This window comes from Pseudomonas helvetica (assembly GCF_039908645.1).
Lineage (GTDB): Bacteria > Pseudomonadota > Gammaproteobacteria > Pseudomonadales > Pseudomonadaceae > Aquipseudomonas > Aquipseudomonas helvetica.
In genome coordinates, this window is record NZ_CP150917.1 from 2,453,035 (window position 1) to 2,510,705 (window position 57,671).

Here is a 57,671-nt window from a genome sequence, read left to right on the forward strand (position 1 = left end):
TCGAGATCGCGTGCCACTACCTGCAACAGGAAATCAGCGTCACCACCGATGCTGTAGCACGCCACCACATCCTCCAGCTGCATCACTTCCTGCTCGAACTTCCGGGCCTCGGCTGCGCTGTGATGGTCGATACTGACCCGGATGAACACCATCACTCCCAGCCCGATCCTGCGTCGGTCGAGCACCGCCCTGTAGCCTTGAATATAGCGGTGTTCTTCCAGCTGCCGGACCCTGCGCCAGCAGGGCGAGGCAGACATGCCAATATGGTCGGCCAAGGTCTGGTTGGTGATCCTGCCATCCTGTTGCAAGGCTGTAAGGATTTTGACATCTGTCAGATTTAGCGTCTGATCGGTCATAAATTCCGCGTCCCTGTGATAAAGAGGTAGATCCTACCAGAACTCATCTTTCCAGCAATTAAAATAGAAAATTTTTCTCCTGCTAAAGCGGATAACATTTTTTCAACTTCTGATGTTGGAGTTGCCACGCTTTAGCCTCTACGTACAAACCGATGCCGGACGCGTCGTTGAATAAATAAACCACAGTTGATCGCTTCCTTTTCCGAAGGACGCGATTGCAGGGTGATAAATGATTCTTCATCTTGGCAGGCAGTGGATATTGACATTGGTAGTGACACGACGAAGTTTGTCGGGTTGCTTGATGGTTGGGCTGACTTCGGGGTGACAAAACTTGAAGAACTGAAGGATTATTGACCGTCGTGGAGGATTGAATGAATTTTGATGCTGCCGTTCACAAATGCGTGATTGTCGTCGACAAAGCACTGGGGCTGGGGCATGCGGCCAATGCCGTCAGCGTTATCGGCGTCAGCCTGGGGCGCTCGGTAGAAGGTCTGGTCGGACCTGACATGCAAAGCCGTGACAATGTTAATTACCCCGGCGTCATCTACGCACCGTTGCCGATTCTGCTGTCCACCAATGAGTATTTGCAGGAACTTCAAGAGAAAGCGCTGGCGGATGATGAAATTCACATCATGCCATTCAGCGCCCTGGCGCAATCCTGCAAGACGTATCAGGAGTATGAGGCGCGTATCTCCGAGGCCGACAGTTCAGCCATAGAGTTGGTTGCCATCGGCTTGATCGGGCCGAAGAAAAAAATCAGCAAGTTGACCGGTAATCTTTCGCTGTTCAAATGACAAGACGGTTGTAGTGTACGTTTTGTTCAGCCTGAGATTCTGGAGTTGGCACGTACAGTTCATCAATAACATGCAGTGTTTGAGAAGGGTGGTAACTGCAGCGGGGAGTTGAATGATATTCGGCTTGCGGCGTATTAAAAACATACTCCGTTATGTCAAGGCGTATTCGAATTTTTTACTTGGGTAGATAGTCTGTTTTATCCGGCAGTGCCATAGATAACCTTGCTTGCCGGAAGCGGAAAGCGTCGAGCAAGACAATAATAAATGACCTGAGGAGCACGACATGCTCGATTTGACGCAAGTACTTACCTATTCGGCAGCGCTGGGTATCGCTGCCGCCATTCCCGGCCCTGGCATGGCGGCGCTGGTGGCGCGGAGCGTCAGCGGTGGCGCGTTGTCGGGTTTTTGTCTGCTGTTTGGGCTGATCCTCGGCGATCTGACCTACCTGTCATTTGCCGTCTTTGGCCTGGCGATGATCGCCGAGCACTTCAATGCATTGTTCCAGCTGGTACGCTGGGCGGCGGCACTGTACCTGTGCTATCTGGCCTGGCAGTTCTGGTTCGCCAACCATCAGGCGATTGAAGTCGGCAAGCCGGTGAAGAAGAAGGAGCTGCTGTCAGCGGCGATATCCGGCCTGACCATTACCCTGGGCAACCCGAAAACCATTGCCTTCTACCTGGCGTTGTTGCCGCTGGTGATCAACCTTGAGACGGTCTCGTTACAGACCTGGGGGCTGATGCTGGTGCCACTGACCATTCTGGTTCTGCTGGGCGTTGGTGCGCTGTTCATTGTTGGCGCGGTGCGCATCCGGCACCTGCTGTCGAGCCTGCGAGCACAACAGCGGCTGTTCCGCGGTGCGGCGGCGATCATGGTGGCGGCTGCCGCAGCGATGCTGATTCGTTGAGGCGCTGAGTGACCGTGGCTGCACCCTGCATGGACGTGTTTCGCTTGCAGCGCGGTCACGGCGCCACACATTGTCGGCGCTTCAGCTCAGAGCTTGTAGCCGATCTGTCGCAACAGGTTTTTGCGCCACAGGATGTCTTCGTCTCCTTCAACGTCCTTGGCGCAAAAACCATCCACTACACCGAGGATCGCTCGGCCTTGTTCGGTTTCAGCGAGAATGACTTCCGTTGGGTTGGCCGTCGCACAAAAGATATGGCACACCTCTGGAACCATTTTGACGGTGTTCAACACGTTGAGCGGATAGAAGCCGTCGCCGAGGAACACGATGAAGCTATGGCCTGCGGCGATGGCTTTCGCGTTCTTTTGCGCCAGTTCGATCATGGCGCTGTCGGTGCCGGACCAGCGCACCAGGCATTTGCCGGAGGCTTCACAAAAGGCCAGGCCAAACGTGATGCCTGGCACGCTACTGACTAATGCTTCATGAATGTCCTCGACGGACTTGATGAAGTGCGTCTGCCCAAAAATGAAGTTCGTCGCTTCCGGCTTATCGATTTTCAACGTGATGAGTTGCATCTCAAACGCCTCCTTCCGCGATGTATTATCAGGGCCCGACAACATAACCAAGCATAGTTATTGATTTGCAGTGGCGCCGTCTGCTGTCGATCGCAGCGTCTCATTCAGGTCGGCGAACCACTCTTACCTTGCCGCTGTTTCCTCCTCCACAGAAGAACTGGTCGGCGCCATCCGACTCGAGTCCCGACACGCCGATACCAGAAGGCATTTTGAGGCTCTCCAGAACCTCTCCCGTTCGCGGGTCAACTTGCCTCAATTCACTCTCGTCACCTTCCCAGGTGCCGTGCCAGAGTTCACCGTCGACCCAGGTGACGCCAGTGACGAAGCGGTTGGACTCGATGGTGCGCAGAATCGCCCCGGTCTGGGGATCGATCTGATGAATTTTCCGGTCCCGATACTCGCCCACCCAGAGCGTACCTTCGGCCCATGTGAGCCCAGAGTCGCTGCCACCAGGCGCGGGAATCGTGGCGAGCACGCGACCGGTTTTCGGGTCGATCTTCTGTATGCGATCCTCGGCGATCTGAAACAGATGCTGACCGTCGAAGGCCGTGCCGGCATGCGCGGCGACATCGATCGAGCGCAGGGTATTCCCGCTCGCCGGATCGAGGGCGTTCAGTTTGTCTCCGCAAGCGAACCAGACCTGCTGACCGTCATAGGTGACCCCATGCACATGGTCGACGCCCGGAAAGGGTCCATATTCGCGGATAATTTCGGCTGCTGAGTGTTTCATGTCTTCCACCCTTGTGGTTTGGTCGTGGAGTGATCCTAGTCACTTGGAAGTGGAGCAGGGAGTAACAATGACGTCGCGAAACCCGGCACCGACGGGGTCATCCAGCGACGCGCTCGCCCGCGACCAAACCACTGGACCTTGCCGGCCGCCGCCAGCGAGTCGAGTGCCCGCTGTACGGTGCGCTGGCTGGCGCCAAGCGCCAGCGCCAGGGCCGAACTCGACCACGACTCACCGTCGGCGAGAAAGGCGAGCACTGCCGCCTGCTTCTCTTCGACGGGGCGCGCCAGCACGACGACTTCCGCTGCGCTGCGCGGCACCAGTGCAAACCCGCGCTTTGTTGCGGTCAAGCCTGCCACTGTCCGCAGCGCCGCGCGAAGTCGCCCGACCTCGACGCGCAATCGCGCGCGATGCGACTCATCGTCAAGCTTCAATCGGAAGGCTCGGGCGATAAGCGTTTCCCTCGGTACGTCGGCGGGCCACGCTTCGCCCAGCGCCCGGGCGAGCGCGAACAACACCGGACGCCTTGCGAGCGAGACTTGCGCGCGTGCGTCACGCACGAGATGACGGCAGGCGTCCACGACAAGCGCCTTTGACGCCAGTAGCGCTTCAACGTCCTCAAGCAGCAGAAGCCGTTCCTCACCACCAGTAATCAGGCGCGCCGCAGGCGTATCGAGGAGCAGGCGTGCGCTGTCGACCTCGGCTGTCAGCGCAGGGATACCGGCGTGGCGTGCGGCATGCTCGGCCCGAGTGAGCGCTGTCCGTGCCGTCTTCGCCTGGAGGCGGCGCATCGCGATCCCCGCCACGACCAATTCGTGGACGGCCCTCGATGCAGGCGGTAAAGGCGTGGGGTCGAGTTCGGCGAGCCTGTGCTCGGCTTCGTCGAGGTGACCGATCAGCAGCAAGCGCCGGATCTCGAGATACCGGGCATGCGCGGCGTTCACCCGGTCACCGTGTTCTTCGAGTGTCGTCCGTGCTGCATCGAGTGCTTTCGCAGGCCAGCCAAGGTCGCGCGAAGCGAGCGCAATCTCGGCCTCGGCGACCACGCACCGCGCACGGGCCAAGGCCTCTTTCGGGCCGAAGGCACGTGCCGCACTGCGCAATAGAGCCTTCGCGCGAACCAGTTCGCCGAGCTGCGCCATGGCGATGCCGCGTAACGCGAGTGCCGGCGCATCGTCGCGCAAGGCCACCCGGTTCAGTGCGCCGAGGGGATCACCCGCAGCGAGCGCACGCGCCGCGGCCGTTATCAGCGAATCCATCAGAGTCGCGCCACAGCTGTCACTCCTGCCCTCCGATACCCGCTGCTTAGTCTATCTCACGACTACCAAACAGCCTGGAGGGTAACAAGCGCTGAGTCAGGTTCTGCCTTCGCAGAAAGACATTCAGAGCTTACTGGCGCCTGCCAGAGGCAGGCTTGCGCTACAGCCATTTCGGGGAAGGTGATTACGCCGAACAAGAGCAGGTGATTCAGGGGCTGCTGGAAGAGGCGAAAATCGCCAAGGTTGCTGTACACAGTGCAATACAGACAGTTGGTCGGTAGCGAAGCAGTGGCTTTGTTCTATCCTGAAATTGAACGCAAACCTCAGGAGGAGGGCTTATGGCAACTGAAAAGAAACGCGAACAGTACGAAGATTCTGAAGAGGAAAAGCCAGAAGAAGCGACCCCGGAAGAGAATCCACCCGATCCGACGTGGAAGCATCCGGACGACGGCAAAAGCCTTTCGGATCTTGACCAGGAATGGCCGCTTAAACCCTGAGCCATCTGCCTTTTGCACAATGCCCGTGGCCAGTCCCGGGCGTTGTGCTGTCATCGTTGTGCTAATCCAATGTCGTCGTGGCCGCTGCGGGTCGTGTGCGCGCCAACACGTTATAGCAAACCCGTGGAATGCCCGGCAGGCGGTTGTCGAGCAACTTGCTCAAGGACTCACCCTGATACAGATAGGCGTCGCCAAAGTCGCTGCCGAGCATCGTCGGATGGGCAACGATTTCCAGCAGTCCGTCTGCCGGTGGCCTGGCGTTGCGCAAGTCCACCGGGGTACAGACGTAGTCCGCCGTGGCACCGGCAAGGCGCTGTAAACGCCGGTTGAGCAAGCTCTTGAAGACTCGCTTGGCCAGGCTGTGGTTGTACCCCAGATTGCGCGCCAGGCGAACGGGGACTCCTTGGCGGGCAGCAAAACGCGCGACGATCTCACCGATCGGCCAGATAGTGTGAACATGCTGGTGGGAATCGAGATGGCTGGGCTGCAGGCCATTGTCCAGGCAGTGCTGCCATTGCGCTTCGAGCTCCTTCAGCACGGCATCGTGTTGCTGGCGGCTGAGCCACAGGCGGTGGCGGGGCAGGTTCAGGTCGAACTCGCCAGCCGTGTCGCAAAAAGTTGGTAGCTCGAGAATCGCCCGGCTCAGGGGCCGGCCGTACGTGAGATTGAAGTGCAGGCCGACGCGGCCCTTGAGCAGTGGCTGTTGCGCCAGCTCACAGGCTGCGGTGAAGGCGGGCATGTTGGCCATGACGGTAGCGGAGCTGATCACCCCGGCCTGGAAGGCCCGCAGGATGACTGCGTTTTCGTTCAGGCTGAGACCGAAATCGTCAGCGTTGACTATGACTTGGCGAGGCATGTTCGTCCTCCATGGGATGTGCAGTGGGCGCGATTTTTTTATCGACGCCGGTCACAAAGGGGGAGCGGGTCAAACGTGCGACAGCTGCCGCACGTTTGGCTTGCCACTGTTGCAGCCTCGGTTTGATGTGCTGCCAGCCCTCGTCCAGACCCCAGCGAATCCACTCATCAAGCAGCACTCGGCCGTTGCCCAGACCGGCATATTGCGGCAGGAACGCCAGGTTGTAGTCGTTAGAGCCGACCCTGTTCCAGCAAGCCTAGACGATAGCTGATGCAACGCCCGTCAAGTTCCAGCACGACCACGCGTACTCGCCCTTGGGCGGGGAGGGTGGCTCGATCCTCGTCACGCTATTGCTGCCTCATGTGGACCTGTTCTGGACCCGTGTGCTGAGCGTGGTGATCGGCTTCATCCTGGCTTCGGCGTTCTCGCCATTGTGGTCTACGCTCAAGAACGAGTACCGGGAAACGTCGGGATGATTGCCGGGATGTTCTTCGGTCTGATGTTTGGTTTCGGCGAAAATTGGCCGCCAGGAAGCTCGAGGCGATTGCTGTTTGATCGTTGCTTTGGCGTCAAAGGAGAGGGAGTGTTTTCGCCCCGTTTTTTTGTGAATCTCTGTGCATGCTACTTGGTCGGAGGGATCCTTATGTTGCGTTTGTTATTGCCTGTGCTCTGCGCGCTGGTGGTCTGGCCCAGCATTACCAGTGCCGACGAAAAAGCCGCGGCTTATCTGCTAAGTCCAGGTGACGTCATTTCGATTTCCGTTTGGGGCGAAGAGAAGCTGAAACAGGAGGTGCACGTACTTCCTGATGGCAGCATTACCTTCCCGCTGGCAGGACAAGTCGATGTTGCTGGGCTTGATGCCACTGCCGTCGCAAAGAAAGTCGCTGCCAGGCTTAAGGAGTTCATACCCGATCCGAACGTGAGCGTTGTCATCACGAGCACCGCAGGCAATCTCGTCTATGTGCAGGGTAAGGTGCTGAAGCCCGGCACCGTGCAGATGTCAGGTCCAACTGCAGTGCTGCAAGTATTGAGCATGTCGGGCGGGCTCGACAAATTCGCCGACAAGGCTGGCATCAAGGTCGTGCGCCGCAATGGGGCTAAACAAGAGATCCTGCCCGTCCATTACAGCGATTTGATGTCCGGGGATGACATGTCCACCAATATTCAACTCCAGGCCGGCGATACGCTGGTCGTGCCTTAGCCTTGCGCGAAGCACTAAGGATTATCTTGCCCGTGCTGCGAACGACGGGAGTTGCGACGGCTATCTTGATCTTGCCGTGCTCCGGTGTGGCCTATGCTGCCACTTGGCAATCGGCAATCGTTGTGCCTTCGACTGTCGAGTACAACAGCAACCCGGTGCTTGTTACGGAAAACAAGAAGGGTGTGACTCGTACGATCATCGCCCCCGATTACACGCTTGTCGGTACTTCAGACCGGGATCAGTGGCGGTTCGGTCTTGGTATGAATCTGGTGCGTTCGTCTGATACGTCCATCGTTTCGGACCGCGAAGACCCCAACGTGCAGTTAGGGTGGCAGCGCGAGACCGAGACGGGTGGTTTTGGACTCACGGCGAAGTATATTGAGAGTTCAACGCTTTCCACTGCGGTTCAAGCGACCGGCGTGATTGCCACCACCGATGGTACGCAAAAGCTAACCTCGTTCGGCGGCAACTGGAGTACCGCTCTCAGTGAGCGAACTACCTTGGTTAACGAAACCGACTACACACATGTCACTTACGACATTAATACACTGACCAACTATGACGAGCTTTCGAACCGCCTAGGCTTGAACTACGCATGGAGCGAGCGTGTGGAGCTATTCACGCGTTTTGGCGTGAAGCGTTATGAGCCGCAGCAGGGATCTGCGGTGCCTTCCTCAAACAGTTACACCCCCACTGTCGGCTTGAACGTTGAGATCTCCGAGCGGCTCAAGGGGTCGCTTTACGCAGGTGTCAATCAAGTCTCTGGCTCGAACAGCCGCCCCCGTGGCCAAGGCGGTTTTTCGTTGCACTATACCGGTGAGCGTGTGGATACAAGTATCGGCGCCAGTCGTAGTACTGTCGCCAGCGGCGACGGCGGTTTTGTCGAGGTTGATAACCTGAGCGGTACATGGAGTTATGCCCTCGACGACACCAGCCGTACCGGTTTTGATACCTCATGGCAAAAAACCAAAGGGCTGGCGCCTAATACCCTGCGCAATGTCGGTGTCTGGTTTAGCCGGGAACTCTCGCCTTTCTGGGTGGCGCGCCTATCCTTCATGTACAAAGAACTCCAGCAAGATGGCTTGCCGGATGCCACCGCAAACGTCGTCGGGTTGACCTTGACCTATAGTCACCCCAACTTCTGAAATTCAGCTGGGTGATACATATGACCTCTGAATACGAAATGTCGGTCAACGACTACATTGCTGTCATCAAGCACCATGCCTTGCTGTTGATCCTGAGTTTCGCGGTAATACTCGGCCTGAGCGTAGTGGTCGCGATCTCTATCCCGCCCATCTACGAGTCATCTGGCACTATTCTGGTCGAGTCTCAGCAGATTTCGCCAGACCTGGTGGCGGGGAACAACAATACCTTTGCCGATGAGCGCATCGAAGTCATTCGCCAGCGCGTGATGACCCGTGAGCATCTGGAAGCGATCATCGACAAGTACAATCTTTTTGCTTCGCAAAGCCGGCAGTTGAGCCTTTCCGAGAAAATCGATGAAATGCGCAATGCGATTACAGTCTCCTTGGTCAGTGCTGTCGTTAAGGGGCGCGGAGAAGTGACAATTGCTTTCCGTCTTGCCTTTGAGCACCGGCAGCCAGAGATTGCCAACAAAGTGGCCAACGAACTGGTGACGCTGTTTCTGGATGAAAACATCAAGCAGCGCACCGAGCGCGCCAGTGAAACAACGGAGTTTCTGACGCAGGAGGCGGACAAGCTCAGGGTCGAACTGGAAGCCCTGGAAAACCGCTTGGCAGACTTCAAGCAAGCGCACAGCAACGCGCTTCCCGAGCATCAGGAGTTGCGCATGAATATGTTGTCACGCGCCGAAACCGAGCTTAAAGAGGTCGACCGTGACTACAAAACTGCCCGTGAGGAGTTGCGCTTCAATGAGTTGGAGCTTTCCGCAGCAGCGACCAAGCATGGATCGCCCGGCGCGGCGGTTGATAAACAGCAAGATCTGGGTAGCCTGAAGGCGGAGTACACCCGGTTACTGTCGCTGTATACCGAAGCCCACCCCGATGTGCGTGCCGTCAAACGCAAAATTGCTGCACTTGAGGCTACCAAAGGTGCTGGTGGTGCAGCGGCTTCAGTCAATCTGGACCTTGCCAAGGCTCAGGCCCGGATTACTGCCGCAGAAACACGTATCAAGTCGCTGGCCGATCAAAAGCAGGAAATACTCAAAAAAATAGCCGACTACGAGGCGCAAATTCTTGAGACGCCGCAAGTCGAGCGCGGCTTGGTCACACTGATGCGTGACTATGAAAACGCTAAAAAGAAATACGAGGAAATACGCACCAAGGAAATGAGTGCGAAAATTTCCGAAAGCCTGGAGCAGGAAAACAAAGCCGAGCGTTTTGTTCTTCTGGAATCGCCATTGATGCCTGAAAAGCCGATACGGCCGAACCGTAAAAAAGTGGTTGCCATGGGCTTTGTTCTCGCTCCGGTGGGCGCTGGCGCATTGGTGATGGTCCTTGAGATGCTGAACCAGCGCGTGCGCGGAGCTGAAGCCTTGGCCAGTGTGCTGGGTAGACGCATATTGGTTGCGATTCCCTACATATACACCAGAGCGGAACTGGCACGCCGTAAGCAGTGGCGAACGCGATTGATCGTCAGTGGAGTCGTGATAATCGTGCTTTTTTTGGTGTTCCTGCACTTCTTCTACATGCCTCTGGACCTTCTGATGTTTAAAACTCTGGGCCGGTTTGCATAAGGAATATAGCCATGGAAATAATCAAGCCCGATACCGAGAATTCCGAGCAACAGCCTTCGTCAAGTCTCGTGACAATGCCAAAAGCCATGACAGTGACCGGGCAGTCTGCTGGTCTGAATGCGCTGAGTTATGTGCAAACCAAAGTTGTACCGCTGCGGCCAGATCATCTCGAGCGCAATCGCATTGTGGCGTACAACAAAAACTCGAATATGGGGGGGGCTTTCGATCTGCTGCGTACGCAAGTTCTGAAAGTCATGGAAGAAAATGGCTGGCGCACGCTTGCTATCACCTCGCCAACTCCGGAGGCAGGCAAGACTGTATTGGCTATCAACCTGGCAATGAGCATCGCCCATCACACCACCAAGACGGCGCTACTGGTGGATTTCGACTTGCGTCGTCCGATGGTGGGTGCCTGCCTGGGTCTGCCGATGGAGAAATCGCTCAATGAATTGCTGGACAATGAAGCGGAACTGCAAGAGGTTCTGGTCAACCCGACCTTGCCGCGCTTTGTAGTCCTGCCGACGCGAGAGCCGATCCCTCTCTCCACCGAGGTGCTGTCATCGCCTACAGTGAGCGATTTGATTACTGATCTGCGCGAGCGCTACGACTCGCGTATCGTGATTTTCGACTTGCCGCCGTTGTTGAGTTCGGACGATGCTATTACCGTCTTGCCTAAATTCGACTGCGTCCTGCTGGTGGTCGCCAACGGCATGAACAGCAAGAAAGAGATCGAGGAAAGCCTTTATCATCTGGGGACAGCCAATCTTATTGGCACGGTACTAAACAAAGCCGAGCGCCCAAGTCGCTCTTACTACTAGGCTCTGTACGAAAACTCGCCGAGCGGCGATCAGGCAAGGCAAAAACAGGCGAGGAAGCGGAGTTTAGTCCACTAAATGAGCATTCCGAGCCTGTTTTTAACGCAGCATGATCGTCGCGCAGGCAGTTTTCGTATAGAGCCTAGAGCGTCACCCTTAGGCGTTCGGCGTATGCGCCAGCGCCGACTTTCAGTGCCAAGGGTACTTCTGCTCCCAGCTCCAGGCGTGCGCCACTATCTGTTCAAGTGAGGCATATTGCGGTTGCCAGCCAAGTAATGTATTGGCCATGCGGGGATCGGCCACAAGGCGTGGCGGATCGCCGACGCGGCGTGGCGCTTCGCTCACGGAGATACCCTGGCCGGTCACGGCGCGTGCAGTGTCTATGACTTGTTGTACTGAGAAACCTTGACCGTTTCCGAGGTTCAAAGCCGTGCTTGCACCACCTGCCAGTAAATAATTCACGGCAAGTGCATGAGCTGCAACGAGGTCGACAACGTGGATGTAGTCGCGAATGCAAGTGCCGTCAGGTGTGTCGTAGTCACGGCCATAGACGGTGATGGTTGTGCGCCGACCGGAGGCCGCTTGCAGTATCAGTGGAAGCAGGTGGGTTTCCGGTTCACGGCGTTCACCTAACTGTCCTTCAGGGTCTGCTCCGGCGGCGTTGAAGTAGCGCAGGCAGACCGACTTGAGTCCGTATGCACGGTCGAAATCTTCAAGCATCTGCTCCACCATCCACTTGCTTCGACCATAAGGGTTGATCGCGGCCTTGGGATGCTCTTCGTCGATAGGTACATACACCGGGTCGCCATAGATGGCTGCGCTCGAGGAAAAAATGAAGTTTTTAACCCCGGCACGAACCACGGCTTGTAGCAGCGTAAGGGTTCCAGCCAGGTTGTTTTGGTAATACTTGGCAGGTTCAGTGACGGATTCGCCCACTTGTGTAAATGAGGCGAAGTGGAACACGGCATCAAAGTGCTGTCCCGCAAACAAGACGTCCAGGGCTTGTGCGTCGGCGATGTCCAGTTCGACCAATCTCCCGCCCATCAATGCGCCGCGATGGCCCGTTGAAAAGTTGTCTGCCACCACCGGTTCGTGACCTGCACGCAGTAGTTGCTTGACCATATGCGAGCCGATATAGCCTGCGCCACCAACAACCAAAAATTTCATCCTGATCTCCCCGAAACTGTTGCTGTGTAAGCGCAGATTGGAGCGTCAGCGCGATCGGCCTGACCCTGTTTTAAATAGACGGGTTAGTTATTGGCTTGCCGGCGTGCTTGATGGTGCTGTTTCGGCAAGTTTTGTCTGTGCGTCACCTGAAGTTGTAGCTTGCAGAACGCTTTTTTTCAAAAATAACCAATTGGACATCTGCTGGCCGTCGAACTTGATCGTATAGCGTCCATCAAGGTAGGTGGCGGGCAGCTCCTTCATTTGCGCAAGGATGCCGTGGGTGAAAAGTGTCAAGCCTTGCGGTGCCTGGATTGTCAGGGTGCCTTCGAGGGGCTCGACATAAAAAGGTGTTTTGTTGTCGTCTTTGGGGATGGCACGGGTACCCAGTGAAATCAGTAAGTCTTGCGATCGGCCGATAGGCGCGCTGTCCAGGCTTTGCACCACCACACTGGCATTAGCGGTCTTCACTTGAACCTGGATGTTGCCAAGGCTGATCGATTCGCCGCCGATCCAGCCGGTTGCTGCTTGGGTGCGTGGCGTATTGATGGTGTAGATGCCTTGTTTCCAGTTGTGCTTTAACTCGCCAGTGTCTGTCGTGGACTCGCTGGCATTGGCGTCCAGCAGCGACTGATTGGCGTCATGAAACACCTGGGCATTGCTCGAGATAATGCTCTGCTGCAACCAAGGTAATTCTGGCGTCTGTGGCATGGCGATCTGCAGTTTGCCTTTCTCCATGGCGGTACGCAGTAGAACAGCGTTGGTCGGTGTGATGGGTTGGTTGAATAGCGTGCTTGGCGTCGGCGCGAAGACATAGGTCGTCATTGCTTCGCGAACGTCGCCTCGGCGGTAAAGCAAGGCGGCGGCGGGCAGGGTGGCCAGCAGGGCAGGGTCGTTATAGGCGTGCCAGTTGCTGGCACTCATCCATTCGCCGGTTAGCGGCTCCTGGCTGTAGGCATAGTGGATCAGTGCGTCCCAGCCTTGGTGGCTGGCGGTGCCAGCCATATAGAGTGGCAGCGAGTGGCGGTCGGGTGTCGGGAAGGGTTCAGTGTTCCACTCGGTGACGGTCAGGGGTTTGCCTATGACTTGGCCGGCGGCAATCCAGTGCAGTAAACCGTCACTGGTGATCGGGTTTTTCTCTAGCTGCCCAGAGCCACCGTAGCTATGGACGTCGATCAGGTCGCCAGCGGTAAGGGCCGGTAGGGCGTTAAGGCCATTGCCACCCCAGGTACTGGTCGTGGCGATGGGTACCTTCACTCCTGATTCACGTAGGTGTTGAATCATGTCTACGTTGAAACGTCGCTCCAAATCGTTAAGGAACAGCTTGGCAGGGCCGGGCTCCCAGGAGCGCCAGGTCTGGCTTGCGGATAGATTGTGCTGGTTCGCAAAGGCCTTGGCCTCGGCCATGTAGATCCGGTTGTGCTTTGGCACTCGTTTGTCTGGTAATAGGGCGTTGCCAAAGTGCTGGGTGACATCGTTTTCGTTGGTAATCAGTACGGCGGCGATCGCCGGATCGTCTTTGTAGGCGAGTCCGGTGTAGGTGTTTACATGGGTCAAATAGGCTTGGGCAAAGCGCTTCATCGCCTGCTGAATAGTGATATTTACATACGCATAGCCCTTGAGGCCGGCGTCGTTCCTGTCATCTTTTGGCATTTCGTCGAAGCCATAGATGTTGTCGTTTGCCGTGAGGGCTCGCTCGACGTGCATATCGAGCCATACATAAATGCCCTCGTCTTTGAGGCACTTGATCCACCAGTCAATTTTTTTCAGCGAATCCGGGCTTAGTTGCTGGGTGTCACGTGTGAGGTGTCTGTCGAGAAAGATGTTTGGGATGACCCATGGGGAGTCATGGTGGTGCAGTCGTACGAGATTGAACCCGAGTGCCGACAGGCGTTTGGCCTGCTGCTTGATTGCATCGTCTGGCGTAAGAAACAGCGTATAGGCCGCCAGGTTAGTGCCCCAGAAGCGCGCCGGGGTGTTGTCCGCGAATAGCAGTTGCTCGCCGGATACTTTGACGAAGCCGCGCTTACCTGCAGGTTTTTCGTGAGCGTTAAGAAAGGACAGATCGACCGGCGAGGTTTTCCAGTCGAGCGTGTCACTCGGCCAGCTCCTTGTGTCCGCCAGCCCGAAGCGCTCGGTTGTGGTCGGACCGAGTACCACATCGCCAGATAGGCTCAAAGTGGCTTTGAAATTTTGGCGGCCGGGTTTGATCGTGTTCTTGTAAAAAAAAGCACGCACCTGAGATTTATCACCCGGTTCAAAGTACACACTTGCCAGTGCAGGCTCAAAACGCATCTCAATGCGTCGGCTTTGTGTATTCCCCCAGGACCAGCCGCGGTTGTCGGGTAGCAAAGCCGGCTCACCCATTTCTCCATTGTAAAGGGCAGGATCGAACTTGAAGACGATGCCTCCGCCCATCACGTCCGGCATCATGCTGTGTGCATCCAGGGCAATGTTCCAGGTTAACTTTTGCTCGTCTTCCTTCTGAATCTGCGCACTTACGTCGAAATCCAGGTTTTTGTTCTTGCCTGCAAGGGAGTAGCTATAAGGGGAGTTCACTTTGAACGCGGTCGGCAAATCCGCCCATTCCCAGTGGCTCCCCCAGAAGGCGAATGAAGAAGAAACTACAGGGTTGCCACCGCGCGCCAGCATTGGCAGGCCACTGCGCTCATCCACGCTGGAGACCCAGTCCGACGCCCAGGTGCTAAACGGCCAAATAGCAAGGGGCAGGAGAACCACTAGCAGCATATGGGGGCGGTGAAAAAAAGAGGTCATGAGCGTTACCGGAGTTGAAGGTTGGCGCTCGCACTGCTTGCAGTCTCAGTGCGCTTGAGCCTGCGCACCATCTGAGCATAGGCCACACCCAGTCCGGCCACCGACCAATACACCACGGGGATCACCGTGATACTGCTAACGGTAAAGATGGTCACCAGTATCCCGGCCAGTACCGCCAACAGCGCACGTCCGAGTCGGCGCGCCTCATCGTCTTTGTTGGGGAACGAGCGTATTGCCGTATGAATGCCGAGCAGCACAGTGGCGAAAAAAAACACGAATAGCGTCAATCCGATCAGACCGATGTCCAGCGCCAGGGCGATATAGGTATTCACAATATCGATGACGCCCTCGCCCTGAATCATGGACTGCATCTCAGGAGTGTTGCGGTAATCGAAAGAGCCCAACCAAGGGTTGCGCTGGATGACGATCACTGAGTTGTCAATCAAGCGCTGCCGGTACGTGATGTTCTCTACGTCTACCGTACCGATGAACGGTAGCAGATCCAGGAACTTTTGCCCGCCAGGCACGATGGCCAGCAGGGGAAGGGCGAGCGCTCCGGCGATTGCCAGAAGCATCAGGCGTTTGACAGCTTTACGGCCGGTGGCGATGAACACGGTGATCATGACGGCTGCGCCAATCCAGGGGCCACGCGACACCGGTGCAAACAGACCGCCAGCCAGTAAGAGCGCGCCGAGGCATTGCTGCAATCGGCTGCGTACGCTCTCGCGCAAGAACAGGTAAAAGCCGATGGCCACGCTAATGACGTAACCCAGTGCGATTGCCTGGCCGGTGGTGGCGCTGGCGCGTAATGAATCACCACGATTCAGGTAGCTGGACATTCCCCAGTGCATGTCCAGGGCGACAATCAGCGCGTTGTACAGCAGCCAATGGCGGGCAAATTCGACGAGACCAATAAGCGCCAGCACCATGGCGGCGAGTACAAATCCCAACAGAGCATCCTTGAAGTCGCTGAGTTCCTTCAGTGCCCTGCTGGCAACGTAGTAAGGCAAAAAAACGTCTGTGAACAGGTAGAGCGTCTGGCGCAGGTTGTCGGTCAGCGTGGTGTTACGCAGGTAAAGCAGGCTCGTCAGCAAGAGGTAGGCCGCTAGCAGTTTGTCAGGCCAGGTGCGTCCGAAGCTCAGTGTGCTTGCTTGCCTGCGTAGCATGAAAAAAGCCGGCAACAACAGACACAATGCGAGCAGACGAATATGGTTAAGTGCAAAAAAATAGTTGATCAGGCCGAAGCCGGGAATCTCTGCCGGGGCCGGCGGGATGAGAAACAGCAGAAGGAAAAACAGTGCCAGAGGATTGCGTTCGCGTTGTCGTGCGACGGTCAAAATAATAGCGGCAATGCCCGCGTACACCCAGAAACTGTGCGAGACAAAGGCCAGTAGCGTCAATGCGAACCACAGATTGCGGCGACGAGTGAAGTCGTGGTGTGGGATCAGGTCTACTGCTGGTCGACGCGCCAGGGCAAAAACGATGCCAGCTAAAACTAGAATGACGATTAACGCGCGAAAGTGCTCAGGCATGGATTCTTGAACTCATGGATTGGTGAGCAACGGCTAGTGAGATGACCAATTGTAGCTATAGTAACGTGCGTACCATTTGAGTTTGGGGTTGATGTCATGCCTCCAATTGATTTATCGCCATCGTTGAGCCTTCGCAGGCGAGCGATATCTGCTGGGGCATGGAATCTGGGTGCGCTTGTAGCCTCTCAAGCCATTCGCTTGGGCGGCAACCTGGTAATGGCCCGTCTGCTGATGCCGGAAATTTTCGGCGTAATGATCATCGCCACCACCGTTTCGGTGGTTCTGCACTTGCTTTCCGATGTCGGTTTGCGCCAGAACATTATCCAGAGCCCGCGTGGCGACGATCCAGTGTTTCTCAATACCGCCTGGACCGTGCAGATCCTGCGTGGCGTTGTCCTTTTTGCTTCGATACTTCTAATCGCGGGCTTCACCTGGTTTGCGCAAGTCATCAATTTGTGGTCGGCCAATTCCACCTATGCCGCACCGGAGTTGCCGCTGGTGTTGGCCTTTACCGGTTTTACCGCGATCATCTTTGGGTTCCAGTCGACGAAACTCGACTTGGCCGTTCGCGATTTCCAGCAAAAGAAAGTGGTGCTCGCCGAGTTTGCGTCCCAGCTTGCCGGGCTGCTGGTCATCGCTTACCTATACTGCAATCCAACTGCCCTGATCGCCTGCGCTGAGGATCTGACGGATGAACGTGATCGACTATTTTGATCGAGCAAGAATCATCAATATCTCGTCAAGAAAGGATCGCCGTTTAGAAACAGTAGAAGAATTCGCTCGTAACGGCTTTCAAATTGATGATGAAAAAATAGGCTTTTTTGAGGCTGTTACGCCCAGTGAGAGAAATGGCTTCCCGAGCGTCGGGGCCAGAGGCTGCTTTTTGAGTCATCTGGGGGTGCTGGAAGAGGCAATGCGCCTGAATTTGAAAAATATCTTGATCATGGAGGACGACATACAGTTTTCCAGACACATTCCTCAATATGGGAGACAGGCCATCGAGTCTCTGGAAGGTATGGAGTGGGACATCGTCTATTTTGGGCATCCGTTTGAAGGGAACTCAAGCTTGCCTGCTTGGGAAGTGGTCGACCGGCCAATACATTTGTCCCATTTCTATGCTGTAAACGGGAAATGCTTTGGGAAATTGAGGGATTTTTTATTCCAGGTTCTGGAGCGGCCACCGGGACATCCTGACGGAGGTCCGATGCATTATGACGCTGCTCTCAATACGCTTATTCAAAAGAACAAAGAGATTCTAGCTTACTATTTTACCTGGAATCTTGGCTATCAAAGGCCTTCGCGGACGGACCTGCATGAACCTTCCATCTTTGACAGGGTGCCTCTCCTGCGGTCGGTAATGGTTATGCTTAGGAGGTTAAAAGCAAAAAACCTGAGAAGAACTCGATAGTTTTCTGCTACTTCGCTTTTTAGGAAAGCTCTGAAGAAGACTTCCCGTTTCTGGTGACATACACCGATCACGTTGCCTGAGATCCAATGAAGCAGTTGACCTTTTGCAGTCGCCGAGTGTAATGGCTTAATGAAATCTATGGTCACCCCATTTTTTGCAATGCTGATTAACGGGTGAAGTGGTTGGCTTGCTCAAATCTATCTGGCGTCTGCATGAGGCATGCCCCGCACCATGATGAGAGTCGCGCTGTACTTTAGGCATGATGATTCCTCGCCCGCTGTTCACCTGCAGGCTGGTAGGGTGGTTAAGGTGAGCGAGATAAGTCAGGTGGGCTAGTGTCAAATTGCTACCCTCGTTAGCCGCAGCCCAATCAGCTCGTCCCTGAAGCGGCTAGCGAGGTGAGCTCTTCCTTCCCCTTTGTGGGTCGAACTGTTATCCAGAATCACATGCAGATCCAGCCCCTCGGGGGGGCTGCGCTCAATCTGTTGCAGGAAAGCCATGTGCTTTTCAGTACCGCTCTATAGATCATGGGGTCTCTCACGCCGAACTGCGGTTACGGCGCGCCAGACGCACCACCTACGATGGGTAGACTAGCAGCGCCAGCAGCACTGCCCAGTCCAATGTGACCCAGCCTAGTAGCGTCATTAGTGGCACTGTCCCAGAGCCAGGCACGTCGAGCCTCCTGCAACCAAGTCCCTTCACATTTTCGTACTTCCACCCCTGAAGATTCACAAAGCACGAACAGCGACGATATTCGACACAGGGCCAGCCCGGGCTCAGGCAAAGAGCCTGACGAGCAACGCCCCGAACAAGGCTCCGAGCGCCAGAGCAGGTAGCACTGCAAGCTCGCGCCTCAGGTCAAAAAGACCCAGTTGGCGACTGACTTTGTAAATCAGGAAAAGCGTCAAGTAGGTATGCAGGGCGACACCCCAGATCGCATAGGTCACCCCACCGATGGCCAAAAGCAACGGCAGCAGGATGAACAGTGAAATGACCCGGATGATGTTATCCATGGCCAGGTACTTGGTCAGCCCGAGGGCCAGCCAGATCTGGTGCGCCAGAGTGAAGCGCAAGGTAAAGAGGGACAGCGAGAGGATAGCCATAATGCCGCCGGCGCCGGCATAACGTGCGTCGTATAACCAGCCGATGATCAGTGGGCTGGCGGTCAGCAAGAAGCCGCAGGCGAACAGCGAGACTAGGTCGAACAACAGCCTGAAGCGATAGTACAGGTTGCGCAACCGCTCCTTGTCGCCACTTCTCGCCGCTTCACTGAGGGCCGGCAGAGCGACCGCCCCGGCCAGCCGCTGCAGGCTCAACTGGATGGTTCCAAGGATGCTCACGGCGATGGAATAAACCCCCAGTTCCATGACCGACATGCTGCCGCCGAACCAGATCCGGTCACCCTGCATGGCCAGGACCCCCACCGCGGACGACAACAGTATCCAACGGCCGTAGTCGAGCATCTCGCGGAGCGCCGCCGGGTCCCACTGCGGGCGGTTGTTCGGGCCCTGGAACATCAGGTGACTGAGGACAGTGTAGACCAAGGTGGCCAATAGGCTCGCCGCCACCAGCGACCAGATAGAGCGGGTGAAGTAGCCGGCCACCAGCATCACCACCAGGCCGGCGAGCTGCGTGATCAGTTCCGCGAGCACCACCTTCTTCTGCTGAAACGTACGGATGGCCACATCGACCTTGGTCGACTGGAAGCCGTAAATAATCGCGAAAAAGCCGGTTAGTGCCAACGCCAGCGGCAGCTCTGCAGCGGCATAGGTGGTGTGCGCCGGCCACAGTTGAAGGTGCTGCGCGAACCAGGCACAGAGGGCCAGCAGCTGCATCAGGAGAAACAGCACAAAACCGCGGACGATCTGCACTGTCCACATGGTATTGAGAAACAGCGGGTCGTCGCCTCGTGGGCTTTGGATAATGTTCTGCCGCAGGCCAACATCAGAAAGCAGTAGCAGTAGCACCGAAACGGTGGTGACGATGGCCATCACGCCGAACATTTCCGGCACCAGCAGGCGGGTGATCACCAGGTTGCCGCCCAGTCGCATGGCGTGGGAAGCCAGCATACACCCGATATTCAACGCCCCAGCCCAGATGACCCGCTTGCGAAGGCTCTGCGGTGACGACAACTCGATCGAAGGCATAGCAACATCCCTCACCCAATCTCTAGCAAGCTACTATAGTCTCGATCTGCCATGCCGTTAGCACACTCTAGGTTTTGTACGAAAAACAGTGTCGCAAGCGCCGCATGGAACAGGCCAGCGAAACCATTGCCGCAAAGCTTTTCGCGGGTTTGACGAAACCGCGTTGCGATGCGGCGGTTCTCTTACAGCCAGCCGAACATCCGCTCAATGACGTTGCGCTGCCGGTACTTCGGTCGATCGAAAAGTCTGGGTAAACCGGGTTTGGGCTTGCGCTTCATCGTCCGCAACGGGATTACCGGTTGCAACTGGGCGCTGAGCTTTTAAAAAACACGGTCAACGCGACAACTACCTTGAAAAACGCCGGAAGCAATCTATGGTGAATTCAATATCGGATTGTGTGTCCGATTGGTCCCTCGAGGTGAAAGCGTGCTTTTCTCGACAGCTATCTACGGAATCTCCGAACAAGTCTTCAACCGTGGAGAAATACACCCTCACCACCTGACCCGAGCCGCCCATGAGCCAGATGAGCCAGATGAGCTTTTCCGATTTCGAATTCGCCGGCAAGCGTAAGCAAACACGCTACGAACGATTCCTTGCCGAGATGGATCAGGTCGTGCTCTGGAGCGGCTTGCTGACGTTGATTGAGCCGTATTACCCAAAGGCTGGCGGTGGCCGCAAACCGTATCCGTTGGAAACCATGCTGCGTATTCACCTGTTGCAGAGCTGGTTCTCGCTGAGTGACCCGGCAATGGAGGGAGCACTGTATGAAATCACTCCCATGCGCCAGTTCGCCCATCTGACCTTGAGCGCGCCGATTCCTGAAGACACCATGATCATGAATTTCCGGCATTTGCTGGAAAAGCATAAGTTGGCGCTGGCGATCCTCGCGGTCATCAATGGTTATTTGCAGGAAAAAGGCCTTTCCCAGCGTCAAGGCACCATCGTCGATGCCACGATTATCCATGCGCCCAGCTTGACCAAGAACGAAGACGGCAAGCGTGATCCTGAAATGCATCAAACGAAGAAAGGTAATCAATATTTCTTCGGAGTGAAGGCGCATATCGGCGCTGATGTGGAATCGGGGCTGGTTCATCACGTTCACGGCACGGCGGCGAATGTGGCCGACGTCACCCACGTTGCGCAGCTGCTGCACGGCGATGGAAACACGGTGTATGCCGACGCGGGGCACACCAGTGTCGAGAAATGTGAGGAGCATGAAAATCGTGAGGTGATCTGGCAGCTCACCGCGCGGCGCAGCACCTATTCCAGGCTCAATAAACGCAGCCTGTTCTACAAGGCCAAGCGCAAAATCGAGTATTGCAAAGCCCAGACGCGGGCCAGGGTTGAGCATCCTTTTCGAGTGATCAAGCGCCAGTTCGGTTATGTGAAAGTGCGCTTTCGTGGACTGATGAAAAACACCGCTCAGCTGACCACGCTGTTCGCCCTGTCAACCCTGTGGATAGTTCGAAAACAGCTGATGGGTATGGGCGAGTTGCGCATGTAACACGGAGAAATGAACTAAAAAGCCCGACAAGGCGGTGCGTACGGGACGTTTCGCAGTAAATAGCGCTGAGCGCCACGGGCTTTTCAACTTGCCGAGCGGTTGCGGAAAGTTGAACGGAGCTTCCCTACAGGCATGCCAGATATATATGGGTTCACAAGTTCGTTGAATTATTCTCGTGAGTTTCGATTGCTCAATGAGGGATTTATATCAAATGTCTAATTCTTTAAATTTAGATCGGCAGGTGTTTGTTGCGCGGGATTGCAGATCTAGTGAGGTTTCAACTCCATCGATTTCGTTTGTTTGTTGTATTGAAAGTGGGCGGCTTGAAAATCAAACTCTCCTTATGATCAAAACGCTTAGAAAATTTGGCGGTCGGTTGGCAAATTGTACAGTATTTGCAGTAAAGGCACGTGTTGGTGCACCCCTTTCGCGAGCAACGTTGCGTGCAATGTGCGAGTTAGATGTGACCTACGTCGATGATAGTGCATATAATGTGGCGCCTTGGTTTAACTATTCAAATAAACCGGCGGCGGTATATTGGGCGCAATGTAATGCAACAACTGATTTAATTTCTTGGCTTGATAGTGATATTTTGATTGCGTCGGAGCCATCGGGGCTGCTGTTAGATTTAGACGTTGATTTTGCCGCCCGTGCAGAATATCTTCCACCAGCTATACATGAGGGGGTTGCAAAAGATTGTCCTTATTGGCAGTCGTTGTGCAAGTTGTTAGGCGCCAATTTCGATGAGCTTCCATGGATATCACTAGAAAGTCCGGTGGTAAAAGTGCGTGCTTACTTTAATTCGGGTGCATTTGTCTGGCGTAGAAGTAGTTGTTTTGCTGAAAGCTATTTTTCAGCATTCGAAAAACTACTGAAAAGTAAGCTGGCAAGCAGTTCAGGGTCTGCATGGTATGCCGATCAAGTTGTTATTTCTCCCGTGCTGGTAAAGAATAATATCAGGTGGCGCCACTTAAGCCTTGTGGAACATCACATGGCTTTTCCTGGGCATATCGTCGGTCCATCAGCGACACCGTCCATGAAAAGTTCAAATATCATTCATTATTCTGGGTCGCTTTCTGGTGAGTCGGAACCAGCAATGCTGGAACGACTCTTTAATGAAATACCACATGTTCATAAAGAAGTGTTGGAACACAGGGTAAGCAGTGAAGCTCCCAGGCTAAATATTCTATGGGTCCCGTTACGTGTTTTGAGAAAAATCAGGCTTTGGTATTTCTTGAGATCTCTTGATGTTGCTAAAATTGGTGTGTAACGAAAGTATAACGCGCGTATTCAGCATTTATACGCCCCTGAGTGCGTATTCGTTGGGTGTAACTCAATTTCTGCTCGGTAACAATGGCTCCGTTACGCTGCAAAATTCGCGTTACAGCATTCGAAAATCTTGTCGTTTCTCAGTAAATTTTCCGGAGGTTGGTCAGAGTGTTGACGTCGGACGAGCGGTCATGAGAGTCGGTGTAGACCTGACCGCTTTCGACTTCAAGCAGGCATACCACGACCTCGTTTTTGTCATAGCCAAGGGAAATGCCACGCAGAAGTTCCATGCGCCAGCTCGGGCCACGATTTATCCAGCCCGGCGTAGACACCTGTACTTCAGTCACTTGGAAGTCTTCACATTGCGCGGACAGAAGCTCATTCAATCTGACCTCGTCATTGACCATCTCCGCCAAGTCTATCAAACGACCTTCAAGGCGCTGTTTGATGCTCACGTGATACCAGTGCGTTGTGAGCGACCCATAAACCACACATGGCAAAAAACCGATGTGGGCATTTAGCACGAGATAGTTGGGGAACAGTTCCACGGCAGCAAGGCTTCGAAGTCTTCTACCGAAGTAGCTTGCGGTAGGCATTCCAGTACGTGGTGCAGCCACGTATAGGGCTCTTGGCCGTTGGCTTTGGCAGTTTCGACCAAGCTATAGATCTGCGCGCTGGCTGTCGCGCCCTTGGGCCCGTCAGAAATACAAACCGCTGGCGGGGCACAAGTGCCGCAGTGTTGATTGGCTTAACCGAATAAAGAAAGCCTGCCCATCGTTGTTTGTGCACTGGCATGTCTTTGGAAATGAGGCTCGACTGGGTAACGGGAGCCGTATGGGTTGAGAGACTCACGTACGGTTCTGCGAGAGGCTGAAGGTGAAATTCCTTCGGCCTACTTACCATGAGAAAAGCCAGGTTCAAGCCTTGGAACGCTCGCAGCCTGGTCTGCCTCTTGGTATCGGGCATATCCGTACGCAATCGCATGACTATATCCGCCACGGCACGGTCACCTTGTTCACTGCGCTGGATTATCTTCAAGGACGCTTGATCAGCTGCATCGAGCGTCAACATGCCTGCGTGACGGTAGTTTCAGCTCGGTTCGCGAACTGGAAAGCTCGATCACCACGTTCCTGGCACTGCGAAATGCACAGCCGACTCGCTACGTCTGGAATGCGAAGGGCGAAGATATCTTGAACAAGATACAGCGAGCCCGTGAGGCAATGGCTTTACGAGCTAATGGGTAAGTTATTTTCAAAACAGCACACTAGGGCAAAAACGATGCCAGCTAAAACTAGAATGACGATTAACGCGCGAAAGTGCTCAGGCATGGATTCTTGAACCCATGGATTGGTGAGCAACGGCTAGTGAGATGACCAATTGTAGCTATAGTAACGTGCGTACCATTTGAGTTTGGGGTTGATGTCATGCCTCCAATTGATTTATCGCCATCGTTGAGCCTTCGCAGGCGAGCGATATCTGCTGGGGCATGGAATCTGGGGGCGCTTGTAACGTCTCAAGCCATTCGCTTGGGCGGCAACCTGGTAATGGCCCGTCTGCTGATGCCGGAAATTTTCGGCGTAATGATCATCGCCACCACCGTTTCGGTGGTTCTGCACTTGCTTTCCGATGTCGGTTTGCGCCAGAACATTATCCAGAGCCCGCGTGGCGACGATCCAGTGTTTCTCAATACCGCCTGGACAGTGCAGATCCTGCGTGGCGTTGTCCTTTTTGCTTCGACACTTCTAATCGCGGGCTTCACCTGGTTTGCGCAAGTCATCAATTTGTGGTCGGCCAATTCCACCTATGCTGCACCGGAGTTGCCGCTGGTGTTGGCCTTTACCGGTTTTACCGCGATCATCTTTGGGTTCCAGTCGACTAAAATCGACTTGGCAGTTCGCGCGTTTCAGCAAAAGAAAGTGGTGCTCGCCGAGTTTGCGTCCCAGCTTGCCGGCCTGCTGGTGATGCTGGGCGCCGGTTACTTCACCAGGTCTATCTGGTCGCTGGTGGTTGCAGGTCTGGTCGCCGCGATGGTCAGCACTCTACTGGGTCATTTCTGGTTTGAGGGACCGCCTAACCGTCTACAGTGGGACCGCTCTGCGCTCAAAGAGTTAATCGTCTTTGGCCATTGGATACTATTGTCTTCGGCAGTGGGAGTACTGGCCATGAATGGTGATCGCATCATTCGCGTTGTTTCGTTATGGGTGCTGCTGCCCCTGCTGCTGGCGCTTGGCGTAGTGGTTGGGGCGCTTGTGGCAATGAGAGTTCAACACTTTTTTTGGGAGCAACCTAATGATTAGTGCTCCTCTTGATGTGCTGGTAGTTAACTACAATACAGCGACTCTGCTGCAGCCCATGTTTAACGCGTTGCGCGAGTCAAATAGTGCGGATCGAACGCGCTACTTAGTGGTGGACAATGCCTCTGTCGATAACTCGCTAGAGTGCCTGGCAACGGTTTGCCCAGAGGCATTGCTGCTGGCCAATGAAAATAATGTTGGCTTTGGTCGTGCCAACAATCAATTGGTTGAGCACCTGCAGGGCGAGTACGCGTTGCTCCTCAATACCGATGCATTCGTTGCTGCTGATACCCTGAACAAGACCCTCGATTACATGGCGGCTCACCCTGATTGCGGAGTCCTTGGCGTTCGGCTGGTTGGGCGAGAGGGTGATTTGCAGCCCTCCTGTCGCTATTTTCCGACGCCGTTGAATGTCTTCCTCTCGCGTACAGGGCTTGAGCGCTTTTTCCCTGTGGTGAAGAGGGTCGACGACATGGACTGGGATCATGCCTCGGTCCGTGAGTGCGACTGGGTGCCCGGCTGCTATTACTTGATCCGCCGTGAAGTCATCGATCAGGTTGGTTTGTTCGACCCGCGCTACTTTCTTTACTACGAGGAGGTCGATCACTGCAAACGCGTTAAACAGGCCGGTTGGAAGGTGGTTTATTACCCGCATACCACGGTGGTGCATATCGGCGGTGAAAGTGCCAAATCGGTTGTCGAGCTCAATGTGGTCAGTCGACAGATACCCAGGTTACAAATCGAAAGCGAGCTTTTGTACTTTCGCAAGCACCACGGTCTACTGGGTTTGGCCTCTCATATGTTACTGGTGAGCCTGGGTGATCTGATTCTGGCGCTCAAGGCTCTATTGAAAGGCCGCGGCCGGGCCGCCATAGGGGCATGTTGGCAGCATGCTCGTGATACTTGGGCGTTGCTGCGCGATACCCACTTTGCTAGCCGACCAACACGGTAGGTCAACCTTATGTTCGAAAATATACGTGCGGACTTGCGTGCATACGCTGGTGATTGGGCTGCTCAGGGGTTCTGGGTGATGCTGGTTTATCGCTTTGGGCGCTGGCGCTACGGAGTGCGCCCGGCATTCTTGCGTAAGTTGTTCTCCTTTATATACAAAGTGCTCTTCAAATTGGTGCAGATCGTGACGGGTATCGAGCTGCCGTGTGAGGTGGTGATTGGGCGCAACTTCGTCATCGATCATTTCGGCGGAATCGTGATCAGTGGTTATGCTCAGTTCGGCGATGATTGCCGTATCCGCAATGGCGTGGTCGTGGGGCTCAAGAATGTGGATGAGCCGATTGCCCCGGTGATGGGTAACAACGTTGATATCGGTGCCGGGGCCAAGGTGCTGGGCAATATCCGCATTGGTAACAACGTCGTGATTGGTGCCAATGCCGTGGTGCTGACAGATGTACCGGACGACTCGGTGGCAGTGGGCGTGCCTGCGACTATCAAGAAAAGGCAGCGCGCAGAAGCAAGGGAATGCTTATGAACCCTCCGGTGGACGATATCGAGCAGTTTTACATCGCTGAGTGAACTCAATGGCTACTGGTATCGGTGTCGTTGTTATCGGTCGCAATGAAGGCCTGCGGCTTGAGCGTTGCCTGGCTTCGCTGGGCGGTGCGGCGCAGAAGGTTATTTATGTCGACTCTGGATCAACGGATGGTTCAGTCCAGATGGCACGGCGGCTTGGGGTCGAGGTGGTTGAGTTGGATATGTCGATTCCCTTTACGGCTGCACGTGCGCGCAATGAAGGATTTGCCTGCGTGCAACGTTTATTGCCGGCGATGTGTTATGTACAGTTTGTCGATGGTGATTGCGAGGTTGTCGGTGGCTGGCTACCCCGGGCGCAGGCCTTTCTTGATGCTCAGCCTGAGGTTGCGGTGGTCTGTGGACGGCGCCGTGAACGTTTTCCACAGCGTTCGATTTACAACTTGTTGTGTGATCTTGAATGGGATACCCCGATAGGTGAGGCCAAGGCGTGTGGTGGCGATGCGCTGATACGGGCTGAAGCGTTCGCCGCAGTGTCTGGTTTTCGAGCGGATCTTATTGCCGGGGAAGAGCCTGAGTTGTGTGTACGTCTGCGTGCGAATGGATGGAAAGTCTGGCGCCTGGCTGACGAAATGACCTTGCACGATGCGGCCATGACCCGCTTCGGCCAATGGTGGCGGCGTACCCTGCGTGGTGGCTATGCCTTTGCCGAGGGCGCATTTTTGCATGGGGCCGCACCGGAGCAACATTGGCAGCGTGAGTCGCGCCGGGCCTGGCTTTGGGGCTTGGGTGTCCCGCTGGCGACTATGATCGCGAGTTTGGTGTTGGGATGGTTTGGGCTGCTTCTGCTGCTGGTCTATCCACTGCAGGTGGTGCGCTTGGCTCGCCGGGGCGATAGATCAGCGCGCGAAAACTGGCTGCAGGCCTTCTTTCTGGTGCTGAGCAAATTTCCCGAGATGCTCGGGCAAGTCAAGTTTCTGTTGCACAGATTGGGCGCCGGCAAGACGGCGTTGATCGAATACAAGTGAGACGGCTATGAATGATTGGCTGATACTAAAAAGCGTGTTTTCTTTACATGCAGGGTATTCCTTCAGGGCGTTGAAAAATAAGCTTGTATTACTGATTTTAGTTGGAAAAAACTGGTCCGAGCTAAAGTTGTTTTTGTGGCGTATGTCGAATGCCCTGGGCAAGACCGGTTTTGAGAAGTTGGGAGGTGATTGTGTCGGTGTTGTTCATTGGCCGTACATCAGTCGATGCTGGAGACCTCAGGATAGACTTGGTGTCTTGGCCTCGCATTACGAAGTCGTCACAAAAAGCTGTCCGCAGCTATTACTTCTGGGACGAAATGACAGCTTGATGTTGAGTGACTTGTCGGGGTGCTCTGTTGGTTGTTCCTTGGTTCTGGATCGTCCGGTATGGTTTATGCGTGAAGGGGAGTTAGTGCTGAATTTGTTTCAGGGTGATTTGCGTATTGCATCAATAGCGTTCACCTTGTGTCGCACGGAAGTTGAGTTATGTATTTTTATCGGTGCCGTTCAAGGGATACACAAAGGCGTAGAGAGTGATAGGTCTTTGGACATTTATAGAGCACTGACAAAAGATTTCGAAGGCCTTCGCCCAAGAAGTCTTCTGATCGAAGCTATTAAGTATATTGCAAGCAGTGTTGGTGTTGAAAAGATTTATGCGATAGGGGATGGATATCGTCATCATCGTCATCCATATTTTGGGGCTGAAAAAGCTCAAGACCTGGCGGCTGATTATGATGCCATATGGTTGGAACATGGAGCGATTCCGTCAGAGCGCGAAGACTTTTTTGAAATCCCCATGGTATTGTCCAAAAAATCGCTTGATTGTATTCCTTCAAAAAAACGTGCCATGTACCGCAGACGTTATGAGCTTCTAGATGATATTTTTTCAAGGATAGATAGTGTGTTAATGGGCCGTTGTGCAACTAACACAAGCGCTCATCAGGTCGATATTTGACTGTCGGGCCTAGCAGCATGAAACTGCAGTAGTCACTCTTGGTTAGTTAGCGGGCGACACTGTTTCAACTATTGGTTTCGACGTGTATATAAGGTGCCGGAGCAAAAAAATCCAGGTGGGGTATTGCTCGGAAAAAATGCAAGGATCGGAATAAACCCCGTGGTGCTTGTTGACGTTCTTGATAATTGTACTACTGTAAAACTATCTGTAGTAATAGTTCACCGCAACGACATCTAAGCTGGTTCCTATGCGTATCGCTTATTTGATCAATCAATACCCCAAGGTCAGCCATAGCTTCATTCGTCGCGAGATTTTGGCGTTAGAGCGCCAGGGCTTTGTGGTGCAGCGCATTGCTCTGCGTGGTTGGGATGCCGAGTTGGTGGATGCCGAGGACGTGTCCGAGCGCAGTAAAACTTCCTATGTGTTGCAGGGCGGAGTCAAAGAGCTGTTAGTGCCTGTGCTGAAGGTACTGCGCGCCCAGCCGCGACGCTTTTTTTCGGCGTTGTGGCTGGCGCTACGTATGGGCCGGCATGCCGATCGGCCCTGGCCGTACCATTTGGTCTATTTGTCCGAGGCATGTCGCCTGCTGTTTTGGTTGCAGGCGTTCGGCGCCGAGCATGTGCATGCGCATTTCGGCACTAACTCAACCGAGGTGGTGATGCTGGCCAATGCACTCGGCGGGCCAGCGTACAGTTTTACGGTGCACGGCCCGGAAGAGTTCGACAAACCGCAGTTTATTCATTTGGGCGAGAAAGTCCGGCGCGCGGCTTTTGTCGCGGCTATCAGCTCTTATGGACGCAGCCAGTTGTTTCGCTGGGTAGCTCATGCGCACTGGGCAAGGGTAAAGGTGGTGCATTGTGGGCTGGAGCGGGCGTTTCACGATGTACCTGCAGTTGCCGTACCGTCCGTACCGCGGTTGGTCTGCGTGGGTCGCTTGTGTGAGCAGAAGGGCCAACTGTTGCTGCTTGAGGCCGCCCGTATCCTGGCAGCGCAAGCCGTGGTGTTCGAGATAGTACTGGCCGGCGACGGGGAAATACGTACGCAAATCGAAGCCCTGATTGCACTGCATGGTTTGCAAGCGCAGGTGCGAATCACTGGCTGGATTAGCAGTGAGCAGGTGCGGGCGGAAATTCTTGCAGCGCGGGCCTTGGTGTTGCCGAGCTTCGCCGAGGGCTTGCCGGTAGTAATCATGGAGGCCATGGCCTTGCGCCGGCCAGTACTGACGACCTATGTGGCGGGCATTCCCGAGTTAGTGCGTCAGGGCGAGAACGGTTGGTTGTTTCCCGCTGGAGCTGTGGATGAGTTGGCGGCGGTGCTGGCGGACTGCCTCGCGCAACCCGTCGAGGTGTTGCAGCGGATGGGCGAGGCGGCTCATCAGAGAGTGCTGGAGCGACACGATATCGATACCGAAGCGGCCAAGTTGGCTAATTTGTTTAGGGCGCAAGCATGATCACCTTACTTGATTGGCTGTTCAGTACACTGCTGGTGCTCATAGTCCTGCCGGTGTTGGTGCTGTTTTTGCAGGTGCTGCTGGCCTGCCTGCCTGTGCGGTTGCGCTCGTCGGCGCAAAGATCGCGGCTGCGGGTGGCGGTGTTGGTACCGGCACACAACGAATCCTCGATGATCGTCGCGACGTTAAATAGCATTCGGCCGCAGTTGCTAGAGGGCGATCGCTTATTGGTGGTGGCGGACAACTGTTCTGACGACACGGCCGCGCTGGCCCGCACGGCGGGAGCTGAGGTGGTGGAACGCAGCAATGATCAGCAGTGTGGCAAAGGTTATGCGCTGGACTTTGGGGTACGTCATTTAGCGAGCGTTGCGCCGGACGTCGTGATCATTGTCGATGCTGATTGCCAGGTGGGTGAGGGCTCTATTGAGCGTTTGGCAATGTGTTGCATCGACTCAGGGCGGCCAACGCAGGCACTTAATTTAATGCTTGCTCCAGCAGGTTCCGGGCTAAAAGTGCGGTTTGCCGAGTTTGCCTGGCGTGTGAAGAATCTGGTGCGGCCGCAAGGTTCGGCTTGGCTTGGTTTGCCCTGTCAGTTAATGGGTACGGGAATGGCTTTCGTCTGGCGGGATCTGGCGTTGATCAATTTAGCCAGTGGTCACATCGTCGAAGATTTGAAGATGGGCTTCGATTTCTGCCGCAGCGGTAAGCCGCCTTTGTTTTGCCCCGATGCCCTGGTGACCAGTTATTTTCCGCGCAGTGATGAAGGCTTAAGTATCCAGCGTACGCGCTGGGAGCATGGTCATCTGGGGGTAATCCTTGGCGATGCGCCAAAGTTGTTTGTCGAGTCGATCAGCCGGCGTAACTGGAACCTCCTGGCGATGACGCTGGATTTATGGGTCCCTCCGTTGGCCTTATTGACTATAGTGTTGGGGGCTGTTTTTAGTCTGTCATGGTTGGTGTTTATGCTGTTTGGAGCTTTGGCTCCAGCATTAATCGCTTCTGCCGGGGTGGCACTATTGAATGTGGCTATCTTGCTGGCATGGAGCCAATGTGGTCGCGAGATTATATCTTTTTCAGCCTTGTTGTATGCGCCGTTCTACGTGGTGAAAAAAATACCCCTGTATCTAGGCTTTTTGCTTAAGCGCCAAGTTGAGTGGGTGCGTTCGAAGCGAGATGACAACTAATGCGCGCTTTCGCTTGGCAGCACAACTGGCAAACGATTATCCAGAAACTCAGGGTGGTCAGTGATCTCGATGATGAGCAAGGATTGATTGATACTTTATCCAAGCCTGAGGCGGCGACAGTACTTGGATTCGTCAATGCCTTTGCCATGAACTTGGTGGCGGGCAACACCGATTACTATAACGCGCTGTCCGCTGCTGACGTGTTACTACGGGATGGCTCCGGCATGGCTATCCTGTTTCGCCGATTCGGCTTGGTGCCGGGGTTAAATATGAATGGCACGGATTTTATCCCCAAATTACTGGCCGCTTTCAAGGGCCGGCGCGTGGCTTTTTGGGGCACTGCAGAACCCTTTCTAGCGAATGCGGTGCAGCGTAGCGAAGCGGTATTTGCGGTCAATGTAGTTTCTGCTCACCATGGTTTTGCTGAGGTGGATGCCTACATCAACCTTGCCCGGCAACTGCAGCCAGAATTGATTGTGCTGGGCATGGGCATGCCCAGGCAAGAAGCCGTTGCTGCCAGGCTGGCTGCCAGCGGCGTGCCATGCCTGATAGTGTGCGGCGGGGCGATCCTGGATTTTCTCGGTGGCAAGGTTGTTCGGGCTCCGCAATGGGTGCGTCGTCTCGGTTGTGAGTGGGTATTCAGGCTGATGATTGAGCCAAAGCGGTTATTCAGTCGCTATGTGCTTGGTAATCCACTTTTCTTGTTGCGCACGCTGATCTGCAGAGATGCGCCTACATTAAGGAAGCCCTGAAATACATTGCCGAAGGGCGAGGGCGGTTCGTCCGGCCTCTACGTTGATGGCGATGCTGCGCGTGCATCTGTTGCAGAACTGGTTCGGTTGCAGCGATCCGACCATGGGAAGGCATTGTACGAAAGCACTACCTACACCTTCCGTCGATTGGCAAATACGATAAATCCAAATAACGCGGAAGAAAATAACCATGCTGCCGCAGGAAGCGGTACCGTACTCCGTTGATTGATATAAGCATTGGCTGTCCCAGCCAGACCTATACCCTGGACATGCCGACCCACCCTGAACTGGCCATTGGCAAGTGCCGCAATCAAACTGTTAAATGAAGAAGCATTGGCGCACGGCCCAAGGAAGCTGACCCACTCGCCGAGAGCGTTGACCCCATTGTTAAGCACGCCCTTGGTCGCAATGCTCTGCGTGTGAGAATCACCGGAGAAGTCGGTGTGAAAGGCAATGGCGTTGCCACTCGCGCGCTCTTCGACCAGCATGCCAGGTTGAGGTCCTAAATCCTCGCCAGAGTTGCTCATGCAACTGGATTCATAGACCAAACTGGCAGCCTGAGCACTAGAAATAGTCGCACCATTCAGGAGTATTAATAACAAAACGGACTTAATAAAAAGTGTCGGGTGCATAACATCGCCTCCCTGAGCAGAGGAGTATGCTTTTGTCGGATGAAGGATTCCTTATCAAGTTAAATTGAGCATAGTAGGCACATCGCTATCGCGTCAATAGTGCGTCACTACGATAAATATAAATAGAAAGTCAGTGCAATTGCGTCAAAATAACGTCGCAAAAAACAGGTCAGTCATCAATCAAGCGGGCTCTATCCGCATGAAATAGCTTCAGGCTTGAGCATCGTCCGCAACAGGACGGTCTCAAAGACCAAATGCAACACGCGCCCGCACCGCCTTTGGCCTTTTCCGCTCAACGTGAAGCGGGGCGGCCGCGGAAACTGAGTGCATCACCTGACCTTTTCGGTACGGTGTTGCCTTGTCGACCCAAGCGCAAGCTGTTGCAGGGCAGTGAACGTTTTGACCTGATCAAGGGCAAGGCTATTGGCGTTTGATCACTCGGAATGGGGGCTCGACCTTGGAACGAGGAGCGTGGTTCAGATCAAGTCTTCATGAAGGGAATAGGTCTAGAGTGCGCTCAACCTCATCGGGGTCGATTCTAAAGCCATCGCCCTCTGGCATTCCCACCACAAAGCCAAAATTTTGGTGATCGCGATCCGTTAGATACTTGTAATAACAGATGAAACGATTCGGGGGCTGCAGAGCCAGCAATGAGCCGCCAGGCTGAAGTACATTGACACCATGTACGAGATGACTCCCCTCGACCCCCACCACGGTTTTTGCTCCAGCGCAGGTCGCTACGATGGTTGGAACATCGGTTTTCGAAGGGTCGATAATGCGAAAACCTCTGCGGTTATGCAGACGTTCAGCGAGTTCCATTTCATTGTGTAACAGTCGCAATTCACCGTTGCCGCCTCGCAGAATGAAAACTCCGGGGTGAGAGCTGTACCTTACGTGTGACAGTAATTTTTCACCCATCGCGCGGAAGCGTAAATGCCTATTTCGATTTTGACTTAGATCATCGAATATCACGAGTTCATGAAAAAACGCATTGCGCAAACGAACCGGTGTTATGCCAAGCCAGTCCTCATATTCGGGAGTCTGGGGAAATAGAGGAGACCTGGTGGATGGCGCGGTCGTCACCGGAACTCCTTCGTCGCATGCTAATGGGTAAGTGACACAGTCTTCCATCAGCCAGGAGCCAAACCATTTGTTTCCACCTGCTGTACAGTAAATCGCCCCGCGCTCCATCTCGGTTTCCACGGAGATTTTTGGAAGCCAACCAGATCTAGGAGATAAGCAGGATTTTGCGTTGCCCTTGTAGAGTGTTCCATCTATCAGCCAGACATCTTTAAGCAGGTAGCCCCGTGTTGGACCATGATCAACGCTGCCGATTCCTTCCATTGTACGACGAGGGTGTTCGTAAGGAAAAAAGCGTTCTTCTTCCCATCCTGTCACACGTTCGAGTTGATTGGGCAGGAAAAAAGCCGGTGGAGAAATTGATGTTTCGCCAGGCGCAATAGTCCAGGTTTTCACCGCTGCACTTTGCGGGGTTTCCGCCGGCTTTCGCATAACACGCGCTCTTACAATATGCCGGTATGCAGCAAGGTTCCATGTTGTCCGGTGGCTGCTCGTTAACACGCGTAATTCTGACATATCATCTTCACTCTAATCCGCGTTACAAAAAACAGTAAATAGCGCAAGCGCCTAAACTGCATTTTTTAACATCAGAAAGCTGCTCAGGTAGATATAATTCTCTCCACAATGGGCGGGGATTTCAAATGAGCATAACGACTACGTAACCTGTCGAGAAGAAGTTCGCTTGGACTCTTGGTACAGTAGAGATAAATTTTGTATAGTCCGCCAAACCCCATGTTGATATAGCGAGTCACCACTTCCTCATCGTTTTGCCCGTCCGGCAAGCCAAGATGAAGTGTCAGTTTTTTTCCCTCGACAGCAAATAAAGGTGTATGCCAAAGGAGTTGGGCTGCGCCCACCTTGGGTAGTCGGACAAACATATAAGCGTGGTTACCCAGCGTATCAACATCACCGCCACGTCTTCTTTTCCATTCGAGAAGCCCGTCGTCAGGACGGGCCAGGCAAGTACCGATGTCATAATAGTCAAAGCCATTGTTTATTGCCCACTCAAGCTCCATAAATGTAGTGATCGAGTTGACTTCATTCAGCCTTTTGGCATCTGAAAAAACCGCCTCAGGATAGCCAGCACGTATCATGCTCCAGTAGCGCTTTCCGGCCCGAGTAATTACGCACGCAAGTTGGCATGCAACAATTTCGTCCTCCAACAGTATTAGATCGAGCCGGCCGAAAGTCTTTGCTATCCTTAACACTTCATGTGGGGCAATTTGCGAGGCGGCAGTGCCATGCCTTGCGATGGCATAGGGTTGAAGCATTTCCCTGTCGGCTCTTTCAATTTCCTCGTCCGTCAGCGCCTGCTTCATTCGGTAGCGCGATTGGTTCTTGCGTATGTTTCGACGTAACTTACTATCGTATCCCGCCGTGATATCGTCGATGGAACGACCCAGCGGCACGATAGCACTCAGAAAGTGAGGCACATACAACGCGCCCAAGGTTGGTATTTCACTGACCAGAACCGTACGGTTTGATTTATCCGATTCCGATTTGCTGTCGGCCACAGGAGACTCCACCCCCATGAGAACCTTGGCCATTTCCCGCTGTGCTCTTCTTCCCACATAGAGGATGTCGTAAGGACTGTCTTTGCGCAGCTTGAATCTGACAATTTCCCAGCGCCAGAAACAGGCTCGCCCAAGTATGTCTCGCAGCCAGGCTGTAGTTTTTCTTAGCTCAAATCGTATTGAGGGAGATATGAGTTTTCGGATCTGCACCGCTAAATACGCTTTCATTTTCGGCACTCTTTTTAACTTGCCTTCAGACTGGCTAATAGGCTCGCTTGCCGGTGAAGGCAAACAGCGTTCGCAGAAGAATGACGAAATCGAGCCAGAGCGACCAGTTGTTGATGTACTCAATGTCAGACTCAACACGCTGAATCATCTGCTCTATATCTTTCGTTTCACCGCGAAAGCCACGCACCTGAGCCAGGCCTGTGATGCCTGGCTTGATATTGTGACGCGCAAAGTAGTCTGCGATGCCAGGCGAGTACTGCGCATCATGCTGAATAGCATGCGGGCGAGGCCCCACCAGGGACATTTCCCCCATCAAAACGTTGAACAACTGTGGCAACTCATCCAGGCTAGTTCGCCGAATAAAGGCTCCAACCCTGGTCATGCGCGGATCATTCTTTTCTGCCTGCTTGACGATGCCGTCTTCCGGCTGATGGACGACCATGCTTCTGAACTTCCAGATACGAAAAACTCCACTCCACCCCATGCGCTCCTGTCGAAAGAACACCGGCCCAGGGCTATCGACCTTGATGGCAATCGCTATAGCCACCAGCAATGGAGCCGCCAGAAGCAAGATGAGAAAAGCCAAGACTTTGTCCTCAACATTCTTCAGAAACAGACGCATCCCCATCAGTGGAGTTTCAGACAAAGTCAGCACGGGAATACCGGCAATTTCACGAACGCTGTGATTGATCAAACGCAGTGAAAAAATGTCAGGCACCCAATTAATAGCAATGTGCTTATCAAGCAGCTTTAAGTAAACATCCTTAATGACCTCCGAGCCATCCAGAGGTGTAACGAAATATACGGTACGAATGGAATGTCGCACGATTAACTTATCAAGGTCGGAGATATTACCCAGTATCGACAAACGTTGCGTGCTTTCTGAGCCCTCCTTCCCTCGAACATCGCGCGGTCCAATCAACACACAACCGACCACTCGTTCACCCAGCCAGGGATTATTGCTTATTTTCTGGTGAAGGAAGCTGGCCAGCTCCCCCGAGCCAATAATAAGAGCGGTTTCCAAATGATTCGGGTGGGTCAAGAGTTTCTTCTGCACTTCGAGTGTCGCCAGGTGCAAAAGCAACTGAGCGAAATATCCAACAATAAATAACTGCGCAACCAATAAGCGCGAGTACTGTTCACTTTGTTTGGTCAGAAAGGCCATGACAACGAGAAAACCAAAAGCGGCAAGCCACGCCTTCAAAAGCTTAAATGCTTTGACGGTAAATCCAACATTGCTTCGGTAAATAGCATAATGGTCGTACACGACAGCCAGCGCCCCAAGCAGCAACAGGAGCATGATGACATACGCTTGCGTTATAACGCCGATATGATAATCGATCAAATACCATGCGACACCGATCACCGCAACAAAATCGAGACCGGCCTGAATAGCGTTACTGGTACTGCTTCGTCGCTGGAGTATGGAGCGGCTACTGCTGGGTTCGAATATCATCATTAGACCTCATTAAATTGAGAATCCAAAACGCTTATCTATTAAGTAATAAAAAAGGCAATGAAGATATAATTATTAATTAACTTGTCAGCGTTGAATGATCCATCAGCGGTGCGGTGCATCGCAGCTTCGATGATTCGCACCACATTGACAGCTCTCCTGGTGCCAGAGCCTTGAGCACGTCGCCCTGAACCATCAGCGCCAGACCCTTCTCGTAATACCTACTGGCCTTCTCAGCCGGCGAGGAGCAGGCCGCCAAGCCAACAGAACAGACTGCAAGGAGCGCGCCCCAAGCGTCTTTGCCAACTTTGCTCAAATACATCTTCATCGAATTCACCCCCTTGGAGGTCAATGCAGAATATGAGCCGCCAGCCGTGACACAGCCAATCTCATAAAAACGTGTAAGCGCTTATCTGCAGCAATAGGCGCTTCGCAGGCTCTCCACAACCGTCTTGCCACGACGGCAATCCGCGATCACATAATCTCCAGCCCTGGACTCACTTCGGCCTGGACGTCCAATCGACTCTCACTGGCACGACACCCATCCAGGAGATCCTCCCTGAAAGAAGCTTTCTGCTATGTCGGGGTATAGCCCAGCGTGGACAAACCATGTCAGCAAACTGACATGATCCTCTGTTGAAAAATGGTCAGGTGTTAGGCGATCTGCCATCAAGTGCCGTCAGACTGCGACTCTGCCTGTGGTTGAGGCATTACAGACGCTGTAAAGAAAGCGATAAACGGTCGTAAGGCTTGAGTTACAAGGGTTACAAGATGTAGGTGTGTCATTTTTGAGTCATCTGTTTTTTGACGCTTTTGCACGTTAGATGGCATTTCTTGCGCTTTAAGTGCGTGCTGCTAGTGCCCAAAAATGGCCAGTCACTAACTCGCCATACCGATCAGGAGCGAGAGAGGACTCATGACCAGATACCTGAAGGAACTCGGGCCTCGACATTTTCAACTACGGCTATGTCGCTTCCGTCGCCAACTGCAGCGCCGACACCAACGTGACCTTGCGCTATGGCGGTGCGCGCACGGACTACACGCGTATCAATTCGAGCCTGCCGTCGATCTGGCAATACGCAACAAAGAAGGCCGGGTTGCATACGGCCTACATCGACGCCCAACGCACGGGCAGCAACCTGCAAAACCTGATGACCGACCTTGAGCGCAAGGACATCGACGAATTCGCCCAGTTCGACCAGACCGGCGTGGGCTGTAGTGAAAAATGTGAACAGAAACACTATCATTAACTATCTTTTTGTGGTGTTTCAAGATGAGTCTTGCTGTCAGTGTGTGTTTTTCCAGAACCGTACGGTTAATGCTGTGCTCTATTTTTTTTGTACCCTCTTTCGCTCTAGCTGAAGAAGCTGATGCAAAAAAAATGGAAGGAGTTAACAAATAATGACCTTTCTGCTATGCATCAACTGATAGTCAGTGCTCATCCAGGCGCTTTAGACAGTAACAATAAGGCTTTTGCGAGCTGGGTTGAACAGGGGTATTTAGAAGCTCGGCAACTGTCGGCGCAGGTCAAGTCGAAGAAAGATTCTTTAGCCGTTCTCAATTTTTACATTGCTGGTTTTCAGGATGGTCACGTAGGGCTGAGTCAATCAAAACAGGAGAAGTCTTCTTGGGCAGGTTTTGTTTTGGGGATGAAGGGGCAGAGCTTTATTGTAAAGAATGTCTCTAAAGACTGGCCTGTGCCTTTACCTCCCGTCGGGTCTGAGGTGGTGGCGTGTGATAATAAGTCAGTCCGCGAGATACTGGAAAGTGACCTGTCGCCCTATATTGATCGTAGACTTAAATTGCACTCGACATGGTTGCATTTGGCTACGCAGTTGACGGTGGATGATGTCAATTATCCCGTGCTGGGCAGAGTCTTGCCAAACAACTGCCTGGTTACTCTCCCAAATGGAGATCAACAGCACTTTACTTTGTTATGGCGGCAAGAGCGCGGGGAGCTGGATCCTTTACTGTCGCAGCCTCAACCGCCACAGACTCTAAAAGGCCTGGGAGACGGGCGCTACTGGATACACGTATCAAATTTCACACCTTCAGCAGCTGAAAATGCCTCCCTCGATAAAATGCTAAGCGGCATCAAAAGTATCAATGATGCCAAGCTGGTTGTGCTTGATGCACGTGGTAATCGCGGTGGTAACAGTTTAGTGGGTGTTGAAATACTTTCTGCTCTGTTAGGTTCAAAAGTTGTGAATGGTATGGGTGAGCAATCTCGCGCGTATGCGATGTGGCGTGTTTCTCCTTTTGCATTGTCAACGCTCAGTCATGTTCTAAAGTCCATGGAGGGTGATTATGGAAAAAACAGTGAAGCCTATAAGTTTGTTTCTGGTTTAACTGAGTCGATGGGGCTCGCGCTTCGTGAGAAAAAAGATTGGTTGCGGCAGCCGAGTTCTTCGTCAATAGATCAAGGGAAGTTGAAAGGGTTTAATGCTCAAGGCTTCAAAGGTAAGCTTGCGCTGGTGACGGACTCATTTTGCGCTAGCGCCTGTCTAGACTTTGCGGACATTGTTCTTGCTATTCCGGGGACTGTCCATCTGGGATTACCAACGAGTGCCGACACGCTGTATATTGATATAGGCTCTCAATCACTGCCGAGTGGTGCCCAGTTCTGGTTACCGTTAAAGGTATGGAGAGACCGAGCGCGAGGAAATAACCAAAGTTATGACCCGAGCTTTATCTTTGATGGGGATATCAATGATACTGCGGCCGTGCAGAAATGGGTTCTTGATACGATCTGACAGTTATTAAACGATACTGCACTGCGGGCTTAAGCTGGCGAGGCTGCTGAGCAATTCACCGATCTTCTTATCATTATGGCTAGACTAGTTTTGAGCTCAGATTGCACGCCAGACGCCTCGACAATCGTTAACCAACAAAAACCATGCAGGGCGTGCATGCCTGTCCGCTATCCTTGGCCTGACTTCCTGTCGAACGAGCGTTCCCATGCTTCAGGTCCAAGGCGTGTTCAAAAGCTACGCCACACCCCAGGGCCCATTGGCGGTGTTGCAAGGTGTCGACTTGCAACTGACGCAAGGCAGCAGTCTGGCGCTGATGGGCGAATCCGGCAGTGGCAAGAGCACCTTGCTGCACTTGATTGCCGGACTCGACAAAGTCGATCGCGGTAGCATCCGTATGGGCGATCAGCGCCTCGAACAGATGAACGAAGGGCAACTGGCAAATTGGCGGCGCACTGAAATCGGCTTGGTGTTCCAGCAGTACAACCTGATTGGCAGCCTGCGGGTCGAGGACAATCTGGCATTCCAGGCACGCCTCGCCGGACGTCATGACCTGCGTTGGCAAGCGCACTTGGTGGCGCGGTTGGGGCTGGGGGATTTACTCCAACGTTATCCGGAGCAGTTATCCGGTGGCCAGCAGCAACGGGTTGCTCTCGGTCGGGCGCTGGCGTCGCGTCCGCGTCTGCTGTTGGCCGATGAGCCGACCGGCAGTCTCGATGAACACACCAGCGATGAGGTGCTCGACTTGCTGCTGGAGCTGCTCGATGACAGCCCCAGCAGTTTGTTGATGGTCACTCACAGCCCACGGGTCGCCGCACGGCTGGCAGAAAAAGTGCTGCTGCACGGTGGACGCCTGGTCGACACAGGCCAACGCTGATATGGACGTTTTGCGTGAAACCTTGCGAGCGCTGCTCAGCCATTGGCGTCAGCACCCGGTGCAGTTTTTCAGTGTGCTGACCGGGCTCTGGCTGGCCACCGGCCTGTTGACCGGGGTGCAGGCGCTGAACAGTCAGGCGCGAGAAAGTTACGCCCGCGCCAGTCAACTGATTGGCGGTGAACCCCAAGCCAGCCTCAGTGCGCCGAATGGCGCGACCTTTTCTCAGGCGTTGTTCGTCAACCTGCGCCGGGCCGGTTGGCCGGTATCACCGGTGTTGCAGGCGCGACTGCAACTCAAGGGGCATGAAGACCTGCGCTTGCAGTTGATGGGTATCGAGCCGTTGTCGTTGCCCAGCGGTTCGGCGCTGGCCGGACAACACCTCGACATGGCGCAGATGGTCGATTTTGTCGGCCCGCCGGGCCGTGCCTGGATTGCCCCGTCAACCTTACAGGCGCTCGGTTTACGTGACGGCGACCAACCGCAAAACCTCAACGGGCAGACCTTGCCGCCGTTGCACAGTCAGGTCGACATGGCCCCCGGCGTATTGCTGGTGGACATCGGAGTTGCCCAGCAGGTGCTGGGTTTGCCGGCACAGCTGTCGCGACTGTTGTTGCCCAGGGAGTTCGCCGCCACCGAGCCTCAGCTACCCAGCGAATTGACGGAGCAGTTGCAACTCAAGCGCAGCGGCGAGGAAAACAATCTGGCGCGGCTCACCGAAAGCTTCCACCTGAACCTCGACGCGCTGGGGTTTCTGTCGTTCGTGGTCGGCTTGTTCATTGTCCACGCGGCTATTGGTCTGGCGCTGGAGCAACGTCGCGGGTTGTTCAGAACCCTGCGCGCCTGTGGGGTCAGCGTGCGGACGCTGATCTTCTGCCTGAGCCTTGAATTGGGTGGGCTGGCACTGCTCGGCGGGATGGCCGGAGTGGTCAGCGGTTACCTGTTGGCCAGCCTGCTGTTGCCGGACGTTGCCGCCAGCTTGCGTGGTTTGTATGGCGCGGAAGTGGCGGGACGGTTGAGCCTCAGCCCGCTGTGGTGGTTCAGCGGGCTCGCTGTCAGCCTGCTCGGCGCACTGCTGGCCGGGGCGAACAGTTTGCTGCGGGCGGCGCAATTGCCGCTGCTGGCGTTGGCCAATCCGCAAGCCTGGCATCAGGCTCACGCGCGCTGGTTGCGGCGTCAGGGTTGGGTGGCGGCAGTCGCTGCGGTGATCGGCCTGATTGCGTTGCTGTGGGGTGACAGTCTGGCCAGCGGTTTTGTGTTGATGGCTGCGTTGTTGATCGGTGCTGCATTGAGTTTGCCGGTGCTGCTTGACGTTGTATTGAATCGGCTCGAGCGGCGCAGCCGATCGGTGCTGGGGCAATGGTTTCTCGCCGATTGCCGTCAGCAGTTGCCTGCCCTGAGCCTGGCCTTGATGGCGCTGCTATTGGCGCTGGCGGCCAACATCGGTGCCGGCAGCATGACCGCCGGTTTTCGTCAGACCTTCAGCGATTGGCTGGAGCAACGGCTGACTGCCGAGCTTTACGTCAACCCGCAGAACCCGGCGCAGGCCACCGAACTGCAGCAGTGGCTGCCGGAACAAAAACTCAGCGCGGTGTTGCCGAGCTGGCAGGTCGCGGTGTCGTTGCAGGGCTGGCCGGCAGACCTTTTCGGGGTGATCGATCATCCGACCTATCGCGAGCATTGGCCGTTGCTTGAAGCACTGGGCGAGCGTCCCTGGGATCAGTTGGTAGCGCATGACACGGTGATGCTCAGCGAACAACTGGCCCGTCGACTCAAGCTGCGGCTCGGTGACCACCTGAGCATTCCCACGCCACAAGGCGCGTGGTCACCGCAATTGATCGGGATCTATGCCGACTACGGCAACCCCAAGGGGCACTTGCTGGTCAACGCTGAACACCTGCTGCATTACTGGCCGCAACTGACGCCGAGTCGCTTCAACCTGCGTATCGATCCGGCGCAAATCCCCGCGCTACTGACGGCGCTGCAATCGCGCTTTGCCCTGGATGACAGCCGTATCGTCGATCAGGCCCGACTCAAGGGCTGGTCGACGCAGGTGTTCGAACGGACCTTCGCGGCGACGGCGGCGCTCAACAGCCTGACCCTCGGCGTGGCCGGTGTGGCGCTGTTCATCAGTTTGCTGACCCAGAGTCAGAGCCGTCTCGGGCAGCTGGCGCCGTTGTGGGCGCTGGGCGTGACGCGCCGACAATTGATGCTGCTCAACCTCGGGCAGACCTGGTTGCTGGCCCTGCTGACATTGGTGGTGGCGTTACCCTTGGGGCTGGCGCTGGCCTGGTGCCTGGACACGGTGATCAACGTTCAGGCGTTTGGCTGGCGCCTGCCGTTGCGGGTGTTCCCGTTGCAACTCGTGGAATTGATGGGGCTGGCGATGTTGGCGACGTTACTGGCCTCGGCCTGGCCATTGTTCAAGCTCTATCGCACGCAACCGGCGGACCTGCTGAGGAGCTTTGCCCATGAGGATTAACTGGGTCGTTGGCGTGTTGTTGCTGGCATTGACGGGTTGCGATGACTCATCGACGCACAACGAAAGTTTCGCCGGGCTGGGCAGTGAAGCGGCGGCGTTCCAGCAAGTGACGCCGGGCCGGGTTTTCAGCTTCCCGGCCGATCATGGTGCCCATGACGGTTACCGCGTCGAGTGGTGGTACATCACCGCCAACCTCAAGGACTCGCAGGGCCGGGAGTTCGGCGTGCAGTGGACGCTGTTTCGCAATGCCCTGAAGGCCGGGCCCGAGCAACCCGGCTGGGCCAGCCAGATCGTCTGGCTCGGTCATGCGGCAGTGACCTCGGCGACCGTTCACTACGCCGCCGAGCGTTACGCCCGCGGTGGCGTCGGCCAGGCCGGGGTTCAGAACGTACCGTTTGCGGCGTGGATCGATGACTGGCGCCTGAACACTCAAACCGACGCCGCGAACCCTTTGGCCGAGATGCACATGCAGGCCAGCGGCAAGGGCTTCAACTATCGGCTGCGACTCACCTCAAATCGGCCGTTGGTGCTGCAAGGCGAGCAGGGCTTCAGTCAAAAATCCGAGCAGGGCCAGGCGTCGTACTACTACAGCCAGCCGTTCTTCCAGGCCAGCGGCAGCCTGGAAATCGACGGCACGACGTATCAGGTCAGTGGCCGGGCGTGGCTCGACCGTGAGTGGAGCAGCCAGCCGCTGACGGCGAACCAGACCGGTTGGGACTGGTTTTCCCTGCACCTGGACGGTGGCGCGCAGTTGATGCTGTATCGGATGCGGCAAAAGGAAGGAGTGGCATACCTGACTGGCACCTGGATCAACCCGGACGGCAGCGCGGTGCAACTGTCGCGAGACGAGATCAGCCTCACGCCGTTGGCGTCTTCCGAGGTGGCCGGGCGGCGTTTGCCGACGCGCTGGTCGATCAAGGTCCCGGGCAAAGGCCTGGACATCACCAGCAGCGCGCTGAACCCCGGGGCCTGGATGGATTTGCGCATTCCCTACTGGGAAGGGCCGGTGCAATTGAGCGGCAGCCATGCCGGCAACGGGTATCTGGAAATGACCGGGTACTGATCCAGAGCGCCGCCCGGTATCCATGCGCTCCTGCTCAGGGAAACAAGGGTGGTCGGATTGGTTCGATTTTTTTCGTTACAAACAAATTAGCGGGAACATTGTGTCCAGATTTATTCAGAATTTGTGAGCGGACAGAACGTTTGCGTTGCATTAAAATTCCCCCGTTCGCTCAGTGTCGGGGCTCTTTACCGGTGCATGGATTGCCAGGCCATAACACTGGGCGAACACCTTCCTCCAGGCGCGATAAACAACATTTCTTGCTGCGCCTCATCACACCGACAACCTTCAAATCACACCTCTCGTTAAAAAGCACCCTGTTCAAGCAACTGGCTGAAGGCTTCCAGTTCGGTTTTTTCCAGATCGGATATCACGATAAAACGCATGTGATTGTGTTGCCACGCGACCACGTTGTAACCGCGGATGAACTGGTTTTTCCGGGGCTGATCGGTTTCTGTCGTCGGCACCATGAACACGTTGATGATGTGCTTCGCCCGCCCGTAAGACAGCGCAGCGGTCGTCTGGTGTTGCAGGTAATCCAGGCGCCCGCCGAGTAAAGGAAAACCCTGTGCCGAGAAGTCGAACACCGGTGGCGAAAAATCCAGCTTGCCGGTAAACCAGGGCTTGACCGTGTGCCGGTCGGACGACACGACATCGTTCAAGTGCTGGGCCATCAGCGAGCGCACATGGCTGGACACCGCTTCGTCCAGCCAGGGTTGCTCAGGCGAAGGCGTGGCCACATACAGCACCAGGGCCATGGCCAGTGCGATCGCGGAAAAAGCCGGTGCCAGCCACTTTCGCGTGGCATCTCTCAACGCTTGCCAGGGAGAGGTCGGTGACGGGAGATTGACGAAGACCTGTTGAATCAGCGCATCGGGCGCCGCGTAATACGGCGCATAGGCCTTGACGCTGGTGATCAGCCGTTGCATTTCGTCATGCACACGTTGGCAGTCGGCACACTGCGACAGATGCCCGGCAACGTTCGCGGTGGTCGTGGCGTCCAGTTCATGGTCCAGGTAGCCATGAATCAATTCGTGGCAGACCGTGCAGTTGATCTCATTCATGGCCTTGCAACTTCAGTAGTTCCAGCTTGAGCATGGCGCGAGCCCTGGCCAGTCTCGACATGACGGTTCCCAGAGGTATGTCGACCACCTTCGCGATGTCCTTGTAAGGCATGTCCTCCAATTCCTTGAGGACGATCATTTCGCGAAAGGCCGGGGGCAGGGCGCGCAGTGCCTGTTGAACCCGTGCAGCGTCTTCGGCCTGCATGGCGAGCAGCTCCGGTGTCTGGCTGTGGCTCAGGGCAACGTTGTCTTGCGAGATTTCATCGCCGATGGCGACCCAACGATGGCTGGCCGAGCCCTTTAGCCAGTTGTAACTCTCGTTGCGGACGATCGTCAGGAACCAGGCCTTGGCATTGCCATCGGCAAAGCGATGCAGAAATCTGAACGCCTTGAGTGCACTTTCCTGCACCACATCATGTGCCGCGCTGTCACTGCCGGTGAGCCAGCGCGCGAGGTTGTAAGCGGCATCCATATGCGGTGCAAGCAGCTCCTCAAATCGCTTCATAGTGCCCCAGCCTTTGCCCCCTATAACCCGGATTCGCTGTGTTTTATTCCCGGAATGAAAAATATTTTTTCCCGGGAATAAAACCCCGACCGGCGCGGTTTTACATCCTGTCAGTTCATCAATGTAGACCGCTACGAGGGCGTTCCCATGAACATTCGTCCGGCATCACATGAAAAACGTACAGATGGCCCCCTGGACCCCGACCGCAGGCACCTGCTCAAGTGTTCGGCGTGGGCGGGTGCCGGTGTCATCTGGGCATTGAGCGGCGGCATTCCCCGAGCGTTCGCCCTGGGCGAAGATGGCCAGGTGAAGGACCCGAAAGCGCTGGACAGCACCTTCCACTTCGTACAAATCAGCGACTCGCACATCGGCTTCAACAAGGAAGCCAATCCCGAACCGCTGAAGACCTTGCAGGTCGCCATCGACAAAGTTATCGCGCTGCCGAAACGACCTTCGCTGATCCTCCACACAGGCGACATCACCCACCTCTCCAAACCGGAGGAATTCGATACTGCCGCGTCTGTGCTCAAAGGCCTGCCTTCAACCGTGCACTACATACCGGGTGAGCACGACACCCTCGATGAGGGCGGCGGCAAGCTCTATCTCGAGCGCTATGGCAAAGGTACCAAAGGCAATGGCTGGTACAGCTTCAACGACCATGGCGTGCACTTCATCGCGCTGGTCAACGTCTTCAACTTCCAGGCCGGCCATGAGGCGACGCTCGGTGCCGAGCAACTGGCCTGGCTGCAGGATGATTTAAAGGCGGTGAGCACCAGCACACCGGTTGTGGTGTTTACCCACATTCCATTGTGGACGATCTACCAGCCATGGGGCTGGGGCACCGAAGACGGCGATCAGGCCATCGCCATGCTGCGCAAATACGGTTCGGTGACGGTCCTCAATGGCCATATCCATCAGGTCATCCAGAAAGTCGAGGGCAACATCACCTTCCACACCGCACGCGGCACGGCTTACCCGCAACCCGCACCCGGAGTCGGGCCAGCACCGGGACCGATGACCGTGGCAGCCGATCAACTGCGCAACTACCTGGGGATTACCGAGGTCAAGGCGACGCAGGGCGATCATCCGTTGGCATTGATCGATTCAACACTCGTTTAGGGGAGGCGCTGAGATGAAGCATTTACTGCGGGTTCTGGCCTTGGGTTGGCTGATGGTGTCGATTCCTGCATGGGCGGAAGGGACCAAAATCGATATCAAGGAGTTCATGTTTGCTCCCAAGGACGTGACGGTAGCGGTGGGCACCAAAGTGACCTGGGTCAACGACGATCAAACGATCCATACGATTATGGAAACCCACAAGGTGTTCCATTCGCCGGCGCTCGACACCAACGACCAGTTTTCCTATCAGTTCAATACGCCGGGGACCTATGAATACTACTGCACGCTGCACCCGCAGATGATTGGGAAGATCATTGTCAGTGCGGCGAAGTGAGGGGAGGGGTGTTGTAGCTCAGAAAAATGGGTGACCCCAGGGTTTGATAACGGTCAATCAAGTGAACGCAAAGTCCGAAACAGCAAAGATCTAATGTGGGAGATCGCAGCACAATCACCAACACGCAGAACCTGTGGCGAGGGGGCTTGCCCCCGCTGGGTCGCGAAGCGGCCCTAAAATCGGTGATCGCATTGCATCAGGAAAAATGCATCCGCCGATTTTATGACTGCTTCGTCCGAACGCGGACCGGCCGGCGGGGGCAAGCCCCCTCGCCACAAATGCCCGCCTGATCAAAGATTTACATTAACTGACGGGCATTAGCGCGAGCCATGGCTGAACCATCCATTGGATAAACGAACCTGAACACTCAATGGCGAACGCCAGATGCCGAATCAGGCGTGTCGAGGTGTTCCAGCGCCCGGTTGACCATCAACTCGCCCAGCACAGCCAACTGCTGAATCGCCAACGCCACGCTGCGACGCGAGCCTTCGAGTTCAAAGGCCAGATCGGTGGCCATGGCATTGAGCGAGGCGAGGGTTTCGGAGGTGTGGATCAGCAGGGTTTCGGTGTCGACGTCGGGGCTTATGGTGAAGAGACGGCTGATGGAGGCGGGGGGATTGGGGGTGATCTTTTTCATTGGCTTGTTCCTAAATTTAAATTGAGGAACTGCCAGCATCACTTCCACATGATGGGTGGCAGCTGTACGCGGGTGTGGAAGACCAGGGAAATCTAGGAACCCGGCGCACCCGAAAGTGCCCCGCGCACAGCCGCCATAATTTAACAGCAGGCAAGGGAAAAGCGCCTGCTTAAATTTTGCGGCGCTTGTGCGCTTAGATTTCGAGAAGGGCTTCCACACCCTTGTCGCTGATTTTGCAACGACAGGGGAAGGCTATCCGCGTGGTCCGTTCGACACAAGTTCACCAAAACCGCTACAGCGTGCAGGAAATGTCCGAAGCCCGTGTTTCTGCTGATGATCCGGCTATCTCAGTGATTAATTTGTGCCCTGACGGCCTTGCGAGCGGTCTCAACGTGATTCGACAAGGTCTGTCGACTGTCGTCTTTGTTTACTGATGGATTTACTGATGGATTTACGGATGAAGCCACTGATGCCCCCTAAGCGCTCTATAAAAAACATACTGGCCGTAACCGCAATATCCATGTATCTCACTGGCTGTGTCGGGGTAGTGGTATCAATGCCAGAGAAAGAAAAAGAGCGCATCCCCTTGACCTACCAGAAAACAGACAGCGACCTGACCACGCGAGAGTGGTGTGGTATCACGCTATGGGCTGTCATTCTCCCCATTCCATTAAAGTTGCCTGTGTGCAAGCTTCACGCTGGACAATCCTGGGAGTCTCCATTTTATGCATGTGGCCCTCTTATGGTATTAGGGCCTATCGTTCATGGTTATCAGGGAAATGCACTGTGCGGAGTATTTCCTCAGTAAATGTTTGAAGGGGCGCCTCAACTGGCTAATCACAGCGCCCTTTGGATGGCTGGCAATATAAGTGGCACCACAAGCGGTTTTCATGCCGTCTAGTGTGACAACGACTCTTCTTACTGTGCAGGTGTTGCTGCCCTCGGCAACTCTTGGGGCCGGCGTGCGGGGTTCGGTGGGGCCTGTAGTGGTCAACTAATTCCGGACACCTCGATAGGTGGTTTAGACGCCATTGCCGTTCGTAAACGGTCGGTGGCAGATATCCCAGTTTCGAGTGCAGCCGCTCGTTGTTGTAAAACCCAACGATGTATTCAGTGATGTCACGTATCGCTTCGGCGTGATTGGCGTAATCGCGCCGCCATACCCGCTCCATTTTCAAACTCAGGAAGAAGCGCTCCATCACTGAGTTGTCCCAGCAGTTACCTTTACGGCTCATGCTTTGCTGCATGTTATTTCTTGTCAGCAGCGCCCTGTAGCTCGCGCTGGCGTACTGGCTACCGCGATCCGAATGAGCGATCAGACCAGGTGGCGGTTGACGCTGAGCAACTGCCAGTTGCATTGCACTACACACCAGCTCAGCCGGCATGTTCGGGGCCATGGACCAACCCACGATCTTGCGTGAGAACAAGTCCAGTACCACGGCCAGATACAGCCAGCCGCTACGGGTCCGGATATAGGTAATGTCCGCTACCCAGGCCTTGTTCACCGCTTCGGGTTCGAATTGGCGATTCAACACATTTTCAGCAATCGGCAGATCATGGTTGCTATCGGTCGTGTGCACAAACTTGCGCTTCCAGGCCGAACGCAGACCGTGGGCACGCATCAAACGACGAATTTTATAAACGCCTATTTCCATGCCCTTGGCGCGTAACGCTTTACGCAACGGGCGACTGCCATAACAGCCGCCACTCGCGGCAAACGATGCCTTGAGTTGCAGAGCCATGGGACAAACTGATGCTGGCGCTTCAGCACGCTTGTTGGCTTCGTAGAAGCCGGATCGACTGATACCCAGCAGCCGACAGACATGCGCCACCGAATAAGCCTTCTGTTGCAGCTGCCGAACCAAGCGATACGTTACTTCAGCTCGCGGGCAAAGAAGGCGGTGGTGCGCTCAACCGGTCGGCGCAACAAGACGTTGCAACCTATCAGCCGGTGTTTCGAAATCCAAGGTTTTGCGTGGTCGTTGATTCATCTGTAATGCAACGGCATTGAGATCGGATTGAGAATACCCACTCAAATCGGTGCCGTTGCGAAAGTACTGGCGCAATAAACCGTTGGTGTTTTCATTCGTACCACGCTGCCAAGGACTGCGCGGATCGCAAAAAAACACGTTGATGTTTGTGTCCAGCGTAAATCGTTTGTGCTGGGCAAGCTCTGTGCCTCGATCCCAAGTTAAGGAGCGCCAGAGCTGTTCTGGAAGTTGTTGGACCTCGCGTATCAGGCCATCCACAACACTCTTGGTATCTTTCCCCTCTACCCGGACAAGAACCAAAAATCGAGTGGTGCGCTCTACCAGCGTGGCAATGTGGCTGTTTTTAGAGCCGGTTATCAGGTCTCCTTCCCAGTGCCCTGGTATGGCCCTGTCAGCCACCTCAGCAGGGCGTTCGGATATCGAAACGGCATCAATGATATGACCTCTGGGTTGCCCCTTGCTCGTAGCAGTTTTTGCGCGGCGCATCATGCGTCTGGAGCGAAGTACGGCAACCAATTCCTTCTTCAAGACACCTCGTGCTTGAATAAACAGGCTTCGATAGAGCGTTTCATGGGAAATCTGCATGGCGGGAGCGTCGGGATATTCGCGTTTGAGCCAACCCGAGATCTGCTCGGGTGACCAGTAGAGCTTCAGCTTACTCGATACCACTTCGCACAGTTCAGGGGACTGATTCAATCGATACGGTTTGGGGCGAAGTCCGCGTGTCCAGGCTTGCGCATCTGCGTCCGTTGCGCGGTAAAGACCTCGTCCTTGGTTTCTCGATACTTCACGACTGACCGTTGAGGGCGAGCGGTTTAATTGGGCTGCGATGTGGCGAATGGAATGACCGATCGCCATTCCCCTGGAGATTTCTTCGCGCTCGCCCAGCGTTAAAGCAAGCCGAGAGCGGTGCCTGATTCGCGGGGAAATTCCCCCATTGCGAGCCAGTAATGTATGGACAGTGCCTGCTGGTTTTTGAATGGCCAGCGCTATTTTGCTGAGGGTTTCGCCCCTGCGCCACAACCGCCAAAGCTCTGATTTTTGTTCAGCAGAAAACCCATGTGTACCACTGCGTGCCATTTCTTACCATGCCCCAATCAACGAGCGGAAAGTGTACGTTGCGTTGACCGGTTGAGCGCGCCGTAGCTTTTTTTAATACATCGTTATCCATCTTGAGCTGGCGGTTTTCCTGCTCTAACTGTCGGATACGTTGTTGCTCAGCAGTCAAGGGTTTGCCGATTCCGGTCTCTCCCAACTGTTCAGCCTCGTACTGCTGTACCCAGCGCCGGACGGCAGTCTCACCAATATTCAGGTCGCGGCAGACCTGCGGAACGGCCAGTCCCTGGTCCTTGATCATCTTTACGACTTGCAGCTTGAAGCTGTCGTCGAATGTTCTGCGTTTGCCAGTCATGAAAAACTCCTCGATAGATGCATTCTCCACCTATCGAGGTGTCCGGGGAAATTAGACCACTACAGCCAGCCGCTCAGCTCAGCGACGGCACATTAAGCGCGGCGCAGCACTCCTCAATCGACCTCCGCTGCGTATCGGCATACAACGCCAGCTCATCAATAGTCGACCGCCCCAGCGCTTGTTCAAACGCCTGCCGATTCGAATGCTCGCCATAGTGGGTTTGCGCGGCGTCACCCAGGTTCGACTGGAAGATCCCCGCTGCACTGACCGGCAGAAAATCTTCATACACCAGCGGCACTGCACGGATGTACTCGGCGTCGAGCAAGCCACGCAATGACGCGGACCCGAGTTCATCGCTATCAGCCGCCAGGCCTTTTTCGGTGACGAAGTAGCGGAAGTAGGCCAGACCCTGTTCGCGCATTTCGTTGTAGCTGTCCGGGAAGGCTTTGAAGTGCTCTTCCATCAGGCTGTTATAGCGTGCCGCGTTGGCTTCGTTGGGGAAGTCGTTGAGTGCGTCGCGGGCGGCGTTGAGCAAGCGGTCGTAGAGTGCGCGGCCTTCAGGCGTGAGTGCAGCGCCGCGTTGTTCGATTTCACCGAAGCGGGCGCTGTGGCTGCCGTGGGCCTGCTGCTGATCGGTGAACGCAATCGGTTCGTCCAGCGCTTTGAAACTGGTCTGGCGCAGCAGGATCGGACACTGGCGGCGCGGTGGGCCTTCGATTACCGCTTTGGGGGTGATGCCGTGTTCGGGCATTTTTGCCTGCACGATGTCGATGTCCAGGGTGCGCGGCGTCAGGTGATTGATGTGCGGGCCTTTGAAGGCGACGACGTCGGCAATCAACCGATGCTGGGCGCTGAGTTGCTGGTATTGCGCGGCGGTGACAGTGGCGCGGTGGTGCCAGCGGAAAGTTTCCAGGGCCTGTTCGACGAAGTCCTCGGCTTGCTGCTCGTTGAGTCCGCCGTGTTGTTCGGCCTGCTCGATCAGCTTCAACGCCTGCGCGGTGAAGATCGAACGCTTGGCCAGCACCGATTCGGCAAACGCGCGCAGCTCGGGATTTTCGATCAGTTCCAGGCGCAGCAGCGAGGTAAACACCCGGAACGGGCTGACTTGCAACGACGCTTCATGCACGGCGCGGAACGCCGTGGAGTGCACCGGCACTCCGGCCGGCGTCAGGTCGTAATAGCCGACCGGCTGCATGCCCATCACCGCGAACAAGCGGCAGAGGGTCGCCAGCTCTTGCGCGGTGCCGACGCGGATCGCCCCGTGGCGTTCCAGGTCCAGGCGCTCGATTTCGCCTGTGCTGCGTAACTGTCGGGCAATCGCCGGATCGCTGTCGAGCACCTGGGCGTTGGTCTGCGCCACCAGTTCCATCAAGGCGCCGTACAGCGGCACTTCTTCGCGGTACATGTCTGACATCGCTCGCGAGAAGCGTTGGCGGATCAGGTCTGGGCTGACGACGTTGTGGTTGCTCATAAACACGAATCCCGGCGCAGTGACAGTGGAGTAGGCCGATTCTGTTCGGCACAGGCGACGCTGACAAACGAAGTTTCTTCTGAACTTCATTCTGCAAATGACTGCTGCGATCAACGCAATATCTGATCCACCAGCTCGATCCAGTGCCGGACTGGTGTCCGTCCGGCGCTGGCGAGGTGGCTCTGGCAACCGATGTTGGCGGTGACGATCAGCTCCGGCCGGCCGCTTTCCAGAGCGTTGAGCCTGTTGTCGCGCAGTTGCCGGGCGAGCACCGGTTGGGTCAATGAGTACGTCCCGGCCGAGCCACAGCACAAGTGACTGTCAGGCACGCTGGTGAGGTTGAAGCCGAGGCGGGTCAGTAGTTCTTCGACTGCTCCGCCTAGTTTTAGCGCGTGCTGCAAAGTACACGGGCAGTGGAAGGCAATTCGTCGTTCGGTGGCTGCGCACACTCGCTCCAAGGGTTCGTTGCGCAGGATCTCCACCAGGTCTTTGCTCATCTCGCTGACCCGTTTGGCTTTAGCCGCGTAGGCCGGATCGGTCTTGAGCAAATGCCCGTAATCCTTGATGAACGCACCGCAGCCGCTGGCGGTTTGCACGATGGCTTCGGCGCCGTTTTCCAGCGCGGGCCACCAGGCGTCGATGTTCTGGCGGGCGCGATTGAGCCCCTGTTCCTGAGCGTCGAGGTGATAGTCCAGCGCCCCGCAGCATCCAGCCTGGTGAACGCTGCTGACGCTTATCCCCAGTCGATCCAGCACCCGCGCCGCGGCGGCATTGGTGTTCGGTGACAAACCCGGTTGCACACAGCCTTCGAGCATCAGCACTTTTCGCGCATGCACCGTGGTTGGCCAATTTCCCGCTGGCGGCACGTCGCGTGGCAGTTTGGCTTCGAGGTCGCGCGGCATCAGCGGTCGGAAAGTTGCACCGATTTGCAACAAGGCCTTGAACAGTCCGGGGTTCGGCGCCATCGCCCGTAAACCCTGACGCAATACGCGCTGGGCAGCCGAGCGCGGCACCGCCTGATCGACCACGGCGCGACCGATGTCCAGCAAGTTGTGATAATCGACTCCAGACGGGCAGGTGGTTTCGCAAGCGCGGCACGACAGGCAACGGTCCAGGTGCAATTGGGTCTGGGCGGTGGCGGGGTGACCTTCGAGCACTTGCTTGATCAGGTAGATCCGCCCTCGTGGGCCGTCCAGTTCATCGCCGAGCAACTGATAGGTCGGACACGTGGCGTTGCAGAACCCGCAGTGCACGCAGGTGCGCAGAATGCTTTCGGCCTCTGCCGCGCGGGGCAGGCGTTTGGCCTGATCGCTGAGGGTGGTCTGCATGCTTCAGAACTCCGCGTACATCCGGCCAGGGTTGAACAATCCCTGAGGGTCGAGTTGGGCCTTGAGCTGTTGGTGATAGCGCAACAGCGCTGGCGCCAACGGCTGGAACGGCGTGTCGCTGACGCCGTGGCTGTAGCACGTCGCATGGCCGCCCAGGTCCGCGGCCAGCGACTGAATGTTCGGCGCCTCGGATTTCAACCAGCGTTGCGCGCCGGCCCAGTCGATCAGCTGTTCGCCGGGCAGTGTCAGCGGGCCGATGTTGTTCGGCAATGACAGACGCCACAACGGCAGCCCTTCATCGAAAAATGCCAGCTGTTGTTCATTCAACGCCTCCCAGAATTGAGCGTCCAGCACCTCGCCACCGAGACGCTGATGGGCGGCGCTGACCGAACCTTCGCCGCCCTCCAGCCGCAGGTGCAATTGCCGGCCGTCATGGCACGCCGCGCTGATGGGCAGCGGTTGCTGGCCCCACTCGGCGAGTTTGCTCAAGGCGTGGGCGCTGTCGAGTTCCAGGCTGATGCTCAGGCACTGGCGCGGTTTGGGCAGGACCTTGAGCGAGACTTCGGTGATCACGCCGAGGCAACCGAAGCTGCCGGTCAACAACCGCGACAGATCATAACCGGCGACGTTTTTCATCACCTCGCCGCCAAACCGCAGCTGTTTACCGTTGCCGGTGATCAGCCGGGTGCCGAGCACAAAGTCACGCGCCGAACCGGCCCACGGGCGACGCGGGCCTGATAGCCCCGCGGCGATCATGCCGCCGACCGTGGCGTCTTCACCGAAGGAGGGCGGTTCACAAGGGAGCATTTGCCCGGCCGCATCCAGCGCCGCCAGCAATTCCCTCAGCGGTGTACCGCTGCGAGCGGTGATCACCAGTTCGGTCGGGTCATAGCTGACGATGCCGCGATGGACGCGGGTGTCGAGCACCTCGCCAGCCACCTCACGACCGAGGAAGGCCTTGCTGCTGGCGCCTTGAATGCGCAGCGGCGTGGCGTTCTCCCGGGCCTGGTTGATCTGCTCCAGTAATTCCGCGCTGGCGTCCCGGTCCTGTTCGGTGCGCATCAGAAACGCTCCAGGTCGGGGAAGGGCAGTTGCCCGTTGTGGACATGCATCGCACCAAACTCGGCGCAGCGGTGCAGGGTGGGAATGTTCTTGCCGGGATTGAGCAGGCCTTTGGCGTCGAAGGCGATTTTGATTGCGTGAAACACCGTCAGCTCGTCGCTGTTGAACTGCGCGCACATCTGATTGATTTTCTCGCGGCCGACACCGTGCTCGCCGGTGATGCTGCCGCCAACCTTGACGCAGAGTTCGAGGATTTTCCCGCCGAGGGCTTCGGTGCGTTCCAGCTCGCCGGGCTGGTTGGCGTCGAACAGGATCAGCGGGTGCATGTTGCCGTCACCGGCGTGAAACACGTTGGCGACTCGCAAGCCGTATTCACTGGCCAGCTCGGCAATCCCCTTGAGCACCCGAGGTAACTCACGTCGCGGGATGGTGCCGTCCATACAGTAGTAATCCGGCGACAAGCGCCCGATCGCCGGGAACGCCGCTTTGCGTCCGGCCCAGAATTTAACCCGTTCCGCCTCGTCGCGCGCCTGGCGCACTTCACTGGCGCCGGCCCGTTCCAGCACGGCGCGAACCCGCAGGCAATCATCGCGTACATCGGCTTCGACGCCGTCGAGTTCACACAGCAGAATCGCTTCGGCGTCCACCGGGTAACCGGCGTGAACGAAGTCTTCGGCGGCGCGCAAGGCCAGGTTGTCCATCATTTCCAGACCTGCGGGGATGATCCCGGCGGCGATGATCTCGGCCACGGCGCCTCCGGCTTTTTCCACGGAGTCGAAACTCGCCAGTAGCACCTTGGCCGCCTGTGGTTTGGGCAGCAGTTTGACCGTGACTTCAGTGATGATGCCCAGCAATCCCTCGGAACCGTTGAACAGCGCCAACAGGTCGAACCCTGCGGAGTCCAGCGCGTCCGAGCCCAAGGTCAGGTGTTCGCCTTCGATCGTCAGCACTTCCAGCTTCAGCACATTGTGGACCGTCAGGCCGTATTTCAGGCAGTGCACACCACCGGCGTTTTCCGCGACATTGCCGCCAATCGAGCAGGCGATTTGCGAGGACGGGTCCGGCGCGTAATACAGGCCAAGCGGTGCGACGGCCTGGGAAATCGCCAGGTTGCGCACTCCCGGCTGAACCCGTGCGGTGCGGGCGGCGGGGTCGATGTGGAGGATCTGGTTGAAGCGCGCCATCACCAGCAGCACGCCTTTTTCCAACGGCAGCGCGCCTCCGGACAACCCGGTGCCGGCACCACGCGCCACCACGGGCACCCGATGGGCATGGCAGAGTTTGAGCACGGCCTGAACCTGCTCGAAATAGCGCGGCAGCAGCACCAGCATCGGCGTGGTTCGATAGGCCGAGAGCCCGTCGCACTCATAGGGTTTGAGTTCTTCTTCGCGGTAGAGAATGTCCAGCTCCGGCAGCTGCTCGCGCAAGGCGTTGAGCAAGGCATCCTTGTCGACCGGAGGCAGGGCACCGTCGATGCGTTCGTCGTAGAGAATGTTCATCAGATGACAAGCCTCGTAGCAGCTGCCGAAGGCTGCGTTCGGCTCGGTCCGCGCTCGGGCGTAGCAGTCGTGAACAGGAGTGACTTGGTATGCCTGACACAATCGAGCCCACCATTTTGCGACTGCTACGTCTGAACGCAGCCCGAGCCGAACGCAGCCTTCGGCAGCTGCTACGAGGTGTGTTCAAGCCCGGGTTCTTTGTCATTTATAGTCAAAATTTCGACAATGGGCCTGCCGGCAGGGCTATTTCTGGCCGCCAAGCGGTGATGGCTATTTGATTGCGCCCTGATAGACTTCCAGACATCCCTGTCTGAGTTACTCGTAGTTTCAGGTCAGTAGTGAAGAGGAGCTTTGTCCCCTTATGCACCATAACGGAGGAAAGGGACTTTCACTGGCACGGAGGCTTTACACATCGCGAATCCTGGGAATGGTCCTGGGCCTGCTCTGCGTGGGCGCGGCGATCATTCCACTCAAACCGCCGCATTGGCTGCTGGCGCTGATGCTGTTCAACGGCCTTATCTGGCCGCACCTGGCCTATCAATGGGCGCGCCGCTCGCCCATGCCTTATCACGCCGAACACCGGAATATTCTGATCGACGCGTTCATGGGCGGATTCTGGGTCGCTGCCATCCAGTTCAATCCCTTGCCCAGCACTGCCACGTTGTCAATGATGGCGATGAACAACGTCGCCATTGGAGGCCTGCGTTTTCTGCTTGTCGGCACGGTGGCTCAGTTGCTGGGCATGGGTGTCGGGCTGCTGATCTTCTTTCCGGTGATCATCGCGCAAACCAGCCCTGTTCAGTTGTATGCCTGTTTGCCGTTGCTGACGTTTTACCCCTTGGTGTTGGGCTGGATCTGCTTTCGTCAGGCCCACACACTGGGTAAACACAAACGCGAACTGTTGGCCCTGAGTCGCACCGACAGCCTCACCGGGCTGTTGAACCACGGCGCCTGGAAAGATGCGCTGGAGGTCGAGTTCCAGCGTTGTCAGCGCCAGCAGCGGGGCGGTGCGATTGCCTTGATCGACATCGACCACTTCAAAACCATCAACGACACCTACGGCCATGTGGCTGGCGATATCGTGTTGCGTCAGTTGAGCAAAATCCTCAAGCAAAACCTGCGCGCCAGCGATGTGGCCGGGCGTTATGGCGGCGACGAGTTCTGCGTGATCCTGCCCGACGTGCCACTGGCCCACGCCGCCCAGGCGATGGACGCCTTGCGCGATCGGTTTTCGGGGGTGGGTTACGAGCAGAATCCGGCGTTGAAAGTCAGCCTGAGCATCGGCCTGGCTGCGTTCGACCCGATGCACACTGAAGCCCTGCAATGGCTTAACGATGCCGATGAGGCGCTGTATGCGGCCAAGACCACCGGGCGTAACCGGGTGATTTGTCATGCCGATGGGCTGGTGCAGCGGGTGGCGATGGGGTTGGTTTGAGGTTTAGCGGTGTTGCAGATGTCGTCTTCGCGGGCAAGCCTTGCTCCTACGGTTCGGGGGCGGCGGATATTGATGATTGATGCAGATTGTGTAGG

The 57,671-nt window shown here is 55.7% G+C and carries 46 protein-coding genes and 11 pseudogenes (1 of these 57 running past the window's edge); 30 read left to right on the plus strand and 27 right to left on the minus strand.

Translation table 11 applies throughout. From position 1 onward, the window contains the following. A protein-coding gene (locus AABM55_RS11285) for an Lrp/AsnC family transcriptional regulator (RefSeq protein WP_347929594.1) crosses the window boundary here: on the minus strand, positions 1-356 show its 5' portion. 130 nt of this gene lie to the left of the window's left edge; 356 of the gene's 486 nt are visible here — the first part of the coding sequence; it begins with the start codon at positions 354-356; its stop codon lies off the left edge, out of view. 371 nt (positions 357-727) lie between these two features. On the opposite strand from AABM55_RS11285, the gene AABM55_RS11290 reads away from it, so the two are divergent. Together AABM55_RS11290 and AABM55_RS11295 are read left to right on the plus strand one after the other, a co-directional pair. Next, complete coding sequence (locus AABM55_RS11290) at positions 728-1,150, plus strand: DUF2000 domain-containing protein (protein WP_347929595.1); 423 nt, start codon at positions 728-730, stop codon at positions 1,148-1,150. 283 nt (positions 1,151-1,433) lie between these two features. Further along, entirely contained in the window at positions 1,434-2,054 is a 621-nt protein-coding gene (locus AABM55_RS11295) for a LysE family translocator (RefSeq protein WP_054596689.1), read from the plus strand. Positions 2,055-2,140: 86 nt separating this feature from the next. Here AABM55_RS11295 and AABM55_RS11300 read toward each other — a convergent pair whose 3' ends face one another. The 3 genes from AABM55_RS11300 to AABM55_RS11310 form a co-directional block, all read right to left on the minus strand. Beyond that, positions 2,141-2,626: an adenosine-specific kinase gene (locus AABM55_RS11300; protein ID WP_347929596.1), complete on the minus strand. Its 486-nt coding sequence runs from the start codon at positions 2,624-2,626 to the stop codon at positions 2,141-2,143. 100 nt (positions 2,627-2,726) lie between these two features. Further along, positions 2,727-3,356, minus strand: a complete 630-nt coding sequence (locus AABM55_RS11305) for a glutamine cyclotransferase (protein WP_347929597.1) — start codon at positions 3,354-3,356, stop codon at positions 2,727-2,729. A 35-nt stretch (positions 3,357-3,391) separates the two neighbouring features. Further along, positions 3,392-4,612, minus strand: a complete 1,221-nt coding sequence (locus AABM55_RS11310) for a helix-turn-helix domain-containing protein (protein ID WP_347929598.1) — start codon at positions 4,610-4,612, stop codon at positions 3,392-3,394. A 338-nt stretch (positions 4,613-4,950) separates the two neighbouring features. Between AABM55_RS11310 and AABM55_RS11315 the strand changes: the two genes are divergently transcribed. Next, positions 4,951-5,109: a hypothetical protein gene (locus AABM55_RS11315; RefSeq protein ID WP_173859989.1), complete on the plus strand. Its 159-nt coding sequence runs from the start codon at positions 4,951-4,953 to the stop codon at positions 5,107-5,109. Between the two features lie 61 nt (positions 5,110-5,170). On the opposite strand, the gene AABM55_RS11320 is transcribed toward AABM55_RS11315, so the two are convergent. Both AABM55_RS11320 and AABM55_RS11325 read right to left on the minus strand, forming a co-directional pair. Beyond that, a complete protein-coding gene (locus AABM55_RS11320; RefSeq protein ID WP_054596693.1) occupies positions 5,171-5,965 on the minus strand; it encodes a carbohydrate deacetylase in 795 nt (264 codons plus the stop codon). Further along, a pseudogene (locus tag AABM55_RS11325) lies at positions 5,937-6,282 on the minus strand (GNAT family N-acetyltransferase); the annotation flags it as partial. The pseudogene AABM55_RS11325 and the gene AABM55_RS11320, both read right to left, overlap by 29 nt. 27 nt (positions 6,283-6,309) lie before the next feature. Here AABM55_RS11325 and AABM55_RS11330 point away from each other — a divergent pair. The 5 genes and pseudogenes from AABM55_RS11330 to AABM55_RS11350 all read left to right on the plus strand — a co-directional run. Next, positions 6,310-6,479, plus strand: a pseudogene (locus AABM55_RS11330) (MFS transporter); the annotation flags it as partial. Positions 6,480-6,608: 129 nt separating this feature from the next. After that, entirely contained in the window at positions 6,609-7,166 is a 558-nt protein-coding gene (locus AABM55_RS11335) for a polysaccharide biosynthesis/export family protein (protein ID WP_054598290.1), read from the plus strand. Positions 7,167-7,192: 26 nt separating this feature from the next. Then, the gene (locus AABM55_RS11340) at positions 7,193-8,311 is read left to right on the plus strand and encodes a hypothetical protein (protein WP_054596695.1); all 1,119 of its coding nucleotides are present in this window, start codon (positions 7,193-7,195) and stop codon (positions 8,309-8,311) included. Positions 8,312-8,331: 20 nt separating this feature from the next. Further along, positions 8,332-9,882, plus strand: coding sequence for a Wzz/FepE/Etk N-terminal domain-containing protein (locus AABM55_RS11345; protein WP_054596696.1), 1,551 nt, complete (start codon positions 8,332-8,334; stop codon positions 9,880-9,882). A gap of 74 nt (positions 9,883-9,956) precedes the next feature. Then, a complete protein-coding gene (locus tag AABM55_RS11350; RefSeq protein ID WP_237142998.1) occupies positions 9,957-10,700 on the plus strand; it encodes a CpsD/CapB family tyrosine-protein kinase in 744 nt (247 codons plus the stop codon). A gap of 186 nt (positions 10,701-10,886) precedes the next feature. Here AABM55_RS11350 and galE read toward each other — a convergent pair whose 3' ends face one another. From galE to AABM55_RS11365, 3 genes are all read right to left on the minus strand, one after another. Further along, positions 10,887-11,864, minus strand: coding sequence for a UDP-glucose 4-epimerase GalE (gene galE, locus AABM55_RS11355; RefSeq protein WP_054596697.1), 978 nt, complete (start codon positions 11,862-11,864; stop codon positions 10,887-10,889). An 87-nt stretch (positions 11,865-11,951) separates the two neighbouring features. Further along, the gene (locus AABM55_RS11360; RefSeq protein ID WP_054596698.1) at positions 11,952-14,636 is read right to left on the minus strand and encodes a cellulase family glycosylhydrolase; all 2,685 of its coding nucleotides are present in this window, start codon (positions 14,634-14,636) and stop codon (positions 11,952-11,954) included. 5 nt (positions 14,637-14,641) lie between these two features. Further along, complete coding sequence (locus AABM55_RS11365; protein WP_054596699.1) at positions 14,642-16,168, minus strand: O-antigen ligase; 1,527 nt, start codon at positions 16,166-16,168, stop codon at positions 14,642-14,644. Between the two features lie 96 nt (positions 16,169-16,264). On the opposite strand from AABM55_RS11365, the pseudogene AABM55_RS11370 reads away from it, so the two are divergent. Together AABM55_RS11370 and AABM55_RS11375 are read left to right on the plus strand one after the other, a co-directional pair. Beyond that, positions 16,265-16,804, plus strand: a pseudogene (locus AABM55_RS11370) (oligosaccharide flippase family protein); the annotation flags it as partial. Between the two features lie 55 nt (positions 16,805-16,859). After that, positions 16,860-17,576 carry a glycosyltransferase family 25 protein gene (locus AABM55_RS11375; RefSeq protein ID WP_054596700.1) on the plus strand — a complete coding sequence of 239 codons (717 nt, stop codon included), beginning with the start codon at positions 16,860-16,862 and terminating at the stop codon, positions 17,574-17,576. Positions 17,577-18,352: 776 nt separating this feature from the next. On the opposite strand, the gene AABM55_RS11380 is transcribed toward AABM55_RS11375, so the two are convergent. Next, positions 18,353-19,723 (minus strand): oligosaccharide flippase family protein, encoded by a 1,371-nt coding sequence (locus AABM55_RS11380; protein ID WP_347929599.1) that lies wholly within the window; start codon positions 19,721-19,723, stop codon positions 18,353-18,355. A 67-nt stretch (positions 19,724-19,790) separates the two neighbouring features. Beyond that, a pseudogene (locus AABM55_RS11385) lies at positions 19,791-20,031 on the minus strand (transposase); the annotation flags it as partial. A gap of 215 nt (positions 20,032-20,246) precedes the next feature. Between AABM55_RS11385 and AABM55_RS11390 the strand changes: the two are divergent. Both AABM55_RS11390 and AABM55_RS11395 read left to right on the plus strand, forming a co-directional pair. Then, entirely contained in the window at positions 20,247-21,227 is a 981-nt protein-coding gene (locus AABM55_RS11390) for an IS5 family transposase (protein ID WP_347930018.1), read from the plus strand. 211 nt (positions 21,228-21,438) lie between these two features. Beyond that, complete coding sequence (locus AABM55_RS11395; RefSeq protein ID WP_347929600.1) at positions 21,439-22,497, plus strand: hypothetical protein; 1,059 nt, start codon at positions 21,439-21,441, stop codon at positions 22,495-22,497. A 516-nt stretch (positions 22,498-23,013) separates the two neighbouring features. On the opposite strand, the pseudogene AABM55_RS11400 reads toward AABM55_RS11395, so the two are convergent. Next, a pseudogene (locus tag AABM55_RS11400) lies at positions 23,014-23,199 on the minus strand (transposase domain-containing protein); the annotation flags it as partial. A gap of 200 nt (positions 23,200-23,399) precedes the next feature. On the opposite strand from AABM55_RS11400, the pseudogene AABM55_RS11405 reads away from it, so the two are divergent. The 10 genes and pseudogenes from AABM55_RS11405 to AABM55_RS11450 form a co-directional block, all read left to right on the plus strand. Next, positions 23,400-23,740: pseudogene (locus AABM55_RS11405) on the plus strand (IS630 family transposase); the annotation flags it as partial. 180 nt (positions 23,741-23,920) lie between these two features. Further along, positions 23,921-24,745: pseudogene (locus AABM55_RS11410) on the plus strand (oligosaccharide flippase family protein); the annotation flags it as partial. Positions 24,746-24,785: 40 nt separating this feature from the next. Further along, a complete protein-coding gene (locus AABM55_RS11415) occupies positions 24,786-25,742 on the plus strand; it encodes a glycosyltransferase family 2 protein (RefSeq protein WP_347929601.1) in 957 nt (318 codons plus the stop codon). A gap of 9 nt (positions 25,743-25,751) precedes the next feature. Further along, complete coding sequence (locus tag AABM55_RS11420) at positions 25,752-26,276, plus strand: serine O-acetyltransferase (RefSeq protein WP_054596705.1); 525 nt, start codon at positions 25,752-25,754, stop codon at positions 26,274-26,276. 49 nt (positions 26,277-26,325) lie between these two features. Further along, positions 26,326-27,303, plus strand: a complete 978-nt coding sequence (locus AABM55_RS11425) for a glycosyltransferase family 2 protein (RefSeq protein ID WP_347929602.1) — start codon at positions 26,326-26,328, stop codon at positions 27,301-27,303. A 7-nt stretch (positions 27,304-27,310) separates the two neighbouring features. Next, entirely contained in the window at positions 27,311-28,258 is a 948-nt protein-coding gene (locus AABM55_RS11430; RefSeq protein WP_347929603.1) for a DUF535 family protein, read from the plus strand. Between the two features lie 247 nt (positions 28,259-28,505). After that, a complete protein-coding gene (locus tag AABM55_RS11435; RefSeq protein ID WP_347929604.1) occupies positions 28,506-29,708 on the plus strand; it encodes a glycosyltransferase family 4 protein in 1,203 nt (400 codons plus the stop codon). Beyond that, positions 29,705-30,892, plus strand: a complete 1,188-nt coding sequence (locus AABM55_RS11440; RefSeq protein WP_347929605.1) for a glycosyltransferase family 2 protein — start codon at positions 29,705-29,707, stop codon at positions 30,890-30,892. The genes AABM55_RS11435 and AABM55_RS11440 overlap by 4 nt, the downstream gene beginning before the upstream one ends. After that, positions 30,892-31,644 carry a WecB/TagA/CpsF family glycosyltransferase gene (locus AABM55_RS11445; protein ID WP_347929606.1) on the plus strand — a complete coding sequence of 251 codons (753 nt, stop codon included), beginning with the start codon at positions 30,892-30,894 and terminating at the stop codon, positions 31,642-31,644. Before AABM55_RS11440 ends, AABM55_RS11445 begins: the two co-directional genes overlap by 1 nt. A 9-nt stretch (positions 31,645-31,653) precedes the next feature. Continuing rightward, positions 31,654-31,750, plus strand: a pseudogene (locus tag AABM55_RS11450) (transposase); the annotation flags it as partial. Between the two features lie 25 nt (positions 31,751-31,775). On the opposite strand, the gene AABM55_RS11455 reads toward AABM55_RS11450, so the two are convergent. From AABM55_RS11455 to AABM55_RS11475, 5 genes are all read right to left on the minus strand, one after another. After that, positions 31,776-32,276, minus strand: a complete 501-nt coding sequence (locus AABM55_RS11455; protein WP_347929607.1) for a hypothetical protein — start codon at positions 32,274-32,276, stop codon at positions 31,776-31,778. Positions 32,277-32,765: 489 nt separating this feature from the next. Further along, positions 32,766-33,872 (minus strand): glycosyltransferase family 61 protein, encoded by a 1,107-nt coding sequence (locus tag AABM55_RS11460; RefSeq protein WP_347929608.1) that lies wholly within the window; start codon positions 33,870-33,872, stop codon positions 32,766-32,768. A gap of 83 nt (positions 33,873-33,955) precedes the next feature. Next, entirely contained in the window at positions 33,956-35,098 is a 1,143-nt protein-coding gene (locus tag AABM55_RS11465) for a hypothetical protein (protein ID WP_347929609.1), read from the minus strand. Between the two features lie 34 nt (positions 35,099-35,132). Further along, a complete protein-coding gene (locus tag AABM55_RS11470) occupies positions 35,133-36,554 on the minus strand; it encodes an undecaprenyl-phosphate glucose phosphotransferase (protein WP_347930019.1) in 1,422 nt (473 codons plus the stop codon). 79 nt (positions 36,555-36,633) lie between these two features. Beyond that, positions 36,634-36,882 carry a hypothetical protein gene (locus AABM55_RS11475; RefSeq protein ID WP_054596714.1) on the minus strand — a complete coding sequence of 83 codons (249 nt, stop codon included), beginning with the start codon at positions 36,880-36,882 and terminating at the stop codon, positions 36,634-36,636. Between the two features lie 613 nt (positions 36,883-37,495). On the opposite strand from AABM55_RS11475, the pseudogene AABM55_RS11480 reads away from it, so the two are divergent. From AABM55_RS11480 to AABM55_RS11500, 5 genes and pseudogenes are all read left to right on the plus strand, one after another. After that, positions 37,496-37,765: pseudogene (locus AABM55_RS11480) on the plus strand (sulfatase); the annotation flags it as partial. 159 nt (positions 37,766-37,924) lie between these two features. After that, positions 37,925-39,307 (plus strand): S41 family peptidase, encoded by a 1,383-nt coding sequence (locus tag AABM55_RS11485; protein WP_347929610.1) that lies wholly within the window; start codon positions 37,925-37,927, stop codon positions 39,305-39,307. A gap of 205 nt (positions 39,308-39,512) precedes the next feature. Further along, positions 39,513-40,181, plus strand: coding sequence for an ABC transporter ATP-binding protein (locus AABM55_RS11490; RefSeq protein ID WP_054596716.1), 669 nt, complete (start codon positions 39,513-39,515; stop codon positions 40,179-40,181). A gap of 1 nt (position 40,182) precedes the next feature. Beyond that, positions 40,183-42,660 carry an FtsX-like permease family protein gene (locus AABM55_RS11495; protein WP_347929611.1) on the plus strand — a complete coding sequence of 826 codons (2,478 nt, stop codon included), beginning with the start codon at positions 40,183-40,185 and terminating at the stop codon, positions 42,658-42,660. Then, positions 42,650-43,723, plus strand: a complete 1,074-nt coding sequence (locus tag AABM55_RS11500; protein WP_347929612.1) for a lipocalin-like domain-containing protein — start codon at positions 42,650-42,652, stop codon at positions 43,721-43,723. Before AABM55_RS11495 ends, AABM55_RS11500 begins: the two co-directional genes overlap by 11 nt. A gap of 302 nt (positions 43,724-44,025) precedes the next feature. On the opposite strand, the gene AABM55_RS11505 is transcribed toward AABM55_RS11500, so the two are convergent. Then, the gene (locus AABM55_RS11505; protein WP_347929613.1) at positions 44,026-44,784 is read right to left on the minus strand and encodes an anti-sigma factor; all 759 of its coding nucleotides are present in this window, start codon (positions 44,782-44,784) and stop codon (positions 44,026-44,028) included. Next, positions 44,777-45,289, minus strand: a complete 513-nt coding sequence (locus tag AABM55_RS11510; RefSeq protein ID WP_347929614.1) for a sigma-70 family RNA polymerase sigma factor — start codon at positions 45,287-45,289, stop codon at positions 44,777-44,779. Before AABM55_RS11510 ends, AABM55_RS11505 begins: the two co-directional genes overlap by 8 nt. 147 nt (positions 45,290-45,436) lie before the next feature. Here AABM55_RS11510 and AABM55_RS11515 point away from each other — a divergent pair, with 147 nt between their 5' ends. Beyond that, positions 45,437-46,408 carry a metallophosphoesterase gene (locus AABM55_RS11515; protein ID WP_054596721.1) on the plus strand — a complete coding sequence of 324 codons (972 nt, stop codon included), beginning with the start codon at positions 45,437-45,439 and terminating at the stop codon, positions 46,406-46,408. 13 nt (positions 46,409-46,421) lie between these two features. Next, positions 46,422-46,742: a cupredoxin family copper-binding protein gene (locus AABM55_RS11520; RefSeq protein ID WP_103315171.1), complete on the plus strand. Its 321-nt coding sequence runs from the start codon at positions 46,422-46,424 to the stop codon at positions 46,740-46,742. Between the two features lie 367 nt (positions 46,743-47,109). On the opposite strand, the gene AABM55_RS11525 is transcribed toward AABM55_RS11520, so the two are convergent. The 8 genes and pseudogenes from AABM55_RS11525 to glcD all read right to left on the minus strand — a co-directional run bounded on the left by AABM55_RS11525 (position 47,110) and on the right by glcD (position 56,141). After that, positions 47,110-47,379, minus strand: a complete 270-nt coding sequence (locus tag AABM55_RS11525; protein WP_347929615.1) for a DUF6124 family protein — start codon at positions 47,377-47,379, stop codon at positions 47,110-47,112. Between the two features lie 1,031 nt (positions 47,380-48,410). Further along, positions 48,411-49,283, minus strand: a pseudogene (locus tag AABM55_RS11530) (IS3 family transposase); the annotation flags it as partial. Between the two features lie 6 nt (positions 49,284-49,289). Then, complete coding sequence (locus AABM55_RS11535; protein WP_347927255.1) at positions 49,290-50,450, minus strand: IS30 family transposase; 1,161 nt, start codon at positions 50,448-50,450, stop codon at positions 49,290-49,292. Positions 50,451-50,514: 64 nt separating this feature from the next. Then, a pseudogene (locus tag AABM55_RS11540) lies at positions 50,515-50,781 on the minus strand (transposase); the annotation flags it as partial. A 73-nt stretch (positions 50,782-50,854) separates the two neighbouring features. Next, positions 50,855-52,252 (minus strand): VOC family protein, encoded by a 1,398-nt coding sequence (locus AABM55_RS11545; protein ID WP_347929616.1) that lies wholly within the window; start codon positions 52,250-52,252, stop codon positions 50,855-50,857. A 110-nt stretch (positions 52,253-52,362) separates the two neighbouring features. Beyond that, positions 52,363-53,580 (minus strand): glycolate oxidase subunit GlcF, encoded by a 1,218-nt coding sequence (glcF, locus tag AABM55_RS11550; RefSeq protein ID WP_347929617.1) that lies wholly within the window; start codon positions 53,578-53,580, stop codon positions 52,363-52,365. A gap of 3 nt (positions 53,581-53,583) precedes the next feature. Then, complete coding sequence (gene glcE, locus AABM55_RS11555) at positions 53,584-54,642, minus strand: glycolate oxidase subunit GlcE (RefSeq protein ID WP_347929618.1); 1,059 nt, start codon at positions 54,640-54,642, stop codon at positions 53,584-53,586. Beyond that, positions 54,642-56,141, minus strand: a complete 1,500-nt coding sequence (glcD, locus tag AABM55_RS11560; protein ID WP_347929619.1) for a glycolate oxidase subunit GlcD — start codon at positions 56,139-56,141, stop codon at positions 54,642-54,644. Before glcD ends, glcE begins: the two co-directional genes overlap by 1 nt. 361 nt (positions 56,142-56,502) lie before the next feature. Between glcD and AABM55_RS11565 the strand changes: the two genes are divergently transcribed. Further along, on the plus strand, positions 56,503-57,576 hold the full coding sequence (locus tag AABM55_RS11565; protein WP_054596728.1) for a diguanylate cyclase: 1,074 nt from the start codon (positions 56,503-56,505) through the stop codon (positions 57,574-57,576). The last annotated feature ends 95 nt before the right edge of the window (positions 57,577-57,671 follow it).

Bases quoted from the DNA above. Each gene is read 5' to 3' on its own strand.
- AABM55_RS11290 (WP_347929595.1), top strand. From the start codon at position 728: ATGAATTTTGATGCTGCCGTTCACAAATGCGTGATTGTCGTCGACAAA.
- AABM55_RS11295 (WP_054596689.1), top strand. From the start codon at position 1,434: ATGCTCGATTTGACGCAAGTACTTACCTATTCGGCAGCGCTGGGTATC.
- AABM55_RS11300 (WP_347929596.1), bottom strand. From the start codon at position 2,626: ATGCAACTCATCACGTTGAAAATCGATAAGCCGGAAGCGACGAACTTC.
- AABM55_RS11305 (WP_347929597.1), bottom strand. From the start codon at position 3,356: ATGAAACACTCAGCAGCCGAAATTATCCGCGAATATGGACCCTTTCCG.
- AABM55_RS11310 (WP_347929598.1), bottom strand. From the start codon at position 4,612: ATGGATTCGCTGATAACGGCCGCGGCGCGTGCGCTCGCTGCGGGTGAT.
- AABM55_RS11315 (WP_173859989.1), top strand. From the start codon at position 4,951: ATGGCAACTGAAAAGAAACGCGAACAGTACGAAGATTCTGAAGAGGAA.
- AABM55_RS11320 (WP_054596693.1), bottom strand. From the start codon at position 5,965: ATGCCTCGCCAAGTCATAGTCAACGCTGACGATTTCGGTCTCAGCCTG.
- AABM55_RS11335 (WP_054598290.1), top strand. From the start codon at position 6,609: ATGTTGCGTTTGTTATTGCCTGTGCTCTGCGCGCTGGTGGTCTGGCCC.
- AABM55_RS11345 (WP_054596696.1), top strand. From the start codon at position 8,332: ATGACCTCTGAATACGAAATGTCGGTCAACGACTACATTGCTGTCATC.
- AABM55_RS11350 (WP_237142998.1), top strand. From the start codon at position 9,957: ATGCCAAAAGCCATGACAGTGACCGGGCAGTCTGCTGGTCTGAATGCG.
- galE (WP_054596697.1), bottom strand. From the start codon at position 11,864: ATGAAATTTTTGGTTGTTGGTGGCGCAGGCTATATCGGCTCGCATATG.
- AABM55_RS11360 (WP_054596698.1), bottom strand. From the start codon at position 14,636: ATGACCTCTTTTTTTCACCGCCCCCATATGCTGCTAGTGGTTCTCCTG.
- AABM55_RS11365 (WP_054596699.1), bottom strand. From the start codon at position 16,168: ATGCCTGAGCACTTTCGCGCGTTAATCGTCATTCTAGTTTTAGCTGGC.
- AABM55_RS11375 (WP_054596700.1), top strand. From the start codon at position 16,860: ATGAACGTGATCGACTATTTTGATCGAGCAAGAATCATCAATATCTCG.
- AABM55_RS11380 (WP_347929599.1), bottom strand. From the start codon at position 19,723: ATGCCTTCGATCGAGTTGTCGTCACCGCAGAGCCTTCGCAAGCGGGTC.
- AABM55_RS11390 (WP_347930018.1), top strand. From the start codon at position 20,247: ATGAGCCAGATGAGCTTTTCCGATTTCGAATTCGCCGGCAAGCGTAAG.
- AABM55_RS11395 (WP_347929600.1), top strand. From the start codon at position 21,439: ATGTCTAATTCTTTAAATTTAGATCGGCAGGTGTTTGTTGCGCGGGAT.
- AABM55_RS11415 (WP_347929601.1), top strand. From the start codon at position 24,786: ATGATTAGTGCTCCTCTTGATGTGCTGGTAGTTAACTACAATACAGCG.
- AABM55_RS11420 (WP_054596705.1), top strand. From the start codon at position 25,752: ATGTTCGAAAATATACGTGCGGACTTGCGTGCATACGCTGGTGATTGG.
- AABM55_RS11425 (WP_347929602.1), top strand. From the start codon at position 26,326: ATGGCTACTGGTATCGGTGTCGTTGTTATCGGTCGCAATGAAGGCCTG.
- AABM55_RS11430 (WP_347929603.1), top strand. From the start codon at position 27,311: ATGAATGATTGGCTGATACTAAAAAGCGTGTTTTCTTTACATGCAGGG.
- AABM55_RS11435 (WP_347929604.1), top strand. From the start codon at position 28,506: ATGCGTATCGCTTATTTGATCAATCAATACCCCAAGGTCAGCCATAGC.
- AABM55_RS11440 (WP_347929605.1), top strand. From the start codon at position 29,705: ATGATCACCTTACTTGATTGGCTGTTCAGTACACTGCTGGTGCTCATA.
- AABM55_RS11445 (WP_347929606.1), top strand. From the start codon at position 30,892: ATGCGCGCTTTCGCTTGGCAGCACAACTGGCAAACGATTATCCAGAAA.
- AABM55_RS11455 (WP_347929607.1), bottom strand. From the start codon at position 32,276: ATGCACCCGACACTTTTTATTAAGTCCGTTTTGTTATTAATACTCCTG.
- AABM55_RS11460 (WP_347929608.1), bottom strand. From the start codon at position 33,872: ATGTCAGAATTACGCGTGTTAACGAGCAGCCACCGGACAACATGGAAC.
- AABM55_RS11465 (WP_347929609.1), bottom strand. From the start codon at position 35,098: ATGAAAGCGTATTTAGCGGTGCAGATCCGAAAACTCATATCTCCCTCA.
- AABM55_RS11470 (WP_347930019.1), bottom strand. From the start codon at position 36,554: ATGATATTCGAACCCAGCAGTAGCCGCTCCATACTCCAGCGACGAAGC.
- AABM55_RS11475 (WP_054596714.1), bottom strand. From the start codon at position 36,882: ATGAAGATGTATTTGAGCAAAGTTGGCAAAGACGCTTGGGGCGCGCTC.
- AABM55_RS11485 (WP_347929610.1), top strand. From the start codon at position 37,925: ATGCAAAAAAAATGGAAGGAGTTAACAAATAATGACCTTTCTGCTATG.
- AABM55_RS11490 (WP_054596716.1), top strand. From the start codon at position 39,513: ATGCTTCAGGTCCAAGGCGTGTTCAAAAGCTACGCCACACCCCAGGGC.
- AABM55_RS11495 (WP_347929611.1), top strand. From the start codon at position 40,183: ATGGACGTTTTGCGTGAAACCTTGCGAGCGCTGCTCAGCCATTGGCGT.
- AABM55_RS11500 (WP_347929612.1), top strand. From the start codon at position 42,650: ATGAGGATTAACTGGGTCGTTGGCGTGTTGTTGCTGGCATTGACGGGT.
- AABM55_RS11505 (WP_347929613.1), bottom strand. From the start codon at position 44,784: ATGAATGAGATCAACTGCACGGTCTGCCACGAATTGATTCATGGCTAC.
- AABM55_RS11510 (WP_347929614.1), bottom strand. From the start codon at position 45,289: ATGAAGCGATTTGAGGAGCTGCTTGCACCGCATATGGATGCCGCTTAC.
- AABM55_RS11515 (WP_054596721.1), top strand. From the start codon at position 45,437: ATGAACATTCGTCCGGCATCACATGAAAAACGTACAGATGGCCCCCTG.
- AABM55_RS11520 (WP_103315171.1), top strand. From the start codon at position 46,422: ATGAAGCATTTACTGCGGGTTCTGGCCTTGGGTTGGCTGATGGTGTCG.
- AABM55_RS11525 (WP_347929615.1), bottom strand. From the start codon at position 47,379: ATGAAAAAGATCACCCCCAATCCCCCCGCCTCCATCAGCCGTCTCTTC.
- AABM55_RS11535 (WP_347927255.1), bottom strand. From the start codon at position 50,450: ATGGCACGCAGTGGTACACATGGGTTTTCTGCTGAACAAAAATCAGAG.
- AABM55_RS11545 (WP_347929616.1), bottom strand. From the start codon at position 52,252: ATGAGCAACCACAACGTCGTCAGCCCAGACCTGATCCGCCAACGCTTC.
- glcF (WP_347929617.1), bottom strand. From the start codon at position 53,580: ATGCAGACCACCCTCAGCGATCAGGCCAAACGCCTGCCCCGCGCGGCA.
- glcE (WP_347929618.1), bottom strand. From the start codon at position 54,642: ATGCGCACCGAACAGGACCGGGACGCCAGCGCGGAATTACTGGAGCAG.
- glcD (WP_347929619.1), bottom strand. From the start codon at position 56,141: ATGAACATTCTCTACGACGAACGCATCGACGGTGCCCTGCCTCCGGTC.
- AABM55_RS11565 (WP_054596728.1), top strand. From the start codon at position 56,503: ATGCACCATAACGGAGGAAAGGGACTTTCACTGGCACGGAGGCTTTAC.